53 protein-coding genes and 4 pseudogenes (1 of these 57 running past the window's edge) are annotated in these 57,671 nt (G+C 38.0%); 9 read left to right on the top strand and 48 right to left on the bottom strand.

The genetic code is table 11. From position 1 onward, the window contains the following. On the top strand, positions 1–213 hold a 213-nt coding region (locus HMPREF2961_RS15520), incomplete at its 5' end, for a hypothetical protein (protein WP_218083193.1). Positions 214–453: 240 nt separating this feature from the next. On the opposite strand, the gene HMPREF2961_RS05200 is transcribed toward HMPREF2961_RS15520, so the two are convergent. The 13 genes from HMPREF2961_RS05200 to HMPREF2961_RS05260 all read right to left on the bottom strand — a co-directional run bounded on the left by HMPREF2961_RS05200 (position 454) and on the right by HMPREF2961_RS05260 (position 15,791). Then, positions 454–948, bottom strand: a complete 495-nt coding sequence (locus tag HMPREF2961_RS05200; RefSeq protein WP_070704133.1) for a GNAT family N-acetyltransferase — start codon at positions 946–948, stop codon at positions 454–456. Positions 949–1,041: 93 nt separating this feature from the next. Then, positions 1,042–1,857, bottom strand: a complete 816-nt coding sequence (locus HMPREF2961_RS05205) for a PHP domain-containing protein (RefSeq protein ID WP_070704136.1) — start codon at positions 1,855–1,857, stop codon at positions 1,042–1,044. 26 nt (positions 1,858–1,883) lie between these two features. Continuing rightward, positions 1,884–2,771: a PhnE/PtxC family ABC transporter permease gene (locus HMPREF2961_RS05210; protein ID WP_083314209.1), complete on the bottom strand. Its 888-nt coding sequence runs from the start codon at positions 2,769–2,771 to the stop codon at positions 1,884–1,886. Further along, positions 2,771–3,568, bottom strand: a complete 798-nt coding sequence (locus tag HMPREF2961_RS05215; RefSeq protein WP_070704139.1) for a phosphate/phosphonate ABC transporter permease — start codon at positions 3,566–3,568, stop codon at positions 2,771–2,773. Before HMPREF2961_RS05215 ends, HMPREF2961_RS05210 begins: the two co-directional genes overlap by 1 nt. An 11-nt stretch (positions 3,569–3,579) precedes the next feature. Next, the gene (phnC, locus tag HMPREF2961_RS05220; RefSeq protein ID WP_070704143.1) at positions 3,580–4,332 is read right to left on the bottom strand and encodes a phosphonate ABC transporter ATP-binding protein; all 753 of its coding nucleotides are present in this window, start codon (positions 4,330–4,332) and stop codon (positions 3,580–3,582) included. A 24-nt stretch (positions 4,333–4,356) separates the two neighbouring features. After that, positions 4,357–5,394, bottom strand: a complete 1,038-nt coding sequence (locus HMPREF2961_RS05225; protein ID WP_070704146.1) for a phosphate/phosphite/phosphonate ABC transporter substrate-binding protein — start codon at positions 5,392–5,394, stop codon at positions 4,357–4,359. A 320-nt stretch (positions 5,395–5,714) separates the two neighbouring features. Further along, positions 5,715–7,427: a DUF4091 domain-containing protein gene (locus HMPREF2961_RS05230; protein ID WP_070704149.1), complete on the bottom strand. Its 1,713-nt coding sequence runs from the start codon at positions 7,425–7,427 to the stop codon at positions 5,715–5,717. Then, on the bottom strand, positions 7,396–8,952 hold the full coding sequence (locus HMPREF2961_RS05235) for a DUF5597 domain-containing protein (RefSeq protein WP_070704152.1): 1,557 nt from the start codon (positions 8,950–8,952) through the stop codon (positions 7,396–7,398). The genes HMPREF2961_RS05230 and HMPREF2961_RS05235 overlap by 32 nt, the downstream gene beginning before the upstream one ends. A 37-nt stretch (positions 8,953–8,989) precedes the next feature. After that, the gene (locus HMPREF2961_RS05240; protein WP_070704155.1) at positions 8,990–9,955 is read right to left on the bottom strand and encodes an alpha/beta hydrolase; all 966 of its coding nucleotides are present in this window, start codon (positions 9,953–9,955) and stop codon (positions 8,990–8,992) included. A 4-nt stretch (positions 9,956–9,959) separates the two neighbouring features. After that, positions 9,960–11,327, bottom strand: a complete 1,368-nt coding sequence (locus HMPREF2961_RS05245) for a glycoside hydrolase family 1 protein (protein ID WP_010732257.1) — start codon at positions 11,325–11,327, stop codon at positions 9,960–9,962. Continuing rightward, positions 11,311–12,225, bottom strand: coding sequence for an ROK family protein (locus HMPREF2961_RS05250; RefSeq protein ID WP_083314210.1), 915 nt, complete (start codon positions 12,223–12,225; stop codon positions 11,311–11,313). Before HMPREF2961_RS05250 ends, HMPREF2961_RS05245 begins: the two co-directional genes overlap by 17 nt. Next, positions 12,225–13,571 (bottom strand): PTS sugar transporter subunit IIC, encoded by a 1,347-nt coding sequence (locus HMPREF2961_RS05255; RefSeq protein WP_070704161.1) that lies wholly within the window; start codon positions 13,569–13,571, stop codon positions 12,225–12,227. The genes HMPREF2961_RS05250 and HMPREF2961_RS05255 overlap by 1 nt, the downstream gene beginning before the upstream one ends. A 15-nt stretch (positions 13,572–13,586) precedes the next feature. Continuing rightward, complete coding sequence (locus tag HMPREF2961_RS05260; RefSeq protein ID WP_070704164.1) at positions 13,587–15,791, bottom strand: glycoside hydrolase family 3 N-terminal domain-containing protein; 2,205 nt, start codon at positions 15,789–15,791, stop codon at positions 13,587–13,589. A 206-nt stretch (positions 15,792–15,997) separates the two neighbouring features. Here HMPREF2961_RS05260 and HMPREF2961_RS05265 point away from each other — a divergent pair, with 206 nt between their 5' ends. Next, positions 15,998–17,143, top strand: a complete 1,146-nt coding sequence (locus tag HMPREF2961_RS05265; protein WP_083314212.1) for a helix-turn-helix transcriptional regulator — start codon at positions 15,998–16,000, stop codon at positions 17,141–17,143. A gap of 51 nt (positions 17,144–17,194) precedes the next feature. After that, positions 17,195–17,872: pseudogene (locus HMPREF2961_RS05270) on the top strand (LytR/AlgR family response regulator transcription factor); the annotation flags it as partial. A gap of 52 nt (positions 17,873–17,924) precedes the next feature. Here the strand turns inward: HMPREF2961_RS05270 and HMPREF2961_RS05275 are convergent. The 8 genes and pseudogenes from HMPREF2961_RS05275 to HMPREF2961_RS05310 form a co-directional block, all read right to left on the bottom strand. Beyond that, a complete protein-coding gene (locus HMPREF2961_RS05275; protein ID WP_070704170.1) occupies positions 17,925–19,184 on the bottom strand; it encodes a GHKL domain-containing protein in 1,260 nt (419 codons plus the stop codon). Between the two features lie 76 nt (positions 19,185–19,260). Then, positions 19,261–21,339, bottom strand: coding sequence for a lectin-like domain-containing protein (locus HMPREF2961_RS05280; RefSeq protein WP_256277977.1), 2,079 nt, complete (start codon positions 21,337–21,339; stop codon positions 19,261–19,263). A gap of 21 nt (positions 21,340–21,360) precedes the next feature. Further along, positions 21,361–22,377, bottom strand: a complete 1,017-nt coding sequence (locus HMPREF2961_RS05285; RefSeq protein WP_025476900.1) for a WxLIP family cell surface protein — start codon at positions 22,375–22,377, stop codon at positions 21,361–21,363. 13 nt (positions 22,378–22,390) lie between these two features. Continuing rightward, positions 22,391–23,101, bottom strand: coding sequence for a WxL domain-containing protein (locus HMPREF2961_RS05290; RefSeq protein ID WP_070704176.1), 711 nt, complete (start codon positions 23,099–23,101; stop codon positions 22,391–22,393). 41 nt (positions 23,102–23,142) lie between these two features. Continuing rightward, positions 23,143–23,802 (bottom strand): WxL domain-containing protein, encoded by a 660-nt coding sequence (locus tag HMPREF2961_RS05295; protein WP_070704181.1) that lies wholly within the window; start codon positions 23,800–23,802, stop codon positions 23,143–23,145. After that, the gene (locus HMPREF2961_RS05300) at positions 23,799–24,119 is read right to left on the bottom strand and encodes an LPXTG cell wall anchor domain-containing protein (RefSeq protein WP_058128757.1); all 321 of its coding nucleotides are present in this window, start codon (positions 24,117–24,119) and stop codon (positions 23,799–23,801) included. Before HMPREF2961_RS05300 ends, HMPREF2961_RS05295 begins: the two co-directional genes overlap by 4 nt. Positions 24,120–24,367: 248 nt before the next feature. After that, positions 24,368–25,249 (bottom strand): annotated as a pseudogene (locus tag HMPREF2961_RS05305) (LysR family transcriptional regulator). Positions 25,250–25,268: 19 nt separating this feature from the next. Continuing rightward, positions 25,269–25,646 carry a MerR family transcriptional regulator gene (locus HMPREF2961_RS05310; RefSeq protein ID WP_010732242.1) on the bottom strand — a complete coding sequence of 126 codons (378 nt, stop codon included), beginning with the start codon at positions 25,644–25,646 and terminating at the stop codon, positions 25,269–25,271. Between the two features lie 223 nt (positions 25,647–25,869). Here HMPREF2961_RS05310 and HMPREF2961_RS05315 point away from each other — a divergent pair, with 223 nt between their 5' ends. Next, positions 25,870–27,063, top strand: coding sequence for an MFS transporter (locus tag HMPREF2961_RS05315; protein WP_070704184.1), 1,194 nt, complete (start codon positions 25,870–25,872; stop codon positions 27,061–27,063). 212 nt (positions 27,064–27,275) lie between these two features. Here the strand turns inward: HMPREF2961_RS05315 and HMPREF2961_RS05320 are convergent, their stop codons facing one another. From HMPREF2961_RS05320 to HMPREF2961_RS05345, 5 genes and pseudogenes are all read right to left on the bottom strand, one after another. After that, on the bottom strand, positions 27,276–29,363 hold the full coding sequence (locus tag HMPREF2961_RS05320; RefSeq protein WP_070704186.1) for a hypothetical protein: 2,088 nt from the start codon (positions 29,361–29,363) through the stop codon (positions 27,276–27,278). Positions 29,364–29,367: 4 nt separating this feature from the next. Then, positions 29,368–29,682: a hypothetical protein gene (locus HMPREF2961_RS05325; protein WP_070704189.1), complete on the bottom strand. Its 315-nt coding sequence runs from the start codon at positions 29,680–29,682 to the stop codon at positions 29,368–29,370. Positions 29,683–29,699: 17 nt separating this feature from the next. Further along, a pseudogene (locus HMPREF2961_RS05335) lies at positions 29,700–30,734 on the bottom strand (DUF916 and DUF3324 domain-containing protein). After that, entirely contained in the window at positions 30,721–31,401 is a 681-nt protein-coding gene (locus tag HMPREF2961_RS05340; protein ID WP_070704199.1) for a WxL domain-containing protein, read from the bottom strand. The pseudogene HMPREF2961_RS05335 and the gene HMPREF2961_RS05340 overlap by 14 nt, the downstream one beginning before the upstream one ends. Before the next feature lie 220 nt (positions 31,402–31,621). Continuing rightward, positions 31,622–33,079: an AcpB/EbpR/MafR family transcriptional regulator gene (locus HMPREF2961_RS05345; protein ID WP_070704202.1), complete on the bottom strand. Its 1,458-nt coding sequence runs from the start codon at positions 33,077–33,079 to the stop codon at positions 31,622–31,624. 369 nt (positions 33,080–33,448) lie between these two features. Here HMPREF2961_RS05345 and HMPREF2961_RS05350 point away from each other — a divergent pair, with 369 nt between their 5' ends. Further along, a complete protein-coding gene (locus HMPREF2961_RS05350; RefSeq protein WP_002302966.1) occupies positions 33,449–34,162 on the top strand; it encodes a hypothetical protein in 714 nt (237 codons plus the stop codon). 160 nt (positions 34,163–34,322) lie between these two features. On the opposite strand, the gene HMPREF2961_RS05355 is transcribed toward HMPREF2961_RS05350, so the two are convergent. From HMPREF2961_RS05355 to HMPREF2961_RS05375, 5 genes are all read right to left on the bottom strand, one after another. Beyond that, on the bottom strand, positions 34,323–35,495 hold the full coding sequence (locus HMPREF2961_RS05355; RefSeq protein ID WP_070704204.1) for a class C sortase: 1,173 nt from the start codon (positions 35,493–35,495) through the stop codon (positions 34,323–34,325). A gap of 453 nt (positions 35,496–35,948) precedes the next feature. Beyond that, positions 35,949–37,379 carry a SpaH/EbpB family LPXTG-anchored major pilin gene (locus tag HMPREF2961_RS15370; protein ID WP_070704207.1) on the bottom strand — a complete coding sequence of 477 codons (1,431 nt, stop codon included), beginning with the start codon at positions 37,377–37,379 and terminating at the stop codon, positions 35,949–35,951. After that, entirely contained in the window at positions 37,376–37,867 is a 492-nt protein-coding gene (locus tag HMPREF2961_RS15680) for a prealbumin-like fold domain-containing protein (protein ID WP_256277981.1), read from the bottom strand. Before HMPREF2961_RS15680 ends, HMPREF2961_RS15370 begins: the two co-directional genes overlap by 4 nt. A gap of 12 nt (positions 37,868–37,879) precedes the next feature. Then, positions 37,880–38,878 carry a pilin N-terminal domain-containing protein gene (locus tag HMPREF2961_RS05365; RefSeq protein WP_256277978.1) on the bottom strand — a complete coding sequence of 333 codons (999 nt, stop codon included), beginning with the start codon at positions 38,876–38,878 and terminating at the stop codon, positions 37,880–37,882. Next, positions 38,878–41,202: an MBG domain-containing protein gene (locus HMPREF2961_RS05375; RefSeq protein WP_070704210.1), complete on the bottom strand. Its 2,325-nt coding sequence runs from the start codon at positions 41,200–41,202 to the stop codon at positions 38,878–38,880. The genes HMPREF2961_RS05365 and HMPREF2961_RS05375 overlap by 1 nt, the downstream gene beginning before the upstream one ends. A 344-nt stretch (positions 41,203–41,546) precedes the next feature. Here HMPREF2961_RS05375 and HMPREF2961_RS15895 point away from each other — a divergent pair. Next, a pseudogene (locus HMPREF2961_RS15895) lies at positions 41,547–42,203 on the top strand (lysostaphin resistance A-like protein). A gap of 87 nt (positions 42,204–42,290) precedes the next feature. On the opposite strand, the gene HMPREF2961_RS05385 reads toward HMPREF2961_RS15895, so the two are convergent. From HMPREF2961_RS05385 to HMPREF2961_RS05435, 11 genes are all read right to left on the bottom strand, one after another. After that, positions 42,291–42,584, bottom strand: a complete 294-nt coding sequence (locus tag HMPREF2961_RS05385; protein WP_002335881.1) for a DUF2087 domain-containing protein — start codon at positions 42,582–42,584, stop codon at positions 42,291–42,293. A gap of 258 nt (positions 42,585–42,842) precedes the next feature. After that, entirely contained in the window at positions 42,843–43,190 is a 348-nt protein-coding gene (gene rplS, locus HMPREF2961_RS05390; RefSeq protein ID WP_002290284.1) for a 50S ribosomal protein L19, read from the bottom strand. Between the two features lie 135 nt (positions 43,191–43,325). Continuing rightward, positions 43,326–44,087, bottom strand: coding sequence for a tRNA (guanosine(37)-N1)-methyltransferase TrmD (trmD, locus tag HMPREF2961_RS05395; protein WP_002313567.1), 762 nt, complete (start codon positions 44,085–44,087; stop codon positions 43,326–43,328). Further along, positions 44,077–44,601, bottom strand: a complete 525-nt coding sequence (gene rimM, locus HMPREF2961_RS05400) for a ribosome maturation factor RimM (protein WP_070704213.1) — start codon at positions 44,599–44,601, stop codon at positions 44,077–44,079. Before rimM ends, trmD begins: the two co-directional genes overlap by 11 nt. A 151-nt stretch (positions 44,602–44,752) precedes the next feature. Beyond that, positions 44,753–45,544 carry a hypothetical protein gene (locus HMPREF2961_RS05405; RefSeq protein ID WP_002290279.1) on the bottom strand — a complete coding sequence of 264 codons (792 nt, stop codon included), beginning with the start codon at positions 45,542–45,544 and terminating at the stop codon, positions 44,753–44,755. A gap of 123 nt (positions 45,545–45,667) precedes the next feature. Next, positions 45,668–45,919 (bottom strand): KH domain-containing protein, encoded by a 252-nt coding sequence (locus HMPREF2961_RS05410; RefSeq protein WP_002290277.1) that lies wholly within the window; start codon positions 45,917–45,919, stop codon positions 45,668–45,670. Positions 45,920–45,930: 11 nt separating this feature from the next. Continuing rightward, the gene (rpsP, locus tag HMPREF2961_RS05415) at positions 45,931–46,206 is read right to left on the bottom strand and encodes a 30S ribosomal protein S16 (RefSeq protein WP_070704216.1); all 276 of its coding nucleotides are present in this window, start codon (positions 46,204–46,206) and stop codon (positions 45,931–45,933) included. Positions 46,207–46,328: 122 nt separating this feature from the next. Next, positions 46,329–47,099 carry an ABC transporter permease subunit gene (locus HMPREF2961_RS05420; RefSeq protein ID WP_070704220.1) on the bottom strand — a complete coding sequence of 257 codons (771 nt, stop codon included), beginning with the start codon at positions 47,097–47,099 and terminating at the stop codon, positions 46,329–46,331. Then, entirely contained in the window at positions 47,096–47,998 is a 903-nt protein-coding gene (locus tag HMPREF2961_RS05425) for an ABC transporter ATP-binding protein (protein WP_002313564.1), read from the bottom strand. Before HMPREF2961_RS05425 ends, HMPREF2961_RS05420 begins: the two co-directional genes overlap by 4 nt. Further along, positions 47,998–48,198, bottom strand: a complete 201-nt coding sequence (locus HMPREF2961_RS05430; RefSeq protein WP_002314752.1) for a PLDc N-terminal domain-containing protein — start codon at positions 48,196–48,198, stop codon at positions 47,998–48,000. Before HMPREF2961_RS05430 ends, HMPREF2961_RS05425 begins: the two co-directional genes overlap by 1 nt. Position 48,199: 1 nt before the next feature. Further along, complete coding sequence (locus tag HMPREF2961_RS05435) at positions 48,200–49,312, bottom strand: helix-turn-helix domain-containing protein (RefSeq protein ID WP_070704223.1); 1,113 nt, start codon at positions 49,310–49,312, stop codon at positions 48,200–48,202. A gap of 179 nt (positions 49,313–49,491) precedes the next feature. Between HMPREF2961_RS05435 and HMPREF2961_RS05440 the strand changes: the two genes are divergently transcribed. Continuing rightward, positions 49,492–50,046: an NADPH-dependent FMN reductase gene (locus HMPREF2961_RS05440; RefSeq protein WP_002308722.1), complete on the top strand. Its 555-nt coding sequence runs from the start codon at positions 49,492–49,494 to the stop codon at positions 50,044–50,046. 76 nt (positions 50,047–50,122) lie between these two features. Here the strand turns inward: HMPREF2961_RS05440 and HMPREF2961_RS05445 are convergent, their stop codons facing one another. From HMPREF2961_RS05445 to HMPREF2961_RS05465, 5 genes are all read right to left on the bottom strand, one after another. Continuing rightward, complete coding sequence (locus HMPREF2961_RS05445; RefSeq protein ID WP_070704226.1) at positions 50,123–50,644, bottom strand: dihydrofolate reductase family protein; 522 nt, start codon at positions 50,642–50,644, stop codon at positions 50,123–50,125. 18 nt (positions 50,645–50,662) lie between these two features. After that, positions 50,663–51,235 (bottom strand): DNA-3-methyladenine glycosylase I, encoded by a 573-nt coding sequence (locus HMPREF2961_RS05450; RefSeq protein ID WP_002308719.1) that lies wholly within the window; start codon positions 51,233–51,235, stop codon positions 50,663–50,665. A 111-nt stretch (positions 51,236–51,346) separates the two neighbouring features. Beyond that, positions 51,347–52,765, bottom strand: coding sequence for a signal recognition particle protein (gene ffh, locus HMPREF2961_RS05455; RefSeq protein ID WP_002291602.1), 1,419 nt, complete (start codon positions 52,763–52,765; stop codon positions 51,347–51,349). A 20-nt stretch (positions 52,766–52,785) separates the two neighbouring features. Next, entirely contained in the window at positions 52,786–53,124 is a 339-nt protein-coding gene (locus tag HMPREF2961_RS05460) for a putative DNA-binding protein (protein ID WP_002291603.1), read from the bottom strand. Then, positions 53,084–53,587, bottom strand: coding sequence for a 2-thiouracil desulfurase family protein (locus tag HMPREF2961_RS05465; RefSeq protein ID WP_002313561.1), 504 nt, complete (start codon positions 53,585–53,587; stop codon positions 53,084–53,086). The genes HMPREF2961_RS05460 and HMPREF2961_RS05465 overlap by 41 nt, the downstream gene beginning before the upstream one ends. A 130-nt stretch (positions 53,588–53,717) precedes the next feature. Between HMPREF2961_RS05465 and HMPREF2961_RS05470 the strand changes: the two genes are divergently transcribed. Both HMPREF2961_RS05470 and HMPREF2961_RS05475 read left to right on the top strand, forming a co-directional pair. Then, complete coding sequence (locus HMPREF2961_RS05470; protein WP_002336500.1) at positions 53,718–54,422, top strand: response regulator transcription factor; 705 nt, start codon at positions 53,718–53,720, stop codon at positions 54,420–54,422. Continuing rightward, positions 54,419–56,158, top strand: coding sequence for an ATP-binding protein (locus tag HMPREF2961_RS05475; RefSeq protein WP_070704229.1), 1,740 nt, complete (start codon positions 54,419–54,421; stop codon positions 56,156–56,158). Before HMPREF2961_RS05470 ends, HMPREF2961_RS05475 begins: the two co-directional genes overlap by 4 nt. A 94-nt stretch (positions 56,159–56,252) precedes the next feature. Here HMPREF2961_RS05475 and HMPREF2961_RS05480 read toward each other — a convergent pair whose 3' ends face one another. Beyond that, positions 56,253–57,671, bottom strand: the 3' portion of a protein-coding gene (locus tag HMPREF2961_RS05480) for a C69 family dipeptidase (protein WP_141755559.1). It continues 51 nt past the right edge of the window; 1,419 of the gene's 1,470 nt are visible here — the last part of the coding sequence; the start codon falls outside the window, past its right edge — the gene reads right to left on this strand; its stop codon occupies positions 56,253–56,255.

A 57,671-nucleotide genomic window follows, 5' to 3' on the forward strand; every position in this document is an offset into this window, starting at 1 on the left:
AAGGAGGCAACCGAAGTGACTTCGAAAAATAAAATACCTAGCAAAGCAATAATTCCAATAACTAAAAAAGACCGTTTTGACATACACATTCTTCCTTTAACCCTTATTTTCGCAGAATTTCTCAAAAAACAAATTTTTTGCTACTTTATCGCTACTTTATTGCTACTTTATTGCTCTATCATCGTTGGTTATTTTAAAATCAACATTCGATAACACTCAACCTAAAATAAAGGGCTCTCATTTCTTTAGAATTTTCTGCTATTTCCCATTGATACTAGGATAAATGAAAAAAGAATGGCATATGAGATAAACATGTCTATTTTTTACTGTATTTTGATTGAATACTGTGATAATTCAAAAAATTTATCCACACTTTACACTTTTCAATTGAAACCTTCTATGATAATGACCGCTTTCAAGTGTAAAAAAACACCTAAAAGCGGTCATTGGCTGTTATTCATAAGATTTTCCTAAGATAGTTAAATCAATCCGTTGATTATCCATATTTGCAACTTTAGGTAAATGCCCCCATTGCTCAAATCCATTTTTTTGGAACAGCTTGATGCTCGCTTGATTGATAGTAAACACAAAAGCTAAAAGTGTGTTGATCTTACAATCTTTCAGTTGCGATTCAGCAAAGGATAATGCTTTTTGTCCTAAGCCATGTTTTCGATAAGTTGAATCAATATAAACACTTATCTCTGCAGTATTTGCATAAGCTGGTCTCCCGTAAAAATCGCTAAGGCTCACCCATCCTACGATATTTTGATCGATTTTTATGACCCACAACGGGCGTTCTTTGGTTTGATGAGCATCAAACCATGCCTGTTTCGATTCTATTGTTACTGGTTCTAAATCAGCTGTAGATAAGCGAGTAGGAATCGCTTGGTTATAAATTTCTACGATTCTAGGCAAATCTTGGATCTGTGATAAAGCAAAGTTGATCATTGTTCACAATCCCCTCATACGTAATTGAGGTTATTATATCACTATCCTTCCTTGCTGCAATCATCTTTTGATATTTTTCTGAAAAATTGTTTTTCAATTACAGAGGAGTTGATCGGGAAATTCTCGTGTATCTGTAATCAAGGTCCTGCCGAATCCTGCAGTTCCCCTTATCCCATGAAAGTCAGAACCTCCGAAACAAGAAAAGTGATAGGTTTGGATGAACTCTGAAAGGACTTTAAGGTCTCTTAAGCGATGAGCTGGATGATATTTCTCCAAACCATCAATCCCGAATGAAGCGAGTTCAGGAATCAAATCATAGTTGTCAAATTTCCCTGGACATGCTAAAACAGTCAATCCTCCGCCGTATTTGATTGCTTCTATGGCATCATATACATTTATTTTTTTCCGATCATCAGAAACTTCTTCTGTCGTCATGAGTTTTTGATAAAACAGAGGATTTATTTGTGTACCATAACCTCTTTTTTTCAATAAACGATATAAATGACAGGGATAAAGTGCAGTTGCCGTCTCTGCTTCCTTCCAAAGTTCTTCTTCCTTCAAACGATAGCCTTCTGCCTGCAGTTTTTTTAACTTACATAAAGTTTGATTTGTTTGAAAATGGAGTAACGGTCTGCACAACTGCTCGATATAGCTCCGATTTGAAAGATTGTAGCCCAATATGCGGACATCTTTTTGTCTTTTCAAGTCAAAGGCACTAATTTCGATTCCTTCAATCAAATTAACAGGTGAATCATAGAATACTTCTTTTACTGCTTCTATCCCTGCGAATGTATGATGATCCACGATGGCTAAATGGTTTACTTCTTGGGTTGTTGCTAAAGACAAAAGCTCTTTTGGATGAAAAAAACCATTCGAATAGCAGCTGTGCACATGTAAATCTGCCTTCATTCCCGTTCTCCTCTTTCTATAAAAATTTATGTTTTGACTATATATTTTTCTTTTAATTTCAAAGAAATGAATTCTAGCAATACAGCAATCGTCAAGATCATATAGACCATTACACCAATCTCTCGAAAATCAAAATAAAAGTTACTAGCCATCGTCAACTGAAAGCCTAATCCTCCTGCACCAGCTGCAGCTCCTACTGCGATCGCATTTGTAAAATTGATTTCAAACCGGATGAATGTCCAAGAAAGCAACGTCGTAAAACAATGAGGGAGAACACTTTGAAAAACAATCTGCCACCAGCTTGCTCCACATGCTTTCAAACTTTCAATCATACCAGATTCCATTTCTTCAATACTTTCAGAATAAACTTTTGTCAAATAAGCAATGCTGTGAAAAGACATCCCGATAACTGCTGCATTCGCTCCTAATCCGATCAAAATAGAAAAAATCATGACCCATAAAATTGTGGGAACTGCTCGAATAAACGACATCAGCCCTCTTATCATATTGGAAAGAAAGCCGCTGCTTAAATTTCTGGAAGCTAACAGACTAAGAAAGAAGGCAAGAAAAGCACCAATCACCGTTGTTAAAACAGAGAGGCCAATCGTTACACCAAGGCTTTCTACTAAAGAGAACGCCGTAAATCTTCCAGATAACTGTGGACGTAAGAAAATATTGAACATATTGGAAAAAAAAGCAGAAACGGCTTCTGTTAATTTGACATTCCCGTAATCCATCGTGATTACCGTATATACAGAAACCAAACATAAAAATAGGAGCATAAGCTTTACAATGATCCGTTCTTGACGCCATAGTTTTACTTTTATTCTTTGATTTCTTTTCCTGAATGCCACTTTTGAATAAGAGGTTGGATTAAGTATGGCATTCGTTTCATTTGTCTGATAATCCATCATCAGCGGATCATCCTCCTTACTGTATTCGAAGTCGTCTCCAATACGATAACTGCGATAATGACAGTCAGCGTAACCATTCCGACTACATCGTATTGGAATCTTTTGTAATAAAAGTCAAATAAAAAACCAATACCAGTTCCTGTCAGTATCCCGACTAGCGTAGCATCCCGAATATTATTTTCAATTAGAAAAAGGAGCCAGCTAAGGAGCTGATTCAAACACATCGGCAAAACACCTTGCCAAATGATTTGCAAATAGGAAGCTCCTGATGCCATCATCGCTTCAATGACGCTGCCAGATACTTCATCGATTGTTTCCATGAAGGAACGGGTCAAATAACCAAATGTCGTAAAAGTAATCGCCAAATAGCCGGTAAATTCGTTTTGTTTAAAACTTAGCAACAAAATCATTACCCATACGACGATAGGGACATTTCTGAAAAAACTCGCCATGCCTCTAGCCATCACTTTTGTGAAACGATTCAACCCGATTTCTCTTGAACCAATCACAGCTGCTATCAAGGCAATTACAGCACCTGATGTCGTAGCAGTCACTGCCATCAGTATCGTCTGGATGAGTCTAGACACGATGATCGATAAATAGGCTAGAGAATCGTTTGTCGGAATAAAGTTGGAGAATAGCCAGGTAAAACTTTTTGGTATAGCAGAAAAAGCTGTTCCTGCCTGAAATCCTACGCCATGGGCTGAAATAAAATAAAGAAAAGCAATCAGCAAAATATAAAACAAGCGATATCTTTTTTGTTGTCTGAAAAATTTTTCTGCCTCTATCTTTTCCATTCTCTCATCCTTTACACTAATAATTTTTTAGATTGATAGATCGTTTCTATGTTTTCCTTTGTTAACTCAGACGGTCTTCCTTCAAATACGATTTTTCCGCTATTCACTCCAATGATCCTATCGGAATAATCGATGGCTGTTTCCACTTGATGCAAGTTGACAAGGCAAGTAATCGCCAATTCATTGGTTATTCTTTTTAAGTAATCCATGATCGTTTTAGCAGATTTTGGATCAAGAGAAGCTATTGGTTCATCACATAAGATCAGTGCCGGATTTTGCATGAGTGCTCTGGCGATTCCGACCCGCTGCTTTTGTCCACCACTTAATTCGTCACATCGAGTGTACGCAAATGCCGAAAGATCGACCTTTTCTATAAGATCAAAAGCCTGTTCTTTTTCTGCTTCTCGATAAAGCCCAGCAGCTCCACCGAGCGTTGTTTTATAACCCAAGCAGCCATGCAGTACATTTTCGATTACGGTAAGACGACTGACAAGATTATAGTGCTGGAAAATCATACCAATACGTCTTCTTTTCTTTCGCAGTTCTTTTCTTTTCAGTTCATTCATTTCCCTCTCCTCAAATCGGATCCTCCCACTGTCTGCTTCGATCAATCGATTGATCGTACGCAAGATAGTAGATTTCCCCGCCCCAGAAGGTCCGATGATCGAAACAAATTCTCCTTTTTCAAGTGAAAATGAAATGTCCTGCAATGCTTGATTTCCGTTTGGATAGGTTTTTGTAATATTTTTTACTTCTAATAGCATTTGGCTGTCCTTTCCAATCTCTTCTTATTTATTCATTTCTTTGATTTCATCGTAAAAGTCATCTGTGACTTCCACATATCGCTCATTTCCTTCTTTTGTGAACATCCCTGGGACATCAGCATCTTTTGGTGCAAAAATAGCTGTGTTTTCAGCCGTACTATCGGCAGTCATTCCTTCGATGATCTTATCGATATCTGCTTCCGTCAACGTCTCTTTGTTTGCTGCAATTGGTCCATTCAAGACCGGTATGGAAAGAATGACTTGTGCTTGTTCCCCTTGCACTGTGTCAAAAGGAGCTTGAGCATCTTTTTTTACTTCGTAAATGACTCCTGCCTTGTTTTCTTCTCCTTGGATCACATCAAAATATTGTGGCATATTCATAAAAGCAGCTACATCCGCGTCACCTTTTAATAAATTGATCATCGATCCTTGATGAGACCCACCAAACAACACTTTTTCAAAGAATAGATCATCCATGATAAGATCATCTGTATTCTTTAAATCAAAATGTTCAGCGATTTTGTTGCTCGGTACAGTAAAACCAGAAGTTGAGGTATTCGTGACGAAAGAAATCGTTTTGTCTTTGATTGGATCAATCGTATAGCCACCTGTTTTTTCATACTCTTTGCTGTTTTCTGGTTTCACCGCTAAAAAGCTGTAATATAATGCGTCTTCCAGCGTTCCGCTTGGCCCAGAATTGGTCAAGATGGCTTCTACTTGCTCATTTTTCTTGTTTGCTTCGATATAACCTTCTGCACCCATATAAGCTAAGTCTACTTGTCCATTTGCAATAGATTCCACGACCACGTTGTAATCTGTACTTGTCACTAATTCGACTTTCTTATCTGTAGCTTTTTCAACCACCGCTTTTACCGCTTCTCTTGCCGGTTCAAACTCTGCAGCAGATTCATTAGGGTAAAAAGCAATTTTGATCGTATCAGAGGATTGGTTTTGATTACCACTTACTGTCTGATTGGACGAACGACAACCTGCTAACACTATTAGAGTTGCTATTAATACTATACGCACCATTGTTTTTTCTATTTTTTTCAACTCAAACATATCTTATGCTCCTTTTATTTATTTGCTACATCTTTAGTGTACCTTCTATTTGTAAAGTTCTAATTTGTATCCTTCTTAATTCAAATAAAGATTGTAAAAACTATGTAAACACGTGATTTCTCTATTCAAAAAGTTTACCTAAGCAGGAACAAGTTTCTTTGGCTCTTTTCGGCTGGCTAGACCTAAACTGCTTTAAACAAAGATTTACAAAACTCGCTGTGCTGGAAATATTTTTACGACAGATTCTTCCCTATTTCGGTTAAAAACAAAAAGCATGACCTGCAACATGCAGGTCATGCTTTTCATTCACTCTTACTTTATTAAAGAGAAGTATCTGCGATAATTGCGATCAATTTCTTTCTTAACTGATCGAATTGACGATACGATTGATTGAATAATGTTTGCACAGACTGATGGCTGTTTTCCATCCAATTTTCTGGCTTTTCCTCTCCAAGAAAATCTGCTAGAAGCTGGTCTGTTTTTGTTTTGTTTATTTTCTCCGCTTCTTTTAGCAGATAAAAATCTTCTACACCACGATACAGTTCTTTATAGCGAAGGGACAAGAGCAGGCTGCCAGAGACAGATGGATAGACTAAGCACAAGTCACCAATTGGAAGTGAACTAGTATTATAACGGATATCTTCTCTTGCATGTTCCGGCCAGCAGTTATATGCCCACCTCAGCAGACCATCCGTTCCAAAATAATAAGCTAATGCGCCTTGTAACCGGCTTTCTGTCAATGGACTGTGTAAGAATGTATTTGGTTTATCTGGATAATTACAGATGTAGTATTGTGTTTTTCCAGGAAATTGTTCCTTCAGCCATCCATGGTTTTGACAAGTACAATAAAAAGATGTGACTGGATAGTCGATTTCTGAAATCAAGGCTTGTAAGACTGGTTCCTTGTCAAATGCCACTTTCAACTGCAACGTTGGTTCGATTTCTTTTAGACGTTTGACAGCTTCTTTAAACGTATCGATTTCATGAGCTTTTGGCTCATCTGCCATGAGACGAACTTTGTCCCAAATGTTCTTTTTCTTGAAATAGGTAAACAATTGCTGGAAATATTGTCTGAGCTCTTCTTGTTTTTCAATGAATGCCATTTGCTGCATTTCCTCATCATAATAGCGGATCACAAGTTTTTCTGGATGTTCTACTGCTTTATTCAAAGGAAAGAAAGGTGGCTGCCAGACGCCTAAAAGGCCGAACACATCGATTTCTTTATCGATCCCTGCTTCAAAAAAACAAGCTAAATACTTATCCAATATTGAAAAATCACACTGGATATTTCCTTCTTTTGTTTTGAGGACTTTGACCATTGAGTATTCATACAAGTTAGCTGGGAAATCTTTAACAATATAATTGAACCATCCTTTCCAAGGGATCTCTCCTGCAATGACTGTAATCGTTTTTTGGCCTAACTCAGCTAAGGTTGAAGCCATTGTCTGAATCAGTTCAAAATGTTGATTACTCCAAAGAGGCACTTGGAATGTACGAGAAAGATTAGAAGGTTGCTGCCAAATATCTAAATGGAAGGAATCAGTTACTTTATCACTGAACGTAAAGGCTTCTACGGTTACTTCTAATCGTTTCTGTCCGATGACTGTTTCTTTTGTCGTTATCCCTGCTTGATAAATCGTGATATCTATCGGATAGATACCGGATTTTTGTTGACGATCAACCGGGATTTCTACATAAATAGGAGCAAAACGATCACCAGAATAAGTATGTGCGTTTTCTTCCAACAGTTTATCCCCATAGAAAATATCGTCTTTTCCGCAATAATATTCAATAAAATTCGATTTGATTGGCAGTTCCGAGTTGATTTCTATCCGGTATATAGGTATTTCAATCGCATCCGGGATCGTAAATTGATCGTCTAAGCTGTAATGATTTTTCTTCCCATCATGTAGCAATAACTGAAATGCGGCTGTACTATTTCGATAAACAGATAGATTTTCGAGTGGTTCCGGTTCTTGGGCAAGCATACTTGTAGATGGTTTAAAGGTTTCGTTCGTCAGCAAGATATTCATGGACAACCTCCTGTTCTTTTTTCGGATAGGTATATAAAGAGAATTTGATGATTTTAGGCATATTACCGATATACGGCGTATAGCGCTCATCCCCATTCAAAACACGCTCTGTGATCCATTTTTTGCCTTCAAAGTATCCTTCTTCAAAATTCAAAATTTCTGAACGCCGCTCTTCATCTACTGCTTCGTGGAATAGCGCAAAGTTGCACCCAGCAAAAAAATAATCATTTTCTAATTGAAAAAAGAGACCGGCAGTGTTCAGCTGCTCTTTCTTGTCTTTACTTAAATATTTGATCAAAAATCGGTAATTTTCATCTTGATACTGATACGTCGTGTCCTTTTCCTTTTTAAAAGAATGGATCTTGAGTGTTTCATCCGTTAAAAATGGGGCTAGTTCTTTGATTATTTGATAACACTTAGTAAAATAAGGCAAACTTCCTGTCGGATCAAAAGCCGCTTGTTCTAATCCTAACTGTTTCAAGAAAGCCTGATCCTCGTCTATTATAGCTTCCGTACTTTTTCGAAGATCTTCGATTCCAAAAGGAGAATACAAAAGTGCTCCTTTCCCAAATGCATAGAAACAATTGGATAGATAGCTTAGATCTTTTCTTGTTTCTGGTATGAAAAGGGGTTGATCAATCATTTGATAATCTTGAATGATTTCCCGAACATTTTCTTCATAGATGTCTGGAGCAAAAGCCGTTAAGCTAGGTGCATTTTTTGCCCATACGTTTAATACATTTTTTGTAGGCCCACCACTAGGATAGTCGCCCGCGCGTTTTCCTTCTTTATGCAGCCAAGCATTGGTGAACAACGGGATATCTAACCATCTTTTTGCCTCTAATGCCATCTTTTCCAGTGCATGACTAAAGGCGTAGGCCATGAATGTCTCCTCTGGAAGTTCTTGCCAGTTTTTTGCTAGAGGATATAATTCTCTGATTTTTTCTGGAAGTGTGGATCCATATATTTGCCGTGCTTTTCTAGAGTGATCCCTTGCCGTTTCAAGACAGCCGACCTCGTTTTGGATCTGCATCATGCATACTTGATCTTTCAGCGGATGCTGACTGATAAATTGACATAGGCTAGATAATGCGCGACAATCTGCTTCAATTGCTTTCGTGCAAAATGGTGAGATACAGTTTAACTGCTCTTGCTTTTGGTTGACTACTCTCAAATAATTTTCTGTGTCTGTCTTGATCCATGAAGGAACATAAGTAGATAAACCGTTTTTCCATAAACCGAACCATAGAAAAACCAACTTGATCTTACTTTCAGCCGCTTTTTGTAACTGGGCTTCTATCAAATCAAAGTTGAATATTTCCGGACTTGTCTCGATATTTTCCCAATAAACAGGTACAAGCAGGGTGTTCAATCCGATATTGTTCACAAATGGCCAAATATTTTTTTCCATAGAAAGCACCGTGGAAGCTGCTGAATTATGCACTTCTCCGCCTAAGAGAAGACAGGGTTTCTCATCCATGAGAAAATAGAACCGATTGTTCTTTTTGATTATTTCATATTTCATTTGTATCCTCCGAGTATCGATTCTTTTATAGGAAAGTTCAATGGTACCAAGTCAATTCATTTACCCATTGACTGATCTTTGTTTTTGGAAATTTCTCTGGCGAAACCTCACATAGCTGGTTGAAGGACAAACTTCGAATGATTTTGAACCTACTTCTATCGGCTAAAAATGGCAGATGTTCAAGTAAGATCGATTGATTGGCTTCAATGGCGTATAAATTTTTGATTGGTACTTGCCAAATGTCTTCGATTTTTTGCGTAGTTTCCGCAGCTGCTTGTGTCCAAATGATTTCCAGCCACTCGATACAAAGCTCAAACCACTTGGCAAAACGAGGGTCCACCATCTCTTCACTATTTCCACTCCACTTATTTCCTAATGATAATCCGTGCTTTCCTTTTTGAAAAATGTGTGTTTCAAATGGTACATCATTTTCTTCTAACGCTCTTAAATACAAAAGAGAATTCTCGATAGGCACCACATTATCTTCGAATGTAGAAAACAAAAAAGTAGGTGGCGTTTGCGGTGTCACACACATTTCCAAAGAAGGAGCCTGGATCTTCATCGCTTCTGCAAAGGAGCTTAAGATGGCTGGATAAGCAAGGATACAAGCACTTGGTTTTCGATCGGACAAAGTAGACAAAGCGGCTGCTAAATGCCCACCGGCAGAAAAACCGATCACTGCAATTTTGGTTTGATCGATTTTTGCTTTTTCAGCTAGTAAGGCTATCAGATCCATGCTTTTTTCTGCATCCGCCAGTGCTTTGTGGAAATCACGGTGTTCTCCAACGTGATAGCGCAGCACACCTGCATGATAACCTTCAGCAGCAAATTTCAATGCAATCGGCTCTGCTTCTCTTTCACTGCAAAATCCGTATCCTCCTCCTGGAATCACTAGTATGAACGGACGTTTGTCAATACGGTGAAATTCGGGCTTTTCTTCATGAAGATAAACCGTTAGAGTCGTATTGGCTTCGTTGTCAATAGTCATCGTATCGATCTGCATAGGCTTACTCCTCTTCGTTTAATCCATTTTCAGCAATCAATTTTTGGTACCAATAAAAGCTATCCTTTTTATAACGATCCAACGTCTTCAAAGAATCGTCTGTTCGATCAACATAAATAAAACCGTATCTTTTTTCGATTCCTTCATGGGTGCTGATCAAATCGATCGCGCTCCACGGACAATAACCGATCACCTCTACACCATCTTCCATTGCTAGATACATTTGCTGGATATGCTGTTTCAAATAGTCGATGCGATACTTGTCATGAATTTTTCCATCTTCTGTTAATTGATCTTTTGCTCCTATTCCGTTTTCGGTTATCAATAACGGCAGACGATATCTTGAATAGATCTCATTTAATGTATAACGGAACCCTTCTGGATCGATTGGCCAGCCGAATTCAGTCATTGGCAAATGTGGATTCGTTGTCGCTTGAAAGAAGCCGGGGATCCCAAAGCCAGATTGCTGATCGATCTTGTTTTCTTTTTGATAATAGGCTGAAACAGTCATGGTATTGTAATAATTAAAAGCGATGTAATCGCATGTACCTTCTAACATGATTTTTTTGTCTTCTTCTGTTACTTCAGGACAGGCATTGATTTTTGACAAAATGTTCCAGGCATTATGGTTATAGACACCATAAACCGCAGCATCTAAAAACAACCAGTTTCTTAAAGCACTCATATTCATTGCAGCCAACTGGTCTTCTGGTTTATCAGAAGCAGCATATACACTGGCAATGTTCGGCGCGGGTCCGATCTTTCCTGGATAATTCCCATCATGATAATTTTTCGTGACCAGTGCTTGAGCAACGAGCATATGATGGTTTTCTTGAAACTTTTCTTTCATTGATTTATTACTTGTACCAATGATCGAACCAGCTAAAGCCATGACATTTTGTTCATTGATTGTTTGCCAATAGTTTACTTCTTGACCGAATGTGTCAAAAAGCAGTTGACAGTAATCAGCGAAAGCTTGGATTGTCGCCCTATTTTCCCAGCCTCCATTTTCATGGATCTCATAAGGCAAATCAAAATGGAACACCGTCACGATCGGCTCGATCTCATTTTCCTTCAATAATGCAATGAGTTTCTTATAAAACTCCAGCCCTTTTGGATTAACCTTTCCATTGGACATGACTCTACTCCAAGAAATCGAGAACCGATAAGCTTTTAACCCTAGCTCTTTAAATAAACGAACATCTTCCTCAAAGCGATGGTAATGATCTACCGCCACTTTGAAATCACTTGTTCCGTCAGGTATTTCTTTCATATCTTGAACAGACGGCGCTTTACCGTCTGCATCCCAAGCTCCCTCTGTCTGATACGCACTAGTGGAAGCTCCCCATAAAAAATCAGTTGGAAATCTCATTCAATCGTACTCCTTTCGCTGCACCGATCAGATTTGCTTCAGACTCAAAGGCGGCAGCTTCTATCGTCATTTTCGTAATCGTTTGTTCGATCATCGGCGACACAGAAAAGATGGCTTCATAGTTTTTCTGGATATCACTGATCAGCCTTTTTTGTTTACTGATTCCACCGCCAATAATCATTTTGTCCAAATCCAGCAAACATTGGATATTGAAACAGAGAATCGCTACTTGATTGCAGTATGTGCGATATAAAGTTTGTGCTTGTTCATCTTCTTTTTGATATAGATAATCAAATACAAGAGGTCCTTCTGGTTCACACTGAAATAATTTTGCCAGTTCTTCTACTAATCGAACAGCTGACAAATTGATTCCTGCAAATGATTCAGCCCCATTTATCCCACGATCTTGTATCAAGAAACTAACTTCTCCAGTTTGACAATGCGGCCCTTTTCTCACCTGCCCATCCAGCAAAAGTCCAACGCCGACGCCTGTTCCTAGAATAATTCCTGCACCATTTTCAATCCCTTTTAAATGACCGAAACTTGCTTCTCCCAATACAGCAGCTTTCGCATCATTTTCTACAAACACACGAACGGGCAGCTGTTTTTCTATTTCTTGCTTTAAATTGACTTCATTCAGGCATGCGACTGCTCCACCAAAAAAGACGGTTGACGCTTCTTTTACCGCACCAGGAACAGAAAATCCGACAAATTCAATGGGTTCGAGATGCTGATAAGAACGGATCAATTCGACAAGGACAAGGATAAAATTGTCCTTATCTGTTTTTGGTGTCTCTATTTGTCTTTTTTCTCTTATTTGCGTATCCATTATTAAAGCTGACTTGATATACGTTCCACCGATATCGATACTTAATGTCCACATGCTTTTCCCCTTCATTATGCTTCGACTTCTGCATTGATGATTTTTTCTGCTTTCGTTTCTGCTTCTTCTTTTTCCAGCGCCGCTTCTAACTCTAGTTCTTTCTTATCTGCGATCTTAATGAATGGGTACCACATCACCACACCGATTGCCATACAAATAACCATCAGAATCGTGTAGTTCAGTCCGCCTGATAAAGGCATCTTCACAAATGTAGGAGTTGTCCAAGGTAATAGCGACATCGTCGGATTCAAAGAAATCGGCAATATGGTAGTGGTTAATCCCCATGTAACGAATCCTGCAATCAATTGTGTAAAGATTTGTGGAATAAAGAAAATCGGATTCAAGATGATCGGCATCCCAAACATCAATGGTTCTGTCACATTGAATAAGGATGGAACGAAAGATAATTTTCCTAACTGTCGCATTTTGGCTGATTTGCTTTTAATCATGAAAAATGTCACGAATCCCATGAATCCAGCTGCGTACATCCCCATGTAGATAACAGATGGAATTAAATAGGGTAATGCTTTTCCTTCTTGGAAGGCAGCAATGTTCCCAACGACCATCGTCATACTGATTGCGCCTAAAGGTCCTTGCAAAACAGCATTATGGATACCGAAGAACCATAAAACAGCTAATAATTCCATGATAATGATGATCGATAACGGACTTGCTACTAAAGAATTCAATGGGGCATTGATTACGTCAATAAAGAATTGGAAAATCGTTCCTGATTGTGTCAAACCAAACAATACTCGCAAAGCAAATACAACAACAAAAATGATCGTAACGACAAATACTGGTGACAAAGATTGTGTGACCATCGGCGGCACACTTTCCGGTAATTTGATCATAATATTTTTCTTAGCTAAGAAGGCATAGAAACGGGTAATGAGCAAAGCGACAAGCATACCGATAAACAATCCTTGACCACCCAGATAATCCAATCGCAACGCACCGACAGCTTGTTCGACTGCTTTGCCGTCTTGTGTGACAGTCGTCATGACGGATTGCGGCATCAGCATAATGAAACTTGCCAAAGAGATGATGGATGCATTCCGTTCATTGGTCCCTAATTGTTTTGCATAAGAGAAAGCTAAACTATATACGACATACAACGAGAAAACACCTGTAGCACCATTAGTGATTGCTTCCACATGAGGAAAAATCCCCACATTTTTCAAAAAATCGATCCAGCCAGGAAATGGGAAATTTCCAATAATCGTAATGAAGGCAATCCCTAATGTAATTGGGCTTGTTCGGATAAATCCTTCCATCAATGCGGCTAACACTTTGTTCTTTTGTAATTTCTCCGACATCGGCAATAGTCTGCTGCTTAAAAACTGTTCTAATTTTTCCATCTTTCTTCTCCTTTTTTATAATTGAATTGTACGGTCATCTTCTGAATCTACTGTCGAGAGAGAAAAAGTAAATTCGCCAGACTCCCAAATTTTTTCCCCTTGATTGTTATAAAACATAAGTGCTTCTTTTGATACTGTATAGTTAATCAATTTTTTCTCATCTGCGTGTATGGAAATGACTTGACTCGCAATCAACCGTTTGACTGGTTGCACAATAGAGGCTGTCTTGTCTTTTACATAAATGTGGATAACCGTTTCTATTGGTGTTGCTGAATGATTAACTGCTTCATAAATAAATTGCAGCTTATCTTCTTGATCCTGTATCTCCTGCCAGTTTGCTTCGACTTTTCCATATGTTTTCCCGGCACCAAAAGCAAACAGCGGCTCATTGGATTCATCAATATACTTAGACACAAAACGGGTCGAATGCGTACTTGTTTCTAAAGGTCGGCCAGTTGAAGCATGTGCATAATAGATTGGGACCTGCCCCTCACTCCGTGGGAACGTCATACTAAGTCGAGCACTTGGCGCTGCTTCCCCTGCAAGAAGATTGGCAATACCGATGCCTCCCATCGTTCCAGGATACCAAACGAGCAGCAAACTAGAAAAATAAGGTTCGATCTCTGTTAGGACCAGCGGACGTCCGGTATATAAAATCCCTACGATTGGTTTATCCAATGCTGCTAACGCTTTGATCAAACGTTTTTGCTTTTCAGGTAATCGAAGGTTGGTTTTAGAAGCTCCTTCTCCACTTTCTAAAAGTTGTTCACCAATCGTCAGCAAAATCACGTCAGATTTTTCAGCAGTTTCCAATGCTTCTTGGATTAACGTTTCCTCGTCCTCAATCGTTCCATTCAGTTGTTCAATTCCGGCTTTTAACGGTCCAAATGGTTCATAGGAATCAAACAGGTTGAATCCTTTTGCAAATAGCAGCTGTTCTTTTGAAAAATGCTGTTCTAGTCCATCTTTGAGCGGGATACTATCTTGTGGTTTACCACTTACAGAGGCCCAGAACCCAATTGTCAGGCGACTTTTGCCGTAAGGTCCGATAACTGCGATTTTCTGATGTTTTTTTAATGGTAGTGTGTCGTCATTCTTCAAGAGGACACAACTCTTTTCGACTAGCTTGACTGCTACTTCTTTCGATTCTTCCGTCAAGATTTCTCCCGTGTTCTCTTCTTCGAGTCCTCGGTAAGGGTCTTCGAATAATCCAAGTTTGTTCTTCAAGACTAAGATTCGCCACACTGCCTCATCCAACAATTGTAAAATTTCTTTGTTTTCTTCTGCTAATTTTTCTAAAGAATTGGCATAGACAGACGTCATCATATCGAAGTCCACACCGGCTTCTAACGCCTTTTTAGCTGAGTCTGCTTGATCTTTCGTGTAGCCATGTACTTGCAACTCTTCAATAGCCGCATAATCAGAGACCAGTACACCGTTAAAGCCGAACCTCTTTCGAAGAATCTCCCGGTTCAGCCAGCGATTACCGGTAGAAGGCACACCATTCAACACATTGAATGCGGTCATGACTAGTAAACAATTGGCTTCAACTGCCGCTTGATAAGGAGCAAGGTATTCATTGAAGAGTCGTTGGTTGGACATATCGACGGTATTGTATTCCCTTCCAGCTTCTGGGGCACCATATCCTGCAAAATGCTTGATACATGCACCAACACGGTATTTGTCAATCAATTGGAGATCGTCTCCTTGGTATCCTTGGACAGCGTGTTTAGCAAACTCTTTTGCAGTATATACATCCTCTCCTGGAGACTCCATCACCCGTCCCCAACGAGGATCTCTTACTAAATCAAGCATGGGGGAAAATAGAACATGTAGTCCGCTTAAATAACTTTCTTTTGCTGTTTCTTGTGCGGCTTTTTGGATCAATTCAAAATCATACGATCCCGCTTGTGCTAGTGGGATAGGAAAAATGGTGCGAAAACCATAAATAACATCCGACATAAAGAGGAGCGGGATTTTTTTACTACTTTCTTCCATTATTTTTGTTTGGATTTTTTTTAGCTTTTCGGGTTCATTGATATTATAAATGGAACCAATCTGACTTAAATCAAAATCATCAGGAAAACATAACTCCTTTGTTGGACCAGTATTCATCACATCACTATCAGTAAACAAGTCGCCGTTCAACTGGACTGTTTGTGCGATTTTTTCTTTTATTGTCAAGGAATCGGCTAGTTGCTTTAATTGTTTTTCATCCATTAGTTTCTCCTTTTTTGTAACCGTTTTTACATTTTTAATTATAACGATAAAATTTTCTTTGTTATACAACAAAAGAAGACTTTATATAAAAATAGAAGGAAAATACCTGAAAAATTTAATATTCAATATGTTATTTTTGCGTTACAATGGAAGAAAAAGGATAGACAGGAGGAAAATAATTGAAACAGACAGCGATTTCTAAAATAATGGATTTGTTATACAAAAAATATCTGATTCCCATGGTTTTATTTGATTCAAGCGGCAAAGTTTGCCATCCGGAGATTTCATGGGATATACATCCTATCATGGAGACATTCACCTCACCGAAAGAACATCAGCCCGTATGTTTATTTAATCACTTTCCTTTTATGTTTGCTAAGCTTGATTTTATGACAGACAGCAAACCCTATTCCTTATTGATCGGCCCTTGCGGCATGATTGGAGAATCTCCCGATACATTTCTATTCAAAGGCCATGTCTATCACTACGGTATTCACTATACGAAAGAAACAACTGCAGCATTTGAAGAATTCGTTCAGCTTGCCTATGCTTTTCTAACACACAAATTATTGAAAAAAGAGGAATTGCACTGGATTTACCAAAAAGAAATCAAGCAGCGCTCGACCACAGATCAACGGTTGGAGGACAGTCTATACGACCGGCGGATGCAAGAAGCCACTTTTGATTCTTATCAATTCGAGCTTCGATACACAGAATACATCAAACGGAATCAGCCAGAAAAGATCGATTGGTTATTCAAAAAGATGCAAGAAACGTATCATGTCGAGTTATCCGAAAATGAATTAGAAGGTTTGAAGCTGAAATTCTCTGCTTTTGTTGCCATACTGACACGTATCAGTATTGATGAAGGAGTCCCAATCAATCAGGCCTTTAGTTTATCAGATGCCTTGATCCAAGGCTTGTTCCGTATCCATTCTTCTAATGAATGGCACACTTATATGAAAGAGGCGACTTATCGTTTCATGGAACTGATCCATCAGCAACCTCTAGCCGATAAATCCATGCTAGTCAAGCAACTAATCAATTATATAGACAGCCATATTTACGACCGTGTAACGCTTGACGAGCTAGCTGAGACATTTGACAAGCACAAAACACATCTTTCTGCTTTATTCAAAAAAGAAATGGGCCAAACGATCCACTCCTATATCCAAGAACGGAAGATCAATGAAAGTAAACATTTGTTGCTTTTTACGGACAAGAGTTATAAAGAAATCAGCGTATTGCTTTCATTTGCAAGTCAAAGCCATTTTATTCAGGTCTTTAAAAAAACAACTTCCCTTACGCCAAGAGAATACCGCGATCAACATTATGCTTATTCCGTTCATTAAAACGATAAAAGTGCATATTTTCTGATTAATAAAAAAACAAATATCATTTAAGAGTTGAGTGCCCTCTCTCTTCAAATATACCCGAGCAGCGAGTTGGAAACGATTTATAAGCGTTTAGATACACTGGTCTTTTCTTCTTCTGATTTGTTTATTATCGACATTGATTTAAAGACATTGCATAGTGGCATTGATTTTGCTAAAAAAATACGGAACAAGAATCCAGAATGCTCGATTATTTTTCTATCAAACGATAATACACGCGGATTAGAAATCATTAATCAGCAGATTCGCCCAGATCGCTATCTTGATAAATCAAACTTAGAAGAAGTTGCACAATCATTGAAACAGCTACTTTTAGAAAAATTGGAAGCTCAAAAACAATCTTCCTCTATCATTGAACTGCAAGGCGCCACAAAGGTCTTTTTGATTGCGCCAGATGAAGTCAACTATATCTCAACGATCAATGGTTCTCGTTCCACCTTGGAATTTTATGGAACAAATGAGAACTTCGTTATTCATGATAAAATGAAAAATATCAAACAAAAATTCCAAGACTATCATTTCTTTAATGATCTGAAAAGTTTTTCTATCAACCCATTCAATATCAAAGAAGTAGATAAACAAATGATGGAAGTCCATTTCAAAAATAAAGATACACTTCTTTTAAGTTCTTCTAGTGTAAAAAAATTGTTACGCCATATTGACCAACTAAAACAAACAAACGGGTAGGACATGTCTGTCTTGCCCGTTTTTAACTTCCTTATTCCACTTTGTTAGCTATTCATACAGTTTTACTGATTGACTTCTCATAAATCGTCAATTCCAAGACAAACATTTTCGTACGCTTTAAATATTTGATTCCATAGTTGGCATTTAGATATTTATCCGTGATTTTCGAAAAGTTATAAAGACCGAGTCCCCCATTTTTTTTCGTTGAGCTTCCTCTTTTCATCAATTTAGCTAAGCTTGTTGAGGACATATCAGCAGGATTCTCGATTTTGAAATAAAACCGCTCCTTTGTTTGATTGATCGTAATACTGATTGGCTCTTCTTTTCTTGTTTCATCACAATGCTCAATGGCATTATTCAGTGCAATAGATAACAGACGAAGAACATCGATATAATCTGCCTTGATATTATTGATGATATTCAGAACTTGGATATCATAAGAAATGCCAAACTGATTGGCTCTTTCCATAAAATGATAAAAAAGCCCGCGTACTGCCGGATCACTGATTCGCTTCAAGGGATTGTGTCTCGCATCATCGATCGCTTCTAAAGAATAATCCTTTAAATGGGTCAATAGTTTGATAGAATTCTCCTGACTGTCATTCATCAAGCTGTATTCCAACGCAGAAATATAATTCAAATAATCATGACGGAAATCATCTAATTTCTCGTAGTATTCTTTTGTCTCCTGATTGTCTTTCAAATAAAGTTCGATCACTTGGAACTTTTTCTTATATATAATAAAGACAATAAAAAAAGCAGTATAAAAAATACTATATAAAAGCGTGATGATCGAAGTAAGGATATAATCCAACGAGTAAAAACTAATACCTAAATGAAAGATGTAAATCAGCACATAAATCACAACAGATAAAATCGTCAAGCCTTTCAGTTTTTTCGTATAGCCACTAAAATAATCGAATATATCATACTTTTGATCTGCTTTTCTGATCAGCAAAAATAAACTAGTTGCTAGTACTAATTCTACTGAAAGATTCAAATAGCTAGTATAAAATCCCAAATACCTTGGAATATCGATTGCTAAGAAAAAGGAAATACCTACCACATTCAATAAAAAATTTTGTAACAGGATCGATAAAAAAATGTTTTCTACCAAAAGATATAAAAACCAACACATTGCAGCATAAGCGATTGCAAAGAAAACGAATGTGTATGGAACAAAAAACATATTAGCTATCATTAGCCCCAAATAAAACAAGAGGAATCGCCATTTTGACGCCCCTTTAAACAACAGACTCATCCAAATAAACAAATTTAGATAAGCAATGAGAACAAACATGATTGACTCCATCAACTAACTCCACCCTTTCGCCCCTATCATAACAAAAATAAGAAGGAAAAACAGCCACGTTTCCCCTTCTTATTTTTTATGGTGCTCTTTCGATCGTCCATTCCAACTGTGACTGATATTCACCAGTATAAGCGCCTGGTGAAACAGCTAACTGGAATTGATGGTTCGCATCTTGTTGCAGAGAATAATCCGTAGCATTGTTTTGAACGACTGGCAAGCCCACTGCTGAGCTATCATTGATTGACAGCTTTTCTTCCCCATTCAGATAGGTCAATTGCGCAGGCAAATCTCTTGTTCCGTCAGAAAAAGATGTGGTCTGTTTGACTTTAAGCTGCCAATCTTTCGGAATTCCTGTCGTATCTTCTACAACTACCCCAACAGTTGCTTGTGGTGAAGAATAAACAGTGGTACCGGAAATAACCATCTTATTGAATTGGATCTCCGGATCGATCGATTTAAAGCTGACGTTTCCTTGTTTCAATATGATTTTAAAACTTTCATGATTAGATAGCTGACCTTCTGCATCTTTGGCATAAACTTCTACTTGATTATCGCCAATGTTAAGATCAGCGAGAGAAATCTCTTGTGAGAAAGGAAGCCATGAGTCTTTTGCTGTATTGCTGACATTGTCTTGCAAGACTCTTTCTTGCCCATTCAGCTTATAAAATAAAGAAACAGCATTGCTGTCTTTATCTTTCCATTCCCCATCGATCGTCAATGACTGATCTGTCGGGAACACACTGACGGAGGCATTTGCTAAAGAATCAGAGAGTTTGATTTGTGGTCTTAAAGCTTCATCATTTAAAATTTGGTAAGAAGTTTCATACGGTCGTACTGTATAATTATCCCCAATAAATTCTGTAAAATCTTCTGCTTTAATTATTTTTTGGTTAGAATCAATATTTTTGACTTTTACATCAAATGTTATTTCTACACTTGTCCATTTATTTTCATGCACGTCTCCTAAATCATTGGTCAATTCAGGAGCGATTAGATGATTTTCTGGTGTAATCTGTGGTTCTTCCTTCGTTATCGTACCTGTTTCTGGGTACTTAACTGCTAATGTATGAGGGACATATTCCACATATGGATTAAGAAATTCTTCTCCCACTACATCTGTCCAATTTTGAATTCCGCCTAAATAAGTTGCTTTTAAAGAATAAGTCAAAGTGTCACCCATGTTTACATCTTTATTAATGACACTTGTGTTATTTTTCAATACATCTGTGGTAGTTTCTACGTTAACAGCTTTAGGCAGTTCTGAAAATACTACAGCATTAACGTTAGAATCATCACCTGTAGTTCCTGTGAACCCCCAATAAACATAGTCACTGGAAAATACAGTTCGTGGAAGATTACAAACTCTGCTTTGTCCATCAAATACATAGGTAATTTGCTCTGTAATATGATCATAGTGGACTTCAAAATCATGCCATTGTCCATTGGAGAGAGAGCCATTTGGTAGATTGATCGGCTCTGTCAGCAAATTGTGACGTACTTTTACCTTCTGTGTAAGCCAACTTGAATATACATCATAGGTCTCTGGATTTCCTGGCATAGTTGCTGCAATATGATTTGGACCAGGTTTATAGTTGTGGCTATTTTCGTCATATGCATTACCTTTACCTTCATTTTGATGCGTATCAAATTCAATAGAAAAACTGTTTTGTAGTGCTTCTTGTGCAGCTTCAGTGCTGTTTCTAGCTTCTTGTGAAGAATAAACGCCTAAAGCTCCACCTTCTGTTGAACTTGAAAAAGCATTATTACCTCTTGGATCGTTTTGAAGCGTGAAAGTAATACCATCCGCTGCGTATCTTCCTTTGTTTCCTAAATACAATTTCATTTTTGTATCAAAATCTTTGTTCAAGTCTAATTGATAGTTAGTGGCTGACCACAACGCAGCTCTTTGATCCCTATTATCATCAGTGAGAACACATACATCGTTTCCATTTTTATTCTTAGCAATCGTAGCATGACTATTGCTCCCAACTGGCACTAAATTAAACGCATCTGCTAAACTTGTACCATCTGGCGCATTTAAAATAACATCATTTACTGATTCGGCTCTAACCTCTTGTATTTCAAAAATAAGAAAGAGAGAAACAAGACCCAGAATCGAAAATATTTGTAAAAATAGATGGATATTTTTATTCACCTTTTTTTTCAATATTCTCACCTACTTTTTTTGTTTAAGTAATTTGTAACTTAAAAATGCGATGATCAATAATAACAAGATTCCGACTGTGATGATAGCTGGGAGATATGGGATTCCTTTGTCTTCTGTCACTGCTTCTTTGTTGATCTTTTTGGCTTTTTCTGACTGGATCGTAAAATCAGTTGTCAGATGCCATGTTTTATCTGTATTGCCTTCGTTGGCATCGATCGTCACCGTATAATCACCAGCTTCGATCTTCTCCTTATTCAAACTGATTGGAAAGTCAAAGTTCGTATTAGGGGCAATCGACATATTCTCCTTTTTTGTTTCATAAAGAACATCTTTTGACCCTTTTTTCGTGATTTTCGCATCAAAATTAACTTTGCTGATGATTCCAGGTGTTGGATTTTGCACATTAGCAAACACAGTCGTATAGGAATTTTGCAGACCAGCTTTTGCTGAGTTCAGTTTCAAATCGGGCGTGACGGCATCTGTATCGTTTTGCAGTTTCACACCGATCACGTACGCATATTTATTACGGATTGCTGTTCCGTCTACTTTTTCACTCACATTATCTTTTTTACTGATGTGTATTCCACCAAGAATGATTCCTTTAAAATGATCTTTTGGCATTTGAACTTGGAAAGTCACATCTTTGGATTCGCCAGCTTGTAATTCAATTTCTTGATTTTTAGGAGTGACTAGCTGATTCAATACATATTTAGCAGACGGATCTTTCTTCAAATCTGTTTGTCCGTAGTCAATGACCCCGTTACTGTTTGTGGCAGCATTATTAACATCTACGTTAAAAATCGCTTTTTCTTTTGCTGAGTTAGCTAAATGGATTGAAATCTCTTTTTTTTGATTTGGATCTAATTGCAAATCAAAGTAAGAAACGTTTTTATTTTTTTGAAAGTCGGGAATATTTGCATTGACGCTATACGCTGATTCATTTGAATCAGCGTATGTCGTCAATGGCATCACTACAATACTTAATAAACTAAGAGCAGCAACAAACAATGATTGAAGTTTGTTCATTTTTCTCTCCATTCTAAGCAGTTGGGCCTGCTGTGAGTGTCCAAGTGATCGTTGATGTGTATTCTTTTGCTTGCGCAGATCCTGAAGGGACAGATAATTGAACATTTGTATTGTTTCCTTCTGTTCCTTTAAAGACATCCAACCATGTTCCTTGACCTTTTAAACTATCGGCTGTCATGACTGTTTTGGCTTCAGTGTTGTCAAAGATCAGATCACTTGTTACAGGTGCTTTACTTGTATTATCAGAAGTTGTTTCTGCTACTCCGTTTTTAAATGATAATTCTGCACCTTTTAACTCTGAATTGTCACTAGCAACAAATTTTGTAGCTGCAGCCGTTAATGTCCAGCCGCCTTCTACTCCACGTTTATCAGTAATCTGAACATGTGGCTCTGCATTTTCAGCGTTGTATACTTGGCTAGTCGTTGAGATATCTTTTGTGCCAAATGTGATATTTGAGACATAGTCGATTGACAAAGGACCGTTATCTCCTGTACCGTGGTTATCTGGGTCGTCCGGATCTACTGGGTTCACTGGATTGTCAGGATCATCTGGATCTACCGGGTTTACTGGATCAGAGTTATCTCCTGTAAATGTGATCTTTGCTGTAGAAGTTGCAGAATCTTTGGTTGGCTCTGTTTCATCTGCTTGTACGTTCAATGTGCTTAATAATGAGCTTGTTAGCAATACTGTCGCTGCTAATGTGTAGAATACTTGTTTTTTCATCGTTGTTATTCTCTCCTTATTCGTTCGTAATAAATGTTTAATTAAGCTGGTGCGTCTGATAAAGTCCAGACAAGTGTAGCTGTGTAATCACCCACTAAGTTACCTGATGGGACTTTAAGCGAAACATTTGCTGTATCCATTTCATCTGCCCATGTCCCTAAACCAGTATTAGCAGCTGCTGACATGATGTTTTGCGCATCATTATTCACTACTACTTTGCTTGTAGTAGGAGCTGCAGAACTGTTATCTTCCACGGTTTCTGGTGTACCCACTGGTAATGTTAGTTCTGCACCATTCAATGTTTTATCTTCTGAAGTAAATCCTGGTTTTTCTGTATCGTAACTAACTTGTAAATTCCAGCCAGCACCAGTTCCTCGTAGATCTGAAACTTGGACTTCGGTTGTTAACGCTGGTTTTTCAGCAGTATATGTTTCGGTTTTTCCTGAAATCGTTTGTTTTCCAAAATCGATTTTTGACATATAATCGATACGCAAGTCCCCAGTATTTCCAGTTGGATCATTTGAAGGAGGATTATCATCAGGGTCGATTGGATCAATTGGACCTACAGGATGATCTGGATCTTGTGCCGTCAAACCGATCTTTGCAGTACTTTTCCCATTTAGGCCATCTGCATGTACAGCTAATGTTCCTGCCAAAAGTGTTGTACTAATTAATGCTGCAGCTAAAATTGTTTTTTTCATTCTCTATTCCTCTTTCTTTTCCAAAATATTAACAACAAACTGATTACTAAAAGAAATATTCCACCCCAAGTAATAAATGATTGCTGAATCTCGTTGGTTTTTGGGTATTTCTTTTGTCTGGATTGATTTGCCGATTGTTCGGCATCTTGCGAGGATGGTACGGATGGATCGGTTGAGCTTTGCGGAACACTTCCTTCAAAAGTGATACCTACACTACTTTTTTCACTTGCAGCAAACACTACTTGGTTGAAAGCAGAAAGTTGTATCAAGCAGCTCAACACAAAAACCAATGTCAAACATTTTCTAAATCTTTTCATGAAAGCTCCTCCCATTTTTCTTTTCGAACACCTCCAAAGTTATAATCTTCATTTCTTTGTAATGATTACAATCCAGAACAACGGTTATTATAGCTGATTCATTTCCGTTCTTCTTATGTTTGTAAGCGCTTATTTAACAAGTTATGTAAATCTCTTTATTTTTTTTGATTTAAAAATGAAAAAATACAAAAGCAAGACTGTCATACGTCTCGCTTTTGTATTGAAATTTCTTCGATTAGAGATACTTATTACTGTTCAAAAGCTTCTTTGAAACGGTGAATCAATTCATTGACTACAGGGGATAAAATCCGATTCTTTTTCCAGACTAGCATGCAATTCGTTTCAATCATTGGGTCAAGCGGAACGAATGTCACTCGCTTTGAATGATGACTTACAGCACCTTCTATGACTAAAGCAGCACCTACCTAATTCTCAATTAGCGCAAATACATTGAAAATCAAATTGTACGTTCCTGTGATCAGCAACTGCTCCTTTTTTATGCCTAACCAGTCAGCAAACATTCGCTGTATTTCTGGACGCTTTGAGATCAAAAGAGGTACATTCGCAAAGTCTTCTTTTGTTATCGCATCTTTTTTTGCTAAATCAGAATTTTCTGAAATGAGCAATCCCCATTTTTCCTTTCTTGGTAACAAAATCGTTTCGTATTTCTCTGTATCTACTGGATCTAGCAAAATCGCTAAATCTAACAGGCCTCTTTCTAGTCGCTCCGTGATATCATCACTTGTTCCACTGTGGATATGAAATTGAACGTTGGGATAATCACGGATCAGCTTTTCTAGTAATAGTGCCAATATATTCGAATTATCAGCTTCCACACAGCCAATCGTAAATCGGCCGCTGAATAATTGTTTTTTTCTGTTCTCGAATTCTTGAGTAGTTTGATTTGTCAAATCTAAAATTTCTTCTGCCCGGCTTTTTAGAAAATAACCTGCTTCTGTCAAGATCATTTTGCGGTTTTCGCGTACAAACAGTTCTGTTCCTAGTTCCTCTTCTAGCTCCTTCAGTTGTCGGCTTAAGGTTGGTTGTGTAAGATGTAGAACTTCTGCGGCTTGAGAGATTGTTCCTTCTTCTGCAATTGTCCAAAAATATTTTAGTAAGCGTAACTCCATAGCGATGCTCCTTGATTTTTTACTTGATACATTCTATTTTATTTCTAGATAACACACGATCATATTTCTTGATTTTTCCTTGTAAACGTTCCAAACATTCTTGCATTTCAGCAATTTTTTTCGTCAAAAGTTCACTTTCTTCAATCAAAAGCTTACGCCGCTCAAATACAGTTGCTTCTCCTTCGCTAGATAGGCGAATATATTCAATCAAAGACTCGATCGATAATCCGGCATTTCGCATACAGATCGTAAAGTCAACCCATTTTAGGTCTTCTTCTGTATAATCACGGATTCCACCTTTTGTCCGATTAACTGGTGGAATCAACCCGATTCGCTCATAATAGCGCAATGTATCGGCCGAAATGCCCTTTTCTTCACTGACTTGTTTGATATTCATCTGATCACTCTTTCTCTTAATTTCTTGCCACTTTACTTATGTACTTTATTTATTCTACAACTTTAAGTGTACTCCAAGTCAATACTCATTTCTATTAAAAGTAGGCTGGATTATCTATATCGGTTGTTTGTGTATTATTTCGAATAAAAAAGACTTGTTTTTTTATTCTTTTTTGGATATACTTTTAACAATTTAGGGAAATTTTAGGAAAAGGGGTATAAAAATGACAACGTATCAGCGAAAGGTATTATTATCGACATCGGCGGGAATTGCTTTAGAGAATATGGATATTATGTTTTTAGCTTTTTCATTATCTTCAATGATTGCTTCTTTTCACATTAGTGGTACGCAAGCGGGTTTCATTTCAACGATCACTAATTTGGGGATGCTCATTGGAGGTATTTTTTTTGGCATCATAGCTGATAAATATGGACGTGTGAAAGTATTTTCTCAAACGGTCCTTCTGTTTTCGATTGCTTCTTTATTGATGTATTTTGCTTCAAACATCTACTTGGTTTATCTCTTTCGCTTTATCGCAGGTGTAGGAGCGGGAGGAGAATATGGGGCGTGTATGTCCTTGATTTCCGAAAGTTTTTCAAAAAAACAAATTGGACGAGCTTCTTCGGTTGCTGGTATTGGTGCGCAGGTCGGTGCGGCTTTGGCTGCGATTTTAGCTGCTGTGATCATTCCAACGTTTGGTTGGAAGATGTTGTATGTCGTAGGTGTACTGCCGGTGTTGATGGTCTTGTTCATTCGTCGCGGCTTGACTGAACCAAAGGAATTCAAATCTGCACAATCCGCCGAAAAGAAAACCAAACTTAGCAGACTGTTTGAATCAAAACATCTTGCTTGGCAAACATGTGGCCTTAGTATCATGGTGACTGTCCAAATCGCCGGCTATTTTGGGTTAATGAATTGGCTGCCTTCGATTATGCAAGATCGATTAGGACTTTCGGTTTCTGGATCTTCATTGTGGATGGTCAGTACTATTTTAGGCATGTCTTTGGGGATGATGACTTTTGGCATGATCATGGATAAAGTGGGGCCTAAACTAACCTTTTCTTTGTTTTTAATTTGTTCATCCTTATCTGTCTATCTACTTGTGTTAGCCCATAGCCAGTGGAGTTTGGTAGCAGCTGCTGTGATAGTCGGCTACTTTATCAATGGCATGTATGGTGGATATGGCGCAGTGATTAGTAGTTTGTATCCAACAGAAATCCGCGCGACGGCGAATAATTTCATTATGAATCTTGGACGAGCTGTTGGTGGTTTTTCTTCTATCGTCATCGGTTTCTTGATGGATCATTATAGTTTAACTGCCGTAATCTTGTTTTTGAGCGGTATTTACCTAGTCAGTCTGCTGGTCTTGACAACTCTTACTGGTGTTACAGCATTAAAGGAAAGCTTGCAGCATTGACATTTGCTTTTATAAATGACAAGAAAAAGGTGTGGCAAAAGCTTGCATCTGCGGTAATACGAACAGCCAAACGGAAACAGTGTCTCATGTTTTTGATTTGGCTGTTCGTATTACTTGATGCAGGGCAGCTTTTTCACGACCTTTGTTTCACGGTGTTCAATCAGTTTGCTCTTCAGTATTCGTCCAAAGCGCTGATTTCACACCCTCTTTCTTTATATCGGCACATCTTCCATTGTCCAAACTAAAGTTCCTTCATAATCCCCAACTTCATCTGAAGGTCTTAGTTTCAGTTGGATATTTCCTATTTGCCCAAAATTTGCTTTCCCCGTTCCTTGCCAAATCTGTTGATCACTTCCAGTTAATTCGATTGTTTTTCCTTGGATAGTGAAAAACAAGGGACATAACTGCTTAGACTTATCATTGATCAGCGGTTTTTCTTTTCGGACTTTGATTGTCCATTTGCTTTGTTCTAAATGGCTAGAATCTTCAACCTGAATTTCTCTCTGGTTTACTGCCGCAACAAATGTGTCATTGGCAGGTATTTCTTGTTCCCCAAAATCGATGCTTTTAGGTAAAAGCAATTGCGGGCCTTTTTCGACTGCTAGTTTCCTTCTATCTGGCGGCGACTGTTCTTTGTCGTCAGTCATTACATAGAATGAAACTTCTTTTCCAATCCAATTTTCTGGAAAAGCTATCTTTATTTCGTCTTCTACTTTTTCTGGTACATGTGAGTAGGTCTGTAGTCTTTTTTCTTCCTCATTACATTTAGCCATCAAATAGATAGTTGAATCTCCTTCATGAGAAAATGTGAATTTGATGGTACAACTTTTACTAAATCTGGATACCATCAAAGGATTTTCTTTATTCAACAATTCAAATCTCAAGGGTTCGCCTTTGCGGTAGCGATGGATGATCGTTTGTGTTTCTGGCTGGAATCTCCCATGATCAGTTTCTTCATTTTTTATCGGAAAGAACCCGCTTATCTCAGGATAATCCTTCGATAAATCATAATCTGTCGTAAGGATACCGGTCTTAACCACTTCTTGACTCAAAGACCTATCTTGTTCATCTAAAAATTGAATGTGGACTTCTCCTAAATAATTGACGAGACTAGTACCTGTATTTTCTGCAGTCTCCTGTCCATTTAAAATCGTTTTGACTTTAAAAGGCAGCGGTAGCCGATCATTTATGATGGCCGAAGTTTCAACTACATTTTCTTTGCCTGTCCATTCCAACTCGACTTCATATTGCAAAACGGTATCATACAATCGATGATCTTCAGGATTTTTCGCAGTGATCACCATTTCCTGCCCTTCGACCTTAGTGCTGAATAATTCCGTTATATCTTCTCCACTAAAATTCGTCACTTTTACTTTTTTTGCTTTGTATTGCTGAGTTTTAGCTATTTGCTCTAAACCGAATCGAACTTGGAGTTGATTGGCTTTTTTCCATTGGCTAATATTAGGAATCGTTTGCTTTGCCTTTAAGCAAACATCTTGGTCTGCTTTTTCAAAAAAAGAATCTGTGGCATAAGCAGAAGGAAACTCTGGCTTAGCCAAGAAATCTGTTCGATATATAACTGAAGATGGTGTGCTGTCATTGTTGTGCACCACAACGTGAAGTTGGGAGACTGGATTTGTGATCACCTCAAAGCTTTGTCTAGGATCTCTCCAAGGTACGTTTGGTGTGATGTTTTTATAATAGCCCCAATAGTCTCCCCACTGACGATCCCCATCTCCATACACGTCATAAACGATATTCGTCGGATTATTTGTACATAAATATTTGATTACTCGGCTAGGATTGCGATACCCTACATACTTATTGACATTCAATCCATAATAGTTGAAAGAGGTCTCAATCGTTAAAGGATTCCCACTCGTATCTAAAAAGTCATAGGTTATGTTCATTTCACCAGAAATATCGATACTTAAAAAGTTTCCTTCAGTAAAAAAAACCGATCCGCCATCTAAGTTACTTTTATTTCTTTCAAGCGTTACTTTCAGATTCACTTCTTGCCCCTTATAGAAACCGACATTTTTGATCAAGGCGCTACTTTTACTTGTACTCCAGTCAACTGTGACAATCTTTCCCGTTACTTTTCCCTCAATTGGCTCCACAGAAGTATGCTCACCATAATGCATGATGAATGTATTGTCCGCAGGAGTCGTGATTTGATTGGCCCATCGGAAATAACCTAAATCCGTGAGAGGTCTAGGAGCTGCTGCTACTTTTGGCGATAGCCATAGCAGGACAATAAGCGTAAAAACCGACAGTACTATTTTTTTAGACTTAGCCATTTTCTTACCTCCTGCTTTGCTTATTCTTTTTTTTCATGCGATATAACATTTCTGCAATCATGATTAGACAAACGCCTAATATGATGAGCAGCCAGCAAGTATTCTCATTTGTTTTCGGAAATAACGTCTCTTCCATGGCCATCGGCTTTTCTGTACTATTTTCTGTAATCGTTACTTTTTCCATCGGAACATGCTTACCTTGGTTATTTTCTTGATAAAAAGAGATACCAGCCTCACTCGTTGTCTTTTCAGTTGCAGAAACTGGTAACACTATTCCGAACATGAGTACGAAGAATCCTAACCTAATTACCCATTTCATGTCTATCTCCTCCTAAACTAGCTTTTCTCTCGTTTCAATTTAGAAATATACCAGACCAGACAAATGATGACGATTAGGCAAAAAGCAAGGAAGAAATACATCATGGTATCCGTTGGTTCATCTTCTTTTTCTACATTTACTGCTTCTTTATTCAGTTTTTCGTCATCTCCTTTGATTTCAAATGCTTTTACCAGTGTCCATTTTTTCCCTAAAGCGTCTTTCAAATGGATCGTTAATTAATAGAAACCTTTTTTCAATGGTTTGTTTTACCAACTGATTGGTAACTCAAATTTGCTTCTTGGAGCCATAGAAATTTTTTTCGACAATTGATGCAAGACACCATCTTTTCCTTTTTTCGTTATCTCTGCTTCCATTTGCATTTGACTCATTAGGACCGGCTGCTTATTCTCCAGAGTAGCAAATAACGTAAGATAGCCGTTTTGCAAACCTGATTTCACTTTAGACAATGCAAATTCAGGATCGATCTTTTTATCTGAACAACTTAATTGAGCACCAATCGTATAGGCGAACTTGTTTGCCAAACTGAATCCATCATTTTTTTCTTCTTTTTCTTTTGTTTCCTCATAACAATAGAATCCACCTAGTATCGTACCGTCAAATCCTTGCTTAGGTATATCTAACTGGAAGGTTGCTTGTCTTATTTCTTGTGGTTTCAACGTAATGGTTTGTGGCTTCGAAGCAATCTCTTCAAAAGTCGGACTTCCTAGTAACTTTTCCCCGTGCTTGGAATAATCCACTGCACCATTAGAGTTGGTCACAGCGTTATTCGCTTCTACTTTGACATTTATTTGACGATTACTTGTATTCGTTAATTGAATTGTCAATTTTTGCTGTATACCAGCTTGTACTTTCAAGTCAAAATAACTAGCTTCTGAAATCTGGTTTTCAGGTAAAATCGCTTCTGCATCAAAACTGACTTTGTTTTGATCAGCAAATGAACTAGCAGAGAAATACAGTAAGATCAACAGAAACAAGCTACTAAAAAAGATGGGAAGGACATATCCCCATCTTCTTGTTTTATGCTGGAGCATCTGTCAACACCCAAGTTAGTTCCGCTGTATAGCTTTGTGCTTCCACTCCCGCACGGGGTACATGAAGCTTGACGTTTTCATTGCTGCCATCTGTTCCTTCAAATACTGCTGCAAAGGCGCCTGCCCCTTCTCCTTCTTTCGCAAGCATCACGTTTTGGTAGTCATTATTCAAAACAAAAGTTTGTTTTGGTGCATCTGCTAATGTTGGCGGTGTGGATTGATTGTCTTTTGTCACTACTTTTCCATTAGCTAATGATAATTGTGCGCCAGTTAGCTCATGTCCGTTTTCTCCAATAAATGGTGAGATCGAAACGCCTAATGTCCAACCTTTTGCTCCTCCGCGCGTATCATTGACTTGGACATGTGGACGTTGATTCAAGGCAAAATAATCTGCATCCCCCTGTTTTATTTCTTGTTGTCCAAAAGTAATATTCGATGCAAATGGAATAGATAATGCTCCTGTATCTCCAGTACTTGGATCATCATCATGCGTATCATTTGGCACGATAGGCGTGACATCATTTCCAGATCCAGCCTTTAACGTCACATCTGCTTGGTTCGTTGTTGCAGAAAGTGTATGATCGCCCTCTTCTGCAAAAACATAGCCCCCTGAGATACTGAGCGCCAACAAACCTAGAGCCGTAGACGCAATCACTTGTTTTTTCATTTATAATTCCTCCTAAATAATAATTGGTTTAATTTAACCAAGGATAATTTTGGCACGAAGAGAACGTCTTTTCTAGTTTAAGAAATTTCTAAAAAAAGGAAAAAAATAAAAGTAATATGAGTAATTCAGTATTTATACGCAAAAAAGAGGCAGATTCTCTCAGAAATTCAAAAATTTGAACTTTCTAAAGAGAAAATCTGCCACCGAAGTTTAAGTCCAGTTATTTTTCTTGAGCGATTCGATAAAGTAACTCTTCCAACTGCCGCCAATTTCGTTCGGTCGGAAGATTTTTCATTAAAAGCAATGGAATATCTTGTGTATCTAAATAATAATTTGAGATAACCAAATCTACTTCTGTGATTGCAGTTTGATAGTCATAAAAAGCTAGTAAGTATGAATGACCAAATAATCGATGGATCTTGTTCATCAGCCAAAGACGATGCGTGTGATGCAGATCATCCTGTATGAGAATTTTTATCGGATCCATTGCGCTTAAGAGTAAATCGTAATAGTCAAGAATGTAATAATAATTCAAGAAAAGCTGCTCCCAATTATCTATTACTTGCAGTACCTCTTTTTCAGCATATTTTCTCACCGTTTTTTGGAGTTGCTTGATTCTTTTATATATCCTTGGATTTTCTGCTTTGATTTCTTTTGCATAAGAGCGATTGAAAAAAAGATCTGTATTCCCAAAAAAGAAACGGCTTCTTTCATGGAAAGCAACAAAATTGAATACTAATTCTTGATCATCTGTATCCAATCGAAAATCAAATTCTTTCTTTACAGCGTTTTCTAAAGCTACTAAGGTTCTGTAACACAAGCTGTCACTAATTTCATGTGACTTTGCATAACTATTCTCGTATGTTGAATTTCCGTCAATGACGCCGAATGAATAAATCACTTGATACAAAAAATACTGTTCATCTTCCGATAAAGGGCTCTCGATTGCTTCGAGCCATTGTCCGATCAACAAAAAGAATGGATCTTTCTTGATGACTTGTTGATCTGTTTTATCGACTATTATCGAAGCAAATGAGCTTCTTTCCAAAATAACAGCCAGCCAATAAGAAAATACTCGTTTTTGAAGAGGATCTAGCTGGATATGATAGATTCTCTCAAACTTCAAGAGATAGTTCTCGATTTTTTCTTTTGGAAACTTGAATGGCCAGCCGCCAGTTCGAGTAGAATGCCAATAAAAGTAATAATAGAAACTTCGAATATACTGTTCTTTTGCTTCAAGTTCTAGTTTAAACGGATGGAATGTGATCCGATACCTCTCAAAGTACTTTACTAATAACTTCGCATAACGAAAAACTGTGGATACACTCGTATATTGAGCGTCTGCATAATCTTCCAAATTTTTCTCAGGATGTTGATACATGAATTCAATCAAATGATAATTATATGATTTTCTGTAGAAATGAAGATAAATAGTGTAGATTGGGAAGTTCTCCTGCTTTTCCATAGAAAAGCGCCGATTATTCTCATTCTTCAAAATGACCTTATCAGGATATTGTTGGAACAATTCTTCTAAATCTGTTAGATAATTCAAGATAGACTTACTTGATACCTTCAATTCGTTTTGTAGCTCTTCTATTGAACACCAACGTTCTGTTTCAAGCAGTAAATGAATCATTTTAATTTTCTTTTGAGAAACTTTTGTTAAAAAAGTCTGCATATCTTCTCCTCCTGTATCTACTTTACTATACTACATACAAGAAAAAAACGGATACAAATATCCCACTGCAAAACAGTTAATGGTGCATAAATCTGTTATTATTTCTCTTTTTTTCCTAACCATTCTCTTGATATGAATCATTTAATCGTTTATTATATAAATGTCAATAATCTGATAATAAAATAACGTACATATTTTATTATTACATACTTAATAACAGAACTATAGCAAAAAATCCCGTGTATCAACACGGGATTAGATTAAGTTTCCTCAATCACTATTCATAACACAATTATTATAACAAGTAAGTAAACAATTGAAAAGGACATTTATTGAAAACGGTTGTTTTTTACTTAAGGAGGAAATTTAGTGAAAAAATTAGTTGCGTTGTTTTTGGTCGCAGGAAGTTTGTTAAGTGGGTGTGGTGCTACTACGTCCACTACTCAAAGCACAAGTTCAGCTCAGGCTTCCAGCAGCAGTACCACGATCTCCGAAAGTACGGCAGATTCATCGAAAGAACAAGAACAAATTGAAAAGAAAAAAGAAGAAGAAAAACAAAAAGCGGAAAAAGCTGCACTAGAAAAAAAAGTGACAGAAGCGGAATCTGCTTTGTCACAAGCTGAAGCAAATCCTACAAAAGAAAACTATGCAACTGCTTCAGCAGCTATCCAAGCGCTACCTGAAAACAAACAAGAGTTGACAAGCCGTCTTGCTGCAATTGATTCCACGATCAAAGCAAAAGAAGCAGAAGAAGAACGGAAAAAGCAAGAAGAAATTGCACGACAACAAGCAGAACAAGCGCAACAAGAAGCAATTGCACAGCAGCAAGCCGAACAGGCGAGGCAAGAAGCAATCGCACAGCAGCAAGCCGAACAGGCGCGACAGCAAGCAGCAGCTGAACAGGCCTCTCAGCAGGCACAAGCCGCAGCTCCTGAGCAAAATAATGAACAAACTGTCTATGTCACACCGACCGGTTCAAAATACCATACACATAAATGTGGAAATGGTACGTATACCCCTGCCACTTTAAGCGAAGCTCAAGCTCGTGGTTTAACCCCTTGCTCCAAATGTTATGGAAACTAATTCAAAAGTTATACTAGAGTAATAAAATTCTTCTGAAACATAAAAAAATAGAAGCTGGCGTTCCAGATAGTAAACCAAAAATAGCAGTTTACACGTCCCTTTCGTCAGCTTCTCTCTTTTTTCATTTAGTCTGTTCCCTCTGCTTTTTGGACATCTTCATTCATTCTTTCTCAATCAAATAGTACACCTCTTTTTCTTTTCGCAGTTTATATCTTCCTTTTTTCAATTTCATTGAAAACTGTTTCGAATGTTTATGTTTTACATGGATTTTAAGCAGGAGCTCCTCATGTTGCAAGCGATAGTTCCCGCCTTTTAAATCAGAAAATCTCACTAGTCCGTATTCATCAGAAGCTTTCACAAATGGAACTTTTTCTCTAGTAATATAGTGTTTGCCGTTGAGCGTTTTTACAGAAAAGACCATTCCTTCGATTGGTCGTCCGTTTGTGTTCTTTACATAAAAAGATAAAGGATAGTTTCGCTTAGCGATGGCCAAAGAATCTAAATAAGCGATGAGTAGCCAAACTAAGCCGATTGATCCAAGTAGTATACCGATAAACCAAATAAAAAATTTCCATTTTTTCCATTGATCAATTCCTTGGATCGCTTTTTTTGCCTCTTTTGCTTGATAAGGAATACGATGCCCCGTCACAAGCAGTCGATGTGTATTGACCATGTAAGGAGTGCAGGTAAGCAAGGTCACGAGGTCCCTACCTTTTTGGATACCCAAAGAATCTACTTCATCAGGTAAGACCACTTGGATTTTTTCTACTTGATACGCCAATGTCTTTCCATTGATCTGGATGAAAAACTGGTCTCCTTTTTTCAACTTAGGCAAATCTGTAAATAATTTCGCTTCTGGGAGTCCACGATGCCCAGAAAGAACGGCATGGGTGCTTTTCCCGCCAGTTGGATAAGAACTTCCTTCCAATAATGACGTTCCTTTTTGCAAAAATATTTCCGTTGTCTGATCGAATATAGGTAAGCTGACATTGATTTTTGGGATTTCGATGACTCCAAGCATATGTTCCATAAAAAAGGCATTACTAGGTAAATCTTTTAATGCTTTTGCATCAACTGCTTGGTTGAAACTGCCTATCCCTAGTGATACGTTTTGCTCTGCCAGCTGTTGGTTTTTCTTTGTCATTTTTTCCTGCTGTTTTTTTATTTCCTCTGAATTCTTATTCGATGCTTGCTTTTGATAATGGATGATCATTTGCTGGGCAAGAAAATCATTCAGTGAATCTTCTACAAAAGGATAAGAAAAGATTCCGATCCCAACGACTAAAATGATTGCCATGAAGATGTCCAGTATTCTTATTCTGCTTTTATTCATCATGTCCACCTATTTTCTAATATGTATATGAAGAGGTTGTGAAATCAGCGCCTTGACCTGAGTATTAGAGAAGCAAACGGAAAAATAGTTCCTCATATTTTGCCGTTTGTTGAGCTAATACCGAAGGTCAGCTGATTGAACACCGTTTAAGAAAGAGGTCGTGAGCCTGCCGTTTCACTCTGAGTCACAAGGAACAATTTCAAAAAACAGCTTCTCATGTTTGTTGAATATTGTGACTTGTGACCGAGGAGTTGGCAGGAGAACACCGTTTAAAGAAGAGGTTGTGAAAAAGCCGTTTAGTTTCGAGTATTAAGATAAATTTTGTGAAAATGGTTCCTCACATTGTTGCATACATTTGACTTAATACCAAGAGACCGACCACTTCTGTCACAACCTTTCTCCCCATTTGAATCACTGTCGTTTATTTATCGTATGATTTTTGTTTCCAATAGTTTAAGCTTCTGTTTCTTGATGGCGTTTTTTGAAGTAGATCACTGCTCCTCCAACTAAAGCAGTACCTACCAAGATGAATACGATGATCCCCATACCACCAGTTGAAGGCAAGATTCCTTTAGGTTGGTTATCGATCGTTGTTTCATCAGAAGTTGTTGGATCATCATCTACTGTAAATTCAGTGTACGCAGCTTCATTCTTAGGTAATGCATAGCCTTCTGGTGCTTTGGTTTCTTGAAGGCAGTATGCCCCTTGTTTCAGCCCTTCGATTGAAAATTTCCCTTCTGAATCAGAAATCAATTTCACTTCTTCCCAGTCAGAACCTGTGACTTCATCTGACCAAGCATATGGGTATTCTCCTGAAGCAAGGTTTGCTATTTTTTTCATTAATTTAACAGTTGGATCTTTTGCTCTTAAAATAGAAAATTCTGCACCGGCTAATTTTTCTTGCGTGTTCACATCTTGTTTGATGAAGTGGAAATCACCGTAGTTTTGGACATTTTCTACAGTAATCGTGTTATCCGTAGTTGTATTTTCCCGATTGACTACACCGTTTGGATTCCCAAAATCGGCTTCATCCGCGCCATGGATGATTCCGGTTGTTTGTTGCAATTTTCCGTTTTCTACTACAAATGAGGTTTCTTTTTGTGGATCGGTCAATTGATAACCATCTGGTGCTTTTGTTTCAACCAAAGTATAATTGCCGTCTAGTAACCCATTGACACTGATGGATCCTTCACTATCTGTTGTGAATGTCAATGCTGATTCGGCAGGGCCATAAAGAGCAACACCGGTGTTTTCATCAAAACCAGTCACAAATTGATTGTCTGAATTTTTGATCTGGAATTGCGCCCCTGCTAACTTATCTACCCCTGAAAAGTTCCCAGCTTTTTGGATTTTGATCTTGCTTTCTTTGATGACATTTTTAGCATATAGATGAATCGTGTCTAAAGGTTTGTCAGGGTCTGATGAATCAGGGTTGTAAAAGGGTAAGCTTAACACGATATTTGGCGACGTTTCGACACCAGGTTTTGGTGTTTCTACAAAGACGTATACAGCATCTTTCCCATCAGATTTACCTGGAAGAGTCAAGTTAGCTAATCCTTCACCAGAAGTCGTTACACTTGCAAAAGGTGTAGCGTCTGCTGGAACTGCTGTATCTTTACTTGGATAGTACGTAGCGGTGATGTCGTATACGTTGAATTCTACGCCATTCAATGGTTCGCTATTCGGAAATGTCAATTCCGTTCCGTTGTTTATTTGATTTTCTGGTGCTGAAGTGAATTTCAATTTATGCAAATTAACCGTGACATTTTCTGGTGTAGGTGATACGGCTGCAGAAACATCTGCAGTTCCTAGGCTGAGAACGAAAGGAAGCAACATAATAGTAGTTCCTAGAAGTGCCCATATTTTTGTTTTGATGTTTTTCATTTTATTTCCCTCCTATTGTTTCCTTTTTGTTGTTTTTTATAAAACCAAGCTGTTCCTGTTGAAAGGACTAGCAACAATCCTAAGATTGAAAAACTTCCAAGCATCTCTTCGTTTGTTTTTGGAAAGCTTCCTCCACTTTTTTCATTTGATGGGCCATTCGTCTGCATCTGAACTGGCGTTTTTCCGTTATTTGTCCGATTTGCTTCTGGTTCGTTGATGATTTCCAATGGTATAGGATGAAGTGGATCATAACTGCCTTCTTCAACTTCAAAGAGAATTGGTGCTGGACTCCATACATATCCTTTAGGCGGCTTGATCTCAACTAGTTCATAGCTTCCAAAAGACAAACCATGGACAGAAAATGTTCCATCTTTACCGGAAGTAAAAATCGATGCTCTCGGATCATCTTTGGCTACCCAGTGATTTATCCCATTTTCTTGCGCTAAATATTGGTTATCTCTTTTGACTAGAAATTGAGCATCTGCCAGTCTTTGTTTCGTTTACCCATCCACTTTGACAAATTGTTTGCCACCTGTTTGGATGGCAAGATGTGTTTCTACTGTTTGATTGTCAGTCGTCAAACGTACCTCGTTGTCAAATGTCGTTTTTTCACTGTTTTCTTTCAATGACATTTGGTAACGGATCGTTAATTTTTTCCCAGCAAACGAACTGAGATCTTTTCCAGAATCTGATAATACAAAACCATGTTTTGTTTTTTGTGTATGAAATGTATGAATCTTTTCTCCACCAATCAAAAGATCGATCGTTTCTGGTTTTAGCCACAACTGAGGATCAGCTGTATCTGTGATCGTATAGGTTCCTATCTCGTTGATGTTCTCAGGAATTGTGGTAGTGATGAGATAAGGTACTTTATCCCCATCTGCAAAATCTGTCTGCTTGTTCTCTACTTTTTTTGTTAATGTGAGTGCAGCAGGTATTTTTTGTTCGCTCTTGGGATACAAGTGGATGGTCGTCAATTTATGATTAGATGAATCTGTCACAGAAAGCACGACGACAAATGGTGCTGATTTTTCTTTTACTTGATCTGAAGATTTTATTTCCGCAAATCGGTAAACAACGTCACGACCTTGCTCGTCTTTGTCCGATACACGAAAAGAAGCAATGCCCTCTTCCCCGTCTACTGTTTTTGTTACACTTTCTGCCAGTATTTTTCCACTGTCACTTTTTTGTGCTAGCTTTCTTTGTGCATCTTCTACACTACTTCCTTCTGATCGCAGCTTGTAAAATTCATCCGAGACATCATATATAGCAAAAGTAACACCGTTCAACCCTTTTGCCTCCTGAAAGTTATCTGGACTAGCCATTCCGTCGTTTTGACTGATACTTGGCATCTGTTCGCTTTCGAACATTCGATTATGCAAAATAAATGTGATGGGTGATTCTCTAGCTGACACAGTCGGAGAAACAATAAAAAATCCCAGTAGGATAAAAAAGAGAACAGCAAACCTATCCACACGTACGTTTTTTGTTTTTTTCATCACTGTTCACCTGCTTTGCTCTTACGATGGATAAAATAAAAGAAGCCAGAAAAAATAAAGATCATTCCTAAAAAGACAAAGGGCAGTAGACCTATCCCGCCTGTCGAAGGAAGCAAGAGAGTCGGATTGATCGTCAACTCAGCGGTATCTGTTGCGGTAATCGAATAATTATTGTTTACAGTTCCTTCCCCTAAACTAATCGTTACTATTTGTGTTCCGATATCTGTCCGGCTGTTAGCTGTTAGTGTATAATCCAATGCTTCACCTGAGACAACACCAGTAACGTGGACATTTCCAATCGGTATCGAGTGACTTTGGGCATCATAATTAAAGGCAGCGTCATCGACAGTAATCACTGCATCAGCTTTATTGATGGTATAGGTTCCTGATGTGTTAGCTATATCAGTAAATGACATCTTGGGATTTGCTGCTTTGACCTTATCTATTCCGCTTTTCATTAACTTGATTGTATAGCTGCCAGCATTAACCATATTTTTTGCTGATTGTGCATCTACTGTGTAATCCGTATTGCTAAGTGTCACTTGCACTGGAGTAACCGAACTGGTGACACCTTCTGCTAGCTTGACATGGATTGACGGGTTTCCTGCTTTTCCATCATATGTCTTACTGCCACCGAGCTCTACCGTACCGCTGATTGGCTTGATCGTATAGATATCAGATGTCTGCACGATAGTAAATAAATAGTTTGTTTTGGCAGCTAGTTTAGCTAGTCCGCTTTCTGTCAATTGCCAAGACGTATAGGTTCCAATTTCAGTAGGCGCAGTTACTTCAACTCCCTTTTCATTCATCGCTTTGAAATCAGTTGGATTCCATGTGATTTGATCAATACTAAGATCATTGTTTAAAAGGGATGTTGATTCTGTTTTATCATTAAAGGTATATTTAACGATCGGTACAACAGAAAGACCATCATAGTACTTACTGCCATTTGCATTGATTGATACTGTGTCATTTGTCTTATAATATAGGATGACTTCAGAAATCTGTTTTCCATTTGTGTCCTTTACGATTACATTTCCATTTGTATCTAAACTAGCTGAAACACTCGTTGCTGATTGGTTCTTTGTTTCTGTCGCTGAAACAGCTGTAAAGGTATATCCGCTGATAATAGGCACATTAGTCGTCAGGTCTTGTGCAGCACTTCCGTAAGTAAGATTCATTATTTTAGAAGGAGCAATCGTCTGTCCAAAATAGTCTTGATACTTAATAGTGATTGGTGTTTGTTTGCCTGTATAGGTCACCGTATCGACGTTACTTTCTAGGGCTGTGAAAGAACCGTTTGTTTGTGCAAAAGAATAGCCCGTTACTGCTGTTGGAATAATAACCACTTTGTCCCCCACATGGATTCCAGATAGTGTAGTCCCGTATGTTCCAGTTTGTGCTATCCCGCCATTAACAGTATAAGAGAATGTTCCAGGTTGGTTTGCATTGACCTGAACCGTCGCTGCTTGATAGGTTGGAACAACTGAAATATTCCCCTTGTTATCAACGATCTGTCCATTTTTGATCGAGTACCCTGTGAATGGAATATCGTTTGCTAACTGTATACCGATTGAAAAAGTACTCATACCTCCTCCGGCAGGAAGCCCTCCCCATGTTGAGGGTGTAAAAGAATAACTTTTATCCGCATTGGGTGTAACGGAATCGATCGTATTTCCAGCGGTAGCCACCCCCATATAGATACTTTTTGGGAATGTGGTAGTAGTAGCATTTACCGTAGAGCCAATAAACAGATTATGGATATCTGGACGGTTATCAATAAAAGCGATTGCTTTGGTTACACCTTGTAGCGCGGTTTTATCCACACTCATCGTTCCGTTAACCGCAACAATGACTCCATCTTTGGCATATATCACTGTATATCCATCTGGTATGGTATGTCCGTTGAAATTCGTAGTGGCCGCAACAGCACTGAATGTCTGACTTCTACCTGTTTCTGAATAAGCTTTTTCCCCTGCTGCTTTTGCTGCTGCAATTTCTTTTTCTGTCGGATCAATCAGCTGAGTCGAGGATGTGGTTGAGGTTGTCTCGTTGTTGCTAGACTGATTGGTACTTTCTGTTGACTGTATTTCAGAATGGGGTGGACTATTTGTCTCCTCTGTCGTTTGGTTAGCAAAACTTGACGTTTCTGTATAAACGGTTACATTCCTATTGGATAAACTTCCTAAGAAAGTAAGAATCACGATTATCGAAACTGCAATGGAACGCAAGTGTTTTCTTCGAGATACAGCTTTTAGTCTAGAATCAAAATGTTTTTGACATATACGTTGGATTTTATTTTGAGTTTTCTTGATCATTTTCATCCCTCCTCTCAATAAAAAAACGTTATCAAATAAGCACGTGCACGTTATTCAAAATCTAATTTTTACTATTTTATTGATACATGGAAAGTTTGGATCATTTCTATTCTCTTTTTATTCTAAGATTATTCTATTCCTCACGCTTAATAGAAAAGATTTATTTTTAAATAAAAAATACTCTTTTTTTACGATTATTAAAAAAAAAGATAAAACTTGATGAATTGAAGTATTGCTTAATTTTGGAAGCTAGGGGGGGAAGAATAAAAGCATATATATTGTTTCAAGAACAAAATCTTGTTATCTTTTTAAAGGACATTTGTCCAAAATCTAATTTTAGGAGGTACGTTTTGACATTTATTCGTACAAATAAAAGAGAATTATCTTTATTCATTCTTTATTTTTTATTCATAGGATTTCAATTAGGGATCCTTCCATTAGCCTTATTATCTATGGTAACGAACAGTGATTTAATACATTCAGAGTTTGTTGTGTTCGCGGTTAACTTATGTATTCCTTCTATTATTGGAATCATTTTGTTTCGTAAAGAGATCATAGAAAGTTTTTCTTATTTCAAAGAAAAAACTTGGCTGAGAATTGCTAGTATATTTTTTTTGGTAGGCTTGATCTTTTTAGTAGATGTCTTCATGCAACACATTTTAGGTCCTACTAACCAATCAGCCAATTAGGAATATTTATCGCAATTAGGAAAACAAACGCCGCTATTTTTGACTTTGATTGTTTTTGCTTTCTTTGGCCCGATTTTAGAAGAACTTATTTTTCGTCATCTTTTAATTAATTGGCTTTCTCAATCTATTGGTTTAATTTTGTCTTCTTTGATTTCTATTTTTCTATTTACATTTATTCATGTAACGCATCCAATTGATTTTTTCATGTACGCTCCTGGAACGATTTTACTGACGATTGCTTATTTAACTGCGAATCGCTCATTAGCTTTTATCATGGCTATCCATATTTTGAATAACGTTCTTGGTTTTGTATTATAGATACAGATGACAAAAAAAATTCAAGTATGCGACATTGGTTCTACGCCGCATACTTGAATTTTTTTCAATTAGTATACATCAAAACTTCTAATTTTCATTTCCCATCAACTGATACGCTCGACCATCCGAACTTCTTTTGAAAAAACCGAATGTGATTAGGTAACGCCTTTGTTCGACATAATCAGCACTAGAAAATACGTCCATCAATATCGAATTGACTTCTGTTTCTGTATAGATTACTCCATGTTCGAATCGTTTCAAGACTTCTTTCAGCAGGATGTATTTCTTTTTTGTTGCGCTTGGTACTTGTTTTACTTTTCCATCCTTCATAAATGTCTCCAAAACTTTCATTTTCTCTTGCTCCGTATAAGTATAAATCATCTTCTTTCTCCTTTTGATTCTAAGAATACTCCATTTATGTTAGAATATTCTGTATTTTTTGTTAAAGCGGTTACTCTCAAGAAAGATATTATCACATGGCTCTTTTTTTTACTAATATTTGTCGGAAGACTCATCCTAATAAGTTATTCGCCCAGTCGAGTAATAAAAAAATACTGAATCAAGAATATTGCGTACATGATAAGAACAAAAAAAGAACCCTTGAATACCAAGGGTTCTTTCTCAGTCTGATAACGATGATTAACGACGGATTTCTTTGATACGAGCAGCTTTTCCGTGTAATGCACGTAGGTAGTACAATTTTGCACGACGTACTTTACCGTAGCGAACTACTTCGATTTTTGCAACACGTGGTGTGTGCAATGGGAATGTACGCTCAACGCCCACTCCGTTAGAAACTTTACGTACTGTATAAGTTTCGCTGATTCCAGCACCGCGGCGTTTGATAACAACACCTTCAAATAACTGGATACGTTCACGAGTACCTTCGACAACTTTTGCGTGAACACGCACAGTGTCACCAGGGCGGAACGCTGGGATGTCAGAACGTAATTGGTCTTTTGTTAATTCTTCGATTAATGGATTCATGGTTTTCTTCTCCTTATTCCAAATATTCTTATGAGCTTCTCTCACAGCGGAATATCGTAATAGTTAAGTGCTTGTGCACTCACCATAAAATACTAACATACTATCAATCTACTGTAAAGAAGATTTTAGAAAAAGTTACTTGGCTACATCTGCTGTTTTTTCTTGCTCTTCTTTCTTGATTTCTTCTAAAAATTTCGTCATTTGAGGCGTCCATTCAAGTGTTTCCAAGAGATCAGGTCGGCGTTGATAGGTTCTTCTTAGCGACTCTTTTAATTGCCATTCTTCAATCAATTTATGATTTCCATTTGTCAATACTTCTGGTACTTTCATCCCTTTATATTCTGCTGGACGAGTATATTGGGGATGTTCTAATAGACCAGTTGAATAAGAATCGGTTTGGGCAGAAGTCTGATTGCCTAACACATCTGGCAACAGCCGAACTGTTGCATCGATCATGACCATCGCACCTAATTCTCCCCCAGTAAGGACATAATCCCCTAAAGAAACTTCATCTGTCACTAATGTGCGGATACGTTCATCATACCCCTCGTAGTGACCACAAATGAATACCAGGTGTTCTTCTTGTGAAAATTCTTCTGCCATTTTCTGATCGAATCGTTTACCAGCTGGATCAAGAAGGATGACTCGTTTCTTGACATCAGGTGCAGCTTGTTCAATTGCTTGGATATTATCATAGATTGGCTGGACTTTAAGCAACATACCTGCTCCTCCGCCATATGGATAGTCGTCTACTGTCTGATGTTTATTATCTGAATAGTCGCGGAAGTTAGAGATATTGATGTCTAATAAACCTTTATCTACAGCCTTGCCGATGATGGATTCACCCATAGGACCTTCAAACATTCGTGGAAATAAAGTCAATACATCAATCTTCATCGTCAATCAGTCCTTCTGGGATTTCTACACGGATCACTCCAGCTTCTAAATCAACTTCTTTGACGACAGAAGCGATATATGGAAGCAAGATATCAGCCTTTTTCGGACGTTGAACGACCCAAACATCATTAGCGCCTGGTGACAAGATTTCTTTTACTTTACCTAGTTCCGTTCCATCTTCTTCCACCACACGCAGACCGATGATCTCGTGGTAATAGAATTCATTTTCATCTAGATCTACAGAGTTGTCTTTTGACACTTTCAATATGCCATCCCGATATTTTTCCACATCGTTGATGGAAAGATGACCTTCAAAACTCAATAAGTCAAAATTTTTATGTTTACGATGACTTTTGACCGTTAATTCAATAGGTGCTTTTCCATCTTGGAATAATGTCAGCACCGTCCCTTTTTTGTAACGTTCCTCTGGGAAATCCGTTGTTGAGATCACACGGACTTCACCTTTGATACCTTGTGTGTTTACGATTTTTCCTACATTCAAGTATTCAGTCAACTTATATCCCCATTTCTTTTTTGTCTGTTTTATTTTAGCATGTGCGGAGAGGCAATTCTAGTTTTCTTTTAGGGTATTAAGCCAAATTTATTGCAAAAATGTGGCGTACTGTTTTTGATGACTTCTTATTTCTTGAAGCTCAGCACTTCTGTCATGGCTTCTTCATAGAAACTGCCATCTTCAATGCAGCCATAGGGTCTTGACGAGTGATCGTATAGACATTTTTCGGTTCTTGCCAACTTACTTCTACGGCTCGATTCGTCGTATCTCCCATATCAATAGTTATCTTACCAAATTGTTCAGGTGCTGGCAGCCTGTTTTCTTCCAAATAGGCTACGATTTCTTTAGCTAACGGCAAGGGTTCTTGACCATCAATATTATTCCCACGGATCCGAATACGCCAATTTCCTTCTTGCCATTCAAGGTAGCTTGAACCTGCTGCTCCTTGCTGATACCCCGTGATTTGATGACCTAAATCCATTTTCTGCCCATTTGTATCGATCTCAAATGGCTGCAAGACTTGTATCGTTTCTTGACTAGAAGCAAATCCATATTGATAGAGATAAGTTGCAATAGGCGTTTCTTGATTCAATTCGTCAGCATTCAACCTGAGGGGACGATCTGATCCGTAATATAAAATAGAATAACCTTGCTTTGTTTGTGCCGCTGCGACATTGAGATAGCCAGAAGAAATCGGTACATCTAAAGGCATGGGCACGTTTGGTTGTTGTTCTTTCAATTGGTTTAAAGCAGTCTTTTCCTCATTACTTGAGGTAGCCCTTGTTTGTTCAGTAGATGAAGCCATTTTAGTACTACTTTTTTCTGTACTTGCAACAGTTTCAGATGTACTGCTTGATGGTTGCGTATTGTCTGATCTTTCAGTAATCAAACTGCAGGCGCTTAACAATAAGACAAACGGAATAAATAACATAGTATTTCTCATTATCTGCTCACTCCCTCCTATTATAAGGATACGCTTTCTTGCTTCTTTTGCCAAATAATCATTTCTTCAATTAATAAAAAAACAAAAAAGCTGTACTCGGAAATTCGAGTACAGCACGTTTATTTACTTTTCCTTATCATCGATGATATTCAAACGCACTTTTTTTGGTGCATTGATCCGAACACCGTAAACGATTGTGCGGATTGCTTTGGCAACACGCCCTTGTTTTCCGATGATACGGCCAATATCTTCAGGTGCCACTGTTAGGTTGTACTCGTAAAAATCTTTCGACTCTACGACATCTAACTTGACTTGATCAGGATAAGTGACTAGCGGACGAACGATTGTTAAGACTAAGTCGCTTAAATCTTTCATATCCGGTCACCTTATTTCTTTGAGAATTTAGCTTCGTGGTGTTTTTGCATAACGCCTTCTTTTGAAAGGATGTTACGTACAGTGTCAGAAGGTTGTGCACCTTTTGATAACCAGTCAAGAACTAAGTCTTCTTTTAAAACTACTTCTGCAGGGTCTTTCAAAGGATTGTAAGTACCTACAGTTTCGATGAAACGTCCATCACGAGGAGAACGTGAATCAGCTACGGCGATACGGTAAAAAGGACTCTTTTTAGAACCCATACGTTTTAAACGGATTTTAACTGCCATTATTTATTTCCACCTCCATTGTTTTATTCACAAGATGTAGTGTAACAGTTTTTTTTTACCCTGTAAAGCTTTTTTTCTTTACAGCTTGATTAAATTCGATTTTTTTTAGGAAATAGCAGATTTTAGACTTCTTTTTTGTTAAAAACAAGCCACCCAGCTACGATGGATATGACGATAGAACAACACGTCACTGCTAATGACTGAGTATAATCTGCAAGGTGGATTTCTTTCGCAAGAAAATTTGAGGAAGAAATCAAATAAGTCGGTACATATTCTGCTACTTTAGAGAACAACCCAGCACCATAACTCAGAATGACCGTTCCCCCACTAGCCAACAGAACCGCATAATTGGAAGAAAGAAAAGCTGAATAAAATAAAATCAATGAATAAAGCCAACAACCAAAAAAATAATAAGTAAAACTGATAAATAAAGGATGGGTGATAATCGACTGGTCCCAATAATAAATCGTGTATGCTAGCGTAATACTATAACAGCACCAATAGCTGACACTCCAAAATAGTATACCCATGATCCATTTCGACAGAAATATCTTCCAGCGCTTCATCCCTTTTGTCAGCAAGTTGATGATTGTTCCGTTTTGGTATTCGCTTGTCAATATCCCACTGAATAAAAGAAGGAAAAAAATCAGCAACATCGGAATATTTTTATAAAATTGTGTCCATGAAGTCGTTGCATCAACTGTGATTTTCTGAACAGAAATCCCTGACTCTGCCAGAGTTGTTGACATAGTTTGCACTAAATAAGGAGTCAATTTAGCTAGCAATGGATTCATTATACCGAAAATCACTGTGAGCGCACTTAGCGTGATGATTTTTCCAGTACGCCAGTTTTCCATTAGCTCCTTTTTGGCGAAGGCAATGAGTTGTCTCATGATTGAACGACCTCCAAAAAGAGTTTTTCTAGCGTAGGTTCTTCCATCTGGACTGATTGGACTGGCAATTGATATTTGGCTAGCAAATCCATAGCAAAAAGCATTTCTTCTTTACTTTTTTGTGGATAAGCTATACGCAGTTCACTTCGGATCATCCCTCCAGGTAAAAGCTCTTCAAATTGTTCGCGCTCTTTTTTTGAAAAAAATACGATCTCAAATCCACTAGCATTTGTTTGCTTTTTCAATTCGTCCACTGATCCAGACAACACGATTTTTCCATTATCCAAAAAAGCAACTTTGTCACAGATACGCACCACATCAGATAAAATATGAGTTGAAAATAAAATCGTCGTTTGCTCTTTCACAGATGATAAGATATCTAATATTTCTTTTCGACCCACAGGATCAAGAGCAGAAGTTGGTTCATCGCAAATGAGTAACTTGGGCTCGTTCAACAATGCTTGAGCAATCCCTAAACGTTGTCGCATCCCTCTGGAAAATTTTTTGATCCGCTTCTTTTCATTCGACAGACCGACAAGTGACAACAGTTCACTGATTTTTTCCTTTATCCGCTGTTTAGGCATTCCTGTGAGTTCGCCGCAAAAGATCAAATACTCAGAAGCGGTCATATAATCATAAAAAACCGGTACATCAGCTAAATAGCCGATTTCTTGATTGGTCGTTGTTTGTCCGTACTCTACTTCTTTTCCGTTCACTCGGATCGTTCCGCTGTCTTTTTTGATAAGACCTAAGATCAGTTTCATAGTTGTCGTTTTTCCAGCACCGTTTTTACCGATGAAACCAAAAATCGTCTGTTCTTCTACAGAAAAAGATAAATCATCCAGCAATTTGTTTGTACCAAAAGACTTTGAGACTTTTTCAAGTGTCAAGATAGCCACTACGCATCCTCCTTGCCAAAAATCAAATAAAGGACAGGACCGATGAACTGCATACCAACAATAACAATAATCACCCATATCATTCGAGTTCCATGTTTATATGCAGAATGTGTAAAGATATGATGAAGTACATAAATAAGTAATCCAAACTGTACAATGATTAAAGGAATTAAAAACGGAAGAAATTCTTTGATGCCCATATTACTCGCCTGCCAATCGTTTTTTTAGTTTTTCAATTTTTGATCTTTCAATTTGTTGAAAAATCGGATTTTCTAATGCACTCAATGCCCCTTCCCTGATGATTTTCGTGTCTCTTATTTGCTGTACCCCAAGATCTGCTCCTTCAAATATCTCAGTTATCTCATCAAAATACCTATCACCATGAAGGATCCTGCCTTCCTCGCTTAAAAGTATAAGTGTCAAATCCACAAACTGTTTTAAGCACTTTATTACTTGTTCTTCTTTTTCATGTTTCGCATAAGCACAGGCTGCAGCATAAGAAAATTGAGCACAACTGTTGGGATGGACCGCCGTCAGGTTGAATGCTTGGATCACAGCATCTATTCTATTGACAGTTTCTTCTATAACCGGTAATTGAATGATTTGGATCAATAGATAATGAGTGGCTGAAGATACGAGATTGATTAAATGAGAAAACATGCTGAATTGAGTATAGCTTACCGCTTTTTTTGTTTGACCAGCGGCTCGGTACGCTTGGATAAGTAAGGTGTCGCTTTGCTGGGCAAAACGATAAGGATCCGCTTTTTCTTCGATTTCAGATAAAGCTTCTTCTGGTTTGCCTAACTGGAGCATGACCGCTACTTTTAACAAAGAAGCATTATTGCATAGAGATAATTCTGCTGATTCTTCTACGATTTTCGTACATAACGCTTCTGCTTCAGACAGAATTGCTTGTTGTTCCTCCAGATCCTTTGTTAGCATAAAATGATTCAACCACAAAACGGCTACTTGTAAAAGAAAAGGATAACATGAGTAATATTGTTTGACCGCTTTTCTACAGTCCTCCATCACATATTCAAAGGGCTCTTCAGAAAAAGCGGTGGTCCACTGCTGATAAAAGTGTCTGATTTGCTCTTTCGTCAATTGAGGATGATAGCCGAGCAGTTCATCAACAGACACATCAAAAAAACTGGCTAATTTAGGCAATATGAGTACATCAGGCATACTTTGGCCTGTCTCCCATTTGGAAACAGAAGCTTTTGTCACACCTATGAATTCAGCTATAATTTCTTGGGTCACGCCTTTTTTCTTTCGTAAATTTGCTACATTTTTCGATAATGATAATTCTTCCATCTTATCCCTCCTTTTTCTTCATTATATAGACTTTCCAAGAGGGTTGGCAATGGAGACTAACGATACTTCGCGATCATTTGTCAACTGAAACGAAACTTTTGCCAGTAAGTGTTTTTATTTGCTCCAGTTACTTATTTTTTGTAAGATTATTATAGATAGTTTGAAGGAGGAAAAATCGTATGACAAAAAAAATTGGATTTTTTATTGGTAGTTTAAGAAAAGATTCTTACAACAAAAAAGTAGCAGAAGCTTTTGCGAAATTGCTTCCTGAAGGGTACGAAAGTGTATTTGTAAAATTCGATGATCTGCCATTTTACAATGAGGATCTTGAAACCCCAGAAAAAGCGCCTGCTGAATGGACTCGTTTTCGTGAGGAAGTGAGTGGATTAGACGGTGTCGTTTTCGTTACTCCTGAATACAACCGCTCTGTGCCAGCAGTATTGAAAAATGCTTTAGATGTAGGCTCAAGACCTTATGGACACAGTGTTTGGGATCATAAACCAGGTTTAGTCGTTACTGCATCACCAGGTGGGATCGGCGGTTTTGGCGCAAACCACCATCTACGCCAATCACTTGTCTTTTTGAATGTGCCTACCTTGCAACAACCGGAAGCATATATCGGAAACGTTACGAATCTAATTGATGAAAACGGCAATATCGTTGAAGGAACATTAAGTTTCTTCCAAACGATTTTAGATGCATATCTAGATTTTTCTAACAAATTAGCAGAATAAAATTAGAATAGTAATAAAAAGGCAACTATGTACAGGACACTTCTGCATATAGTTGTCTTTTTTGTTTTTTTTGTTTCTACTTTCGTATATAATGCAATTCGATAAATTCACCGAATCGTGTCGTATCTAGCAATTCAAAACGTGCTTCATAGGTTCCTTTTTGGAATAAAGGGATTCCGTCCCCTAATAATACAGGGGCAATCTGGATATACCATTCATCAATCATTTGATGTTCTACTAACGGTTTGATCAATCGACCTCCACCCACAATCCAGATATCTTTTCCTTCTGTCATTTGTAGATTTTTTAGAAAAGCAATAGGCTCTTCGTGTACGACCTCAGCATCTGGCAATTGTAATTGTGCATTGGTTGAAAAAACGAAATTCTTTTTCTCTGGATAAATTGCTTCGGTTTCCAAATATTTTTTTGCTTCCTGATAAGTTTTCCTGCCCATGATGGTCGTATCGATTGTTTCATAAAAAGCTTCATAAGTGGTTTGCTCACCTGTCGGAGTGTCAAAAAGCCATTGAAGATCATCCGTTTTCGTTGCCAAATAACCATCTAAACTTACAGCGCCATAAAATATGATTTTTCGCATGCTTTATTCGTCCTTTCTTTATTTTTTTCCGATACGTACGACCTCTTCTTTGCGGAAACAACTGTCAAGGTGATCATTGATGATCCCGACTGCTTCTAAAAAAGCATAGATTGTTGTACTTCCGATAAACTTAAATCCTCTTTTCTTTAGATCCTTTGCTAATTCATCTGAAAGAGGACTTGTTGTCGGGACTTCTTCTTGTGAATGATAAGAAGAATCAACGATTTTTCCATTAGAAAACGACCAAAGATACTCAGAAAAACTGCCGAATTCTTCTTGAATCTTCAAGACTGCTTTAGCGTTTTGGACAGCAGCTTCGATTTTTCTGCGGTTCCGAATAATTCCTTTGTTTTCCATTAGTTCGCTCATTTTTGTTTCTCCATAATTTGCGACTTTTTGGATATCGAATTGATCATATGCTTTATCGAATGCTTCACTTTTATTTAAAATCGTCTGCCAACTCAATCCTGCCTGATTGATGTCGAGCATCAATTTTCGGAACAGCTTTTGGTCATCATATTCAGGAACACCCCAGACAGTATCATGATATTGCTGCATATTTTCTGTCTGTTCACTCCACGGACATCTCATTTGTGCCACCTCTTTGTTTAGAGTAATTGTATCAGTAAAGAATAAAAATTGCTGATAGAAAAGCTCCGGCAATAGACATTTTCAGTCTGTACCGAAGCTGTTTTTTTTATCTTATTTCCGTTTTTTCTTTTTCTTCTTATTTTTCTTGATCATTCGATTCATCGCCATTTTGCCTAGTTTCCCTTTGACGCCTGATCCAAACATTTGGTCCATACCTGGGATGTTCATATCCCCTTTGGACATTTGTTGCATCATTTTTCTTGATTCCTTGAATTGCTTGATCATTCGGTTTACTTCAACCACACTGTTTCCAGAACCAGCAGCAATTCGGCGACGACGGCTTGGATTCAACAGATCAGGATTTGCTCTTTCTGCTGGTGTCATAGAATAAACCATCGCTTTTTTGCGTTCAACATCTTTTGGATCTACCTTGACGTTTTCGATTCCAGGGACTTGATTCATTCCTGGGATCATTTTGATTAGATCTTCCAGTGGGCCCATCCCCATCACTTGATCGAGTTGTTCAATAAAGTCATTGAAATCAAATGAGTTTTCCCGCATCTTCTGTGCAAGTTCTTCCGCTTTTTTCTCATCATAGTCTTGCTGCGCTTTTTCAATCAGTGTCAGCATGTCCCCCATACCAAGGATACGGCTAGCCATACGATCTGGGTGGAATACTTCTAAGTCAGTCAATTTTTCACCAGAACCGATGAATTTGATTGGTGCGCCTGTCACTGAGCGGATCGATAATGCTGCCCCGCCTCGAGTATCCCCATCAAGTTTAGTGATGACTACTCCAGTAATCCCTAATTGCTGATTGAAGCTGTCAGCTACATTGACGGCATCTTGACCAGTCATGGCATCGACAACCAGCAAGATCTCATTTGGTTGAGTTAGTTCTTTGATTTGTTTCAACTCATCCATCAATGTTTCATCGATGTGTAGACGTCCTGCCGTATCGATCAATACATAGTCGTTTTTCTTTTCTCTTGCTAGCTCCATCCCTTGACGAACGATTTCTACTGGGCTGACTTCTGTTCCCATATCAAATACAGGAACATCTAGCTGTTGACCTAATACTTTCAATTGGTCGATCGCTGCTGGCCGATATACGTCCCCTGCGATTAGGAGCGGACGAGCATTTTCATTTTTCTTTAAATAATTCGCTAATTTACCGGTAAAAGTTGTTTTACCTGCCCCTTGTAGACCAGCCATCATGATAACAGTTGGTATTTTTGGTGATTTATTTAACTCTGCTGTTTCAGAACCAAGTGTGATTGTTAATTCTTCATCAACGATTTTTACGATTTGTTGTGCTGGTGATAAACTTTCCAGCACTTCTGCCCCTACCGCACGTTCGCGTACGCGTTTAGTAAAGTCTTTGACTACTTGCAAGTTAACATCGGCTTCTAGTAAGGCAAGGCGGATTTCCCGCATCATTTCTTTTACGTCAGCTTCTGATACTTTTCCTTTTTTTCTTAGTTTTCCCATCGCCTGCTGGAGACGTTCAGTTAAGCTTTCAAATGCCATATTTTCTTCATTCCTTTTATTTATTCTTCGATTGCTTGAATTTGCTGTACATATTCAAGCAGTTTTTTATCTTCCGGATACTTATCAGTAATATATGCGGTCATCTTTTCCAATATCTGTTCTCGGACAATATAATCAGAGAAGAGATGGAGTTTTTTTTCATAATCCTCCAAGATCTTGCTTGTCCGCTTGATATTATCATATACTGCTTGACGACTTACTTCGTATTCTTCCGCGATCTCGCCTAATGAAAAATCATCTGCATAATATAACTCCATGTAGTTCATTTGTTTTTCTGTCAATAAGGTCGAATAAAATTCAAAGAGCGCGTTCATTCGATTGGTCTTTTCGATTTCCATTCTGCTCACCTCTAGTTTTCAGCCATTCTTCATCAGAGAGCACAGTCATTTTTTGCTGAATAAAATAAGCAGTGGCCACTCCGGCGCCATTTTTTGTTATTCCGGAAAAGCTTCCATCATAAATCGAATGGGTCCCGCATGAAGGGCTTTTTTCCTTCACGATGACTAGATCAATGTGCTTTTCCTGCAATTTTTGATAGGCTTTGATCGCGCCGTTTTTGTACGCTTCCGTTACATCTTCGCCGCTTGTCGTCCATACTTTTGCTTGATCTTTCCACACATCGAACCCATTTCCACCAATGATTTCAGCAGGATCTCTAGGAATTGACAATCCGCCGATTACTTCTGGACAGACCATGACGGCTTCGCCAGTTTCAACTAGTTCCATCAATTCTGGTACTTCTTTTTTCTGTCCATCATAGCGACAGGCCAGACCGCCTAAACATGCACTGATTCCAATCATTGACTGCTCTTCCTTTCTATTCAGCAAAGTGCCTTCCTATTATACCATTTATTTCTTCTGTAAAATAGCCCCTTGTACTGATTCTATGCTAAAATATAAACAGAATGAAACCTATTTAAAGGAGATTTGAATGAAAAAAATACTAATTGTTGATGATGAACCTTCTATTGTGACGCTCTTGACGTTCAATTTGGAAAAAGAAGGCTATAAGGTAACCAGTGCCGCAGATGGAGGCGAAGGATTAGAATTAGCATTAGAACAATCATTTGATTTCATCATTTTAGATGTGATGCTTCCAACGATGGATGGCATGGAGATCACTCAGCGGCTGCGTCAAGAAAAAAATGAAACACCGATTTTGATGCTGACGGCTAAAGATGATCAGGTGGATCGAATCATTGGTCTGGAGATAGGTGCTGATGACTATTTGACCAAACCATTTAGTCCACGTGAAGTATTAGCCCGTATGAAAGCCATATTCAGACGGATCGAACCTCGTAAGCAATCAAAAGATGAAGCTGAGCCTGAATATCTATCGATTGGACAAATCACTGCTGATTTGACCAATTATCAAGTCACCGTAGACGATCATCTGATTGAACTCACACCGAAAGAATTTGAATTACTCGTTTATTTCATGAAACGAAAAGACCGTGTGATCGATCGCGACACATTGCTAGACCGCATTTGGAATTTTGACTTCGCAGGACAAAGCCGTATCGTAGATGTACACGTTAGTCATTTGCGAGAAAAAATCGAGCGAGATCCAAAACATCCAAAGTACTTGGTGACTGTTAGAGGATTTGGCTATAAGTTTCAGGAACCAAAACGATGAAATGGAAAAAAATTTATGAGCGTCTCTTCTTTCTTATTCTTTTAATTAGTTTGTTTTTTGGTGGTTGGCAATTGATCTCCCATTATTTCCAACAACAGATCGTCGAACAGCAAGAAAGCTACCTGACAAAAAAAGCACAACTACTGATCCGGCAATTAGATGTCGAAAACCTCCAAGCAGCGCAAAACAAAACTGCTTTGGAAGAATTCGTCCATCAGTCGAACGAACGGATCACTTTAATGGATGCTACTGGAAAAATCTTATTTGACACAAACAATGAAACATTGAATGAACGGCGAAGTTCTCGTCCAGAAATAAAAGCTGTATTGAATGGTGGGAACCTAGGTAGCGCTTTGCGCAAAAGTACTACTTTGAATGAGGATCTTTTATACGTCGCATTACCAGTCAAAAAAGGAGGCCAGTTAGAAGCCATTTTACGTATCGCAGAACCGACAAGCGGATTTTTACCGAGAACGGAGAGCTTTCGCCGTTGGGTCTTTTTCTTCTTTCTGTCTTTCTTCCTTGTTCTTGCAGGAATGATTTATTACCTGATCTACCAAAAAAATCAGCCTTTGAAAACTGTCCTGCCTGTTCTTAGAAAAATGGTACAAAATCCAAACCAAGCAGAAGTAATCATGCAGACACCTGACCAATGGGAGGAATTGTATCAAACAATCAATGAGCTGAGCGAACAAATGAGTAAGATGTATCGAGCGTATACTACAACAGAAGAACAATTGTACACATTATTAAATGAACTGATGATAGGCGTATTCCTGATTGATGATGCTGATTCTCGTTTACTACTGCTTAATCCAAAGATGCAGTTGCATTTAAACGTGACAAGCTATGAACCTGAACAACGATACACAGAAGTCATCCAAGAGCCAAAACTCATTCAGCTGATTCACCAAGTGACTCCTGAGCATCCGCTGATCCATCAGGAGATCACCATCGCTGAAGGACGACAGACATTAGACTTGAGTTTGCGCTACTTTACTAATTCAGAAGGTACCGGACAGATTCTAGGGGTGGCGTATGACTTAACGAAAGTGCGACGTTTAGAAAAGCTACAAAAGGATTTCGTGGGCAACGTCTCCCACGAATTAAAAACTCCTGTGACTTCACTGATTGGTTTTACCGAGACTTTACTGGATGGTGCAAAAGATGACCCACAAACTCTGACTTCTTTTCTTGAGATCATGCAAAAAGATGCGATTCGGTTAGATAAATTGATTCGGGAAATCATCCAGCTGTCAAAAGACGGTGAAAATTCTTACGAGATCCAGACGATTTATACAGAACCTTATTTCCAGCAAATCGTTCAAAATTATCAGCCAATCATCGAAAAGAAACGGTTGACGATTCGATTGATTGGAAAGAACGAACCATTTACTACTAAAACAGATATCCTTTATCCAATCCTCAAAAATCTGATTGAAAATGCTGTCCAATACTCAAAAAACGACAGCGAGATCATTATCCGTTACCAGGCAACAGATGAATTATCGTTTTCTGTCCAAGATTTTGGTATAGGTATCGACATTGAGGATCAGGAACGGATCTTTGAGCGTTTTTACCGCGTAGACAAGGCACGAAGCCGACATTCAGGCGGGACCGGACTAGGGTTAGCGATTGTAAAAGACTACGTGCAACTCCTTCATGGTACAATTACTGTAGACAGTCATCTTGGAACAGGTTCGACTTTCACCGTTACCATTCAGAAAAGCAATTAAATAAGGCCTGCTTGCAGCAATGTTTAGATGTCTAACGATCATCTACTACGCTGAAAAGCAGGCTTTTTATTAGCTAAAAACGCTGAGCCACATGTTATAGATCTTTGTCATGATGTGTAGCTGTCTTTTCTGACATCTTTACAATCAGCTCCTGGTTCATTTTCTGATAAGCATCTATAGCATAATCAGCAAAACTTTGTGTTTTTTGATTCAAATAATCCGTTAATTTTTCGGGATGATTTACTATTAATTCTCTTGCTTGTTGGTCTGTACTTGCTAACTCTTTCGATAGATGGTCTCGAATTTTTTGGCGAGTTGGTAAAGTAATATTTTTCTTAAAATCACTATAGTATGGCTTCGTCAAGATGTTCGTCAACCGATATGTCCAGTAAGCGGAAATATCATCTGGCATATCTGTTCCTTTTTGATAAGCTTCGGGTGTCTCGCTTATATTGCTATAAAATGGTATATAATTGCTTGTATCAGGAATCCCCAACGCTAACCAATGGATACCACTGATTTCTTCTGGTACATTGTTTCTTATCTGTAGAATATGAGATTCCATCGTATTCGGCACAGAGATTGGACGATACTTATCTGGCTTTGTCCCTTCGATGGTATCATATTCAGTACCATTAAAGTGTAATGTCATGATATAAGCTGTTTCTGCAATTGAAATAGGTTTATCTGGTTTGACAAACATCTCAAATGAACGATCTGTTATTTTTTGTTTCTTTGAAGGTGTCAGTTTTCTCTGTGCATCCCATATCCTAGGAAGATTGTATTTTTCATCCTTTGACTTATCTGCAAATATGTCTCTTAAAGAAATATCCCGTTTCGTATTTATCAGTTGATTCTTTTCTAAAAAAGATTCTAAATCTGCTGAACAAAGATAAGAATCTTTGTCCTTCAAATCAAATGAATCAATTGACAACATATTAGGAATAACTGCATAACAGTCATCTGGAACTTTGACAGCTGCCCACTGATGACCACTAAGTATCTCCATATACCAGATTTCATTTTTATCAGAGAAAATCACACCATTTGTCTCCGCAGCTCCTTGCTTAGCAACGATTTTTCCTAATCGTTCTACCCCTGCTCTTGCTGAATCAATATAAGGAAGGGTCACGGTCAACATAGAGTCTTCTGCGATACCATGCGCGGTATATGGATCTTTTTTCAATATCTCTTCCTTTGTCGTAGCTGATTCAGTAGCGCTCATTGCAACGTTCTTGCTATTGATACCATCTTCTTCAAATAATCCTTCTGACGTATCCCATTCTGGGGTCGCTGTGTACTTCAGCTGTTCTTTCGGAAGATCAAGGGTAAATCCATTCCCTTTTGATACAAAATGTGAAGGATTCGTATTTTCTTTTCTGACAACAAAGTGTTTTGACCAAGCCGTGTTCAGATCTTCATTTCTAGCAATCATCGTTGATCCATCTACTGAAGCATTTTTTCCTACTAAAACCGTCGTACAAGCATCAATAGAAACTGATAAGAAAATCCC

The sequence above is a fragment of the Enterococcus sp. HMSC076E04 genome, from assembly GCF_001814285.1.
In the GTDB taxonomy this organism is placed as follows: domain Bacteria; phylum Bacillota; class Bacilli; order Lactobacillales; family Enterococcaceae; genus Enterococcus_B; species Enterococcus_B lactis.

Excerpts from the sequence above, each read along its gene's own strand:
- HMPREF2961_RS05200 (WP_070704133.1), bottom strand. The coding sequence starts at position 948 with ATGATCAACTTTGCTTTATCACAGATCCAAGATTTGCCTAGAATCGTA.
- HMPREF2961_RS05205 (WP_070704136.1), bottom strand. The coding sequence starts at position 1,857 with ATGAAGGCAGATTTACATGTGCACAGCTGCTATTCGAATGGTTTTTTT.
- HMPREF2961_RS05210 (WP_083314209.1), bottom strand. The coding sequence starts at position 2,771 with ATGATGGATTATCAGACAAATGAAACGAATGCCATACTTAATCCAACC.
- HMPREF2961_RS05215 (WP_070704139.1), bottom strand. The coding sequence starts at position 3,568 with ATGGAAAAGATAGAGGCAGAAAAATTTTTCAGACAACAAAAAAGATAT.
- phnC (WP_070704143.1), bottom strand. The coding sequence starts at position 4,332 with ATGCTATTAGAAGTAAAAAATATTACAAAAACCTATCCAAACGGAAAT.
- HMPREF2961_RS05225 (WP_070704146.1), bottom strand. The coding sequence starts at position 5,394 with ATGTTTGAGTTGAAAAAAATAGAAAAAACAATGGTGCGTATAGTATTA.
- HMPREF2961_RS05230 (WP_070704149.1), bottom strand. The coding sequence starts at position 7,427 with ATGAATATCTTGCTGACGAACGAAACCTTTAAACCATCTACAAGTATG.
- HMPREF2961_RS05235 (WP_070704152.1), bottom strand. The coding sequence starts at position 8,952 with ATGAAATATGAAATAATCAAAAAGAACAATCGGTTCTATTTTCTCATG.
- HMPREF2961_RS05240 (WP_070704155.1), bottom strand. The coding sequence starts at position 9,955 with ATGCAGATCGATACGATGACTATTGACAACGAAGCCAATACGACTCTA.
- HMPREF2961_RS05245 (WP_010732257.1), bottom strand. The coding sequence starts at position 11,327 with ATGAGATTTCCAACTGATTTTTTATGGGGAGCTTCCACTAGTGCGTAT.
- HMPREF2961_RS05250 (WP_083314210.1), bottom strand. The coding sequence starts at position 12,225 with ATGAAGGGGAAAAGCATGTGGACATTAAGTATCGATATCGGTGGAACG.
- HMPREF2961_RS05255 (WP_070704161.1), bottom strand. The coding sequence starts at position 13,571 with ATGGAAAAATTAGAACAGTTTTTAAGCAGCAGACTATTGCCGATGTCG.
- HMPREF2961_RS05260 (WP_070704164.1), bottom strand. The coding sequence starts at position 15,791 with ATGGATGAAAAACAATTAAAGCAACTAGCCGATTCCTTGACAATAAAA.
- HMPREF2961_RS05265 (WP_083314212.1), top strand. The coding sequence starts at position 15,998 with ATGGATTTGTTATACAAAAAATATCTGATTCCCATGGTTTTATTTGAT.
- HMPREF2961_RS05275 (WP_070704170.1), bottom strand. The coding sequence starts at position 19,184 with ATGGAGTCAATCATGTTTGTTCTCATTGCTTATCTAAATTTGTTTATT.
- HMPREF2961_RS05285 (WP_025476900.1), bottom strand. The coding sequence starts at position 22,377 with ATGAACAAACTTCAATCATTGTTTGTTGCTGCTCTTAGTTTATTAAGT.
- HMPREF2961_RS05290 (WP_070704176.1), bottom strand. The coding sequence starts at position 23,101 with ATGAAAAAACAAGTATTCTACACATTAGCAGCGACAGTATTGCTAACA.
- HMPREF2961_RS05295 (WP_070704181.1), bottom strand. The coding sequence starts at position 23,802 with ATGAAAAAAACAATTTTAGCTGCAGCATTAATTAGTACAACACTTTTG.
- HMPREF2961_RS05300 (WP_058128757.1), bottom strand. The coding sequence starts at position 24,119 with ATGAAAAGATTTAGAAAATGTTTGACATTGGTTTTTGTGTTGAGCTGC.
- HMPREF2961_RS05310 (WP_010732242.1), bottom strand. The coding sequence starts at position 25,646 with ATGAATATCAAACAAGTCAGTGAAGAAAAGGGCATTTCGGCCGATACA.
- HMPREF2961_RS05315 (WP_070704184.1), top strand. The coding sequence starts at position 25,870 with ATGACAACGTATCAGCGAAAGGTATTATTATCGACATCGGCGGGAATT.
- HMPREF2961_RS05320 (WP_070704186.1), bottom strand. The coding sequence starts at position 29,363 with ATGGCTAAGTCTAAAAAAATAGTACTGTCGGTTTTTACGCTTATTGTC.
- HMPREF2961_RS05325 (WP_070704189.1), bottom strand. The coding sequence starts at position 29,682 with ATGAAATGGGTAATTAGGTTAGGATTCTTCGTACTCATGTTCGGAATA.
- HMPREF2961_RS05340 (WP_070704199.1), bottom strand. The coding sequence starts at position 31,401 with ATGAAAAAACAAGTGATTGCGTCTACGGCTCTAGGTTTGTTGGCGCTC.
- HMPREF2961_RS05345 (WP_070704202.1), bottom strand. The coding sequence starts at position 33,079 with ATGCAGACTTTTTTAACAAAAGTTTCTCAAAAGAAAATTAAAATGATT.
- HMPREF2961_RS05355 (WP_070704204.1), bottom strand. The coding sequence starts at position 35,495 with ATGAATAAAAGCAGAATAAGAATACTGGACATCTTCATGGCAATCATT.
- HMPREF2961_RS15370 (WP_070704207.1), bottom strand. The coding sequence starts at position 37,379 with ATGAAAAACATCAAAACAAAAATATGGGCACTTCTAGGAACTACTATT.
- HMPREF2961_RS05365 (WP_256277978.1), bottom strand. The coding sequence starts at position 38,878 with ATGAAAAAAACAAAAAACGTACGTGTGGATAGGTTTGCTGTTCTCTTT.
- HMPREF2961_RS05375 (WP_070704210.1), bottom strand. The coding sequence starts at position 41,202 with ATGAAAATGATCAAGAAAACTCAAAATAAAATCCAACGTATATGTCAA.
- HMPREF2961_RS05385 (WP_002335881.1), bottom strand. The coding sequence starts at position 42,584 with ATGATTTATACTTATACGGAGCAAGAGAAAATGAAAGTTTTGGAGACA.
- rplS (WP_002290284.1), bottom strand. The coding sequence starts at position 43,190 with ATGAATCCATTAATCGAAGAATTAACAAAAGACCAATTACGTTCTGAC.
- trmD (WP_002313567.1), bottom strand. The coding sequence starts at position 44,087 with ATGAAGATTGATGTATTGACTTTATTTCCACGAATGTTTGAAGGTCCT.
- HMPREF2961_RS05405 (WP_002290279.1), bottom strand. The coding sequence starts at position 45,544 with ATGAGAAATACTATGTTATTTATTCCGTTTGTCTTATTGTTAAGCGCC.
- HMPREF2961_RS05410 (WP_002290277.1), bottom strand. The coding sequence starts at position 45,919 with ATGAAAGATTTAAGCGACTTAGTCTTAACAATCGTTCGTCCGCTAGTC.
- rpsP (WP_070704216.1), bottom strand. The coding sequence starts at position 46,206 with ATGGCAGTTAAAATCCGTTTAAAACGTATGGGTTCTAAAAAGAGTCCT.
- HMPREF2961_RS05420 (WP_070704220.1), bottom strand. The coding sequence starts at position 47,099 with ATGAGACAACTCATTGCCTTCGCCAAAAAGGAGCTAATGGAAAACTGG.
- HMPREF2961_RS05430 (WP_002314752.1), bottom strand. The coding sequence starts at position 48,198 with ATGGGCATCAAAGAATTTCTTCCGTTTTTAATTCCTTTAATCATTGTA.
- HMPREF2961_RS05435 (WP_070704223.1), bottom strand. The coding sequence starts at position 49,312 with ATGGAAGAATTATCATTATCGAAAAATGTAGCAAATTTACGAAAGAAA.
- HMPREF2961_RS05440 (WP_002308722.1), top strand. The coding sequence starts at position 49,492 with ATGACAAAAAAAATTGGATTTTTTATTGGTAGTTTAAGAAAAGATTCT.
- HMPREF2961_RS05445 (WP_070704226.1), bottom strand. The coding sequence starts at position 50,644 with ATGCGAAAAATCATATTTTATGGCGCTGTAAGTTTAGATGGTTATTTG.
- HMPREF2961_RS05450 (WP_002308719.1), bottom strand. The coding sequence starts at position 51,235 with ATGAGATGTCCGTGGAGTGAACAGACAGAAAATATGCAGCAATATCAT.
- ffh (WP_002291602.1), bottom strand. The coding sequence starts at position 52,765 with ATGGCATTTGAAAGCTTAACTGAACGTCTCCAGCAGGCGATGGGAAAA.
- HMPREF2961_RS05460 (WP_002291603.1), bottom strand. The coding sequence starts at position 53,124 with ATGGAAATCGAAAAGACCAATCGAATGAACGCGCTCTTTGAATTTTAT.
- HMPREF2961_RS05465 (WP_002313561.1), bottom strand. The coding sequence starts at position 53,587 with ATGATTGGAATCAGTGCATGTTTAGGCGGTCTGGCCTGTCGCTATGAT.
- HMPREF2961_RS05470 (WP_002336500.1), top strand. The coding sequence starts at position 53,718 with ATGAAAAAAATACTAATTGTTGATGATGAACCTTCTATTGTGACGCTC.
- HMPREF2961_RS05475 (WP_070704229.1), top strand. The coding sequence starts at position 54,419 with ATGAAATGGAAAAAAATTTATGAGCGTCTCTTCTTTCTTATTCTTTTA.